This is a genomic window from Halorubrum shenae, assembly GCF_051194165.1.
GTDB lineage: Archaea > Halobacteriota > Halobacteria > Halobacteriales > Haloferacaceae > Halorubrum.
Window position 1 is genome coordinate 115,036 of sequence record NZ_JBLZNI010000007.1, and the last position, 54,382, is coordinate 169,417.

57 protein-coding genes, 1 tRNA gene and 1 pseudogene (2 of these 59 running past the window's edge) are annotated in these 54,382 nt (G+C 67.1%); 19 read left to right on the top strand and 40 right to left on the bottom strand.

Translation table 11 applies throughout. The annotated features are described in order from the left end of the window. From ACNS88_RS10285 to ACNS88_RS10295, 3 genes are all read right to left on the bottom strand, one after another. Positions 1-58: the start of a ferritin-like domain-containing protein gene (locus tag ACNS88_RS10285; RefSeq protein ID WP_435096857.1), read on the bottom strand. It extends 398 nt beyond the left edge of the window; the window shows 58 of its 456 coding nt (coding positions 1-58); the start codon lies at positions 56-58; the stop codon falls past the left edge of the window. Between the two features lie 93 nt (positions 59-151). Next, the gene (locus tag ACNS88_RS10290) at positions 152-745 is read right to left on the bottom strand and encodes a DUF7411 family protein (protein WP_435096860.1); all 594 of its coding nucleotides are present in this window, start codon (positions 743-745) and stop codon (positions 152-154) included. After that, positions 746-1,099: a DNA-binding protein gene (locus tag ACNS88_RS10295; protein ID WP_435096863.1), complete on the bottom strand. Its 354-nt coding sequence runs from the start codon at positions 1,097-1,099 to the stop codon at positions 746-748. A gap of 122 nt (positions 1,100-1,221) precedes the next feature. Here ACNS88_RS10295 and ACNS88_RS10300 point away from each other — a divergent pair, with 122 nt between their 5' ends. Next, positions 1,222-2,328 (top strand): 60S ribosomal export protein NMD3, encoded by a 1,107-nt coding sequence (locus ACNS88_RS10300; RefSeq protein ID WP_435096866.1) that lies wholly within the window; start codon positions 1,222-1,224, stop codon positions 2,326-2,328. A 457-nt stretch (positions 2,329-2,785) separates the two neighbouring features. Here the strand turns inward: ACNS88_RS10300 and ACNS88_RS10305 are convergent, their stop codons facing one another. Both ACNS88_RS10305 and ACNS88_RS10310 read right to left on the bottom strand, forming a co-directional pair. After that, entirely contained in the window at positions 2,786-2,977 is a 192-nt protein-coding gene (locus ACNS88_RS10305) for a DUF7317 family protein (RefSeq protein ID WP_496923274.1), read from the bottom strand. A gap of 350 nt (positions 2,978-3,327) precedes the next feature. Continuing rightward, positions 3,328-5,232, bottom strand: a complete 1,905-nt coding sequence (locus tag ACNS88_RS10310) for a helicase C-terminal domain-containing protein (protein WP_435096869.1) — start codon at positions 5,230-5,232, stop codon at positions 3,328-3,330. A 104-nt stretch (positions 5,233-5,336) separates the two neighbouring features. Between ACNS88_RS10310 and ACNS88_RS10315 the strand changes: the two genes are divergently transcribed. After that, the gene (locus tag ACNS88_RS10315; RefSeq protein WP_435096872.1) at positions 5,337-7,394 is read left to right on the top strand and encodes an AMP-dependent synthetase/ligase; all 2,058 of its coding nucleotides are present in this window, start codon (positions 5,337-5,339) and stop codon (positions 7,392-7,394) included. A gap of 103 nt (positions 7,395-7,497) precedes the next feature. Then, on the top strand, positions 7,498-7,758 hold the full coding sequence (locus ACNS88_RS10320; protein WP_435096875.1) for a glutathione S-transferase N-terminal domain-containing protein: 261 nt from the start codon (positions 7,498-7,500) through the stop codon (positions 7,756-7,758). 27 nt (positions 7,759-7,785) lie between these two features. Here the strand turns inward: ACNS88_RS10320 and ACNS88_RS10325 are convergent, their stop codons facing one another. The 6 genes and pseudogenes from ACNS88_RS10325 to sucC form a co-directional block, all read right to left on the bottom strand. Further along, the gene (locus tag ACNS88_RS10325; RefSeq protein WP_435096878.1) at positions 7,786-9,108 is read right to left on the bottom strand and encodes a tRNA (N(6)-L-threonylcarbamoyladenosine(37)-C(2))-methylthiotransferase; all 1,323 of its coding nucleotides are present in this window, start codon (positions 9,106-9,108) and stop codon (positions 7,786-7,788) included. Positions 9,109-9,129: 21 nt separating this feature from the next. Next, a pseudogene (locus ACNS88_RS10330) lies at positions 9,130-9,339 on the bottom strand (DUF2267 domain-containing protein); the annotation flags it as partial. A 36-nt stretch (positions 9,340-9,375) separates the two neighbouring features. Further along, on the bottom strand, positions 9,376-10,047 hold the full coding sequence (deoC, locus tag ACNS88_RS10335) for a deoxyribose-phosphate aldolase (protein ID WP_435096881.1): 672 nt from the start codon (positions 10,045-10,047) through the stop codon (positions 9,376-9,378). Positions 10,048-10,140: 93 nt separating this feature from the next. After that, positions 10,141-10,458, bottom strand: coding sequence for an ArsR family transcriptional regulator (locus ACNS88_RS10340; RefSeq protein ID WP_435096884.1), 318 nt, complete (start codon positions 10,456-10,458; stop codon positions 10,141-10,143). Positions 10,459-10,572: 114 nt separating this feature from the next. After that, a complete protein-coding gene (gene sucD / locus ACNS88_RS10345; protein WP_435096887.1) occupies positions 10,573-11,442 on the bottom strand; it encodes a succinate--CoA ligase subunit alpha in 870 nt (289 codons plus the stop codon). Next, positions 11,439-12,584 carry an ADP-forming succinate--CoA ligase subunit beta gene (gene sucC / locus ACNS88_RS10350; protein WP_435096890.1) on the bottom strand — a complete coding sequence of 382 codons (1,146 nt, stop codon included), beginning with the start codon at positions 12,582-12,584 and terminating at the stop codon, positions 11,439-11,441. Before sucC ends, sucD begins: the two co-directional genes overlap by 4 nt. 221 nt (positions 12,585-12,805) lie before the next feature. Here sucC and ACNS88_RS10355 point away from each other — a divergent pair, with 221 nt between their 5' ends. After that, entirely contained in the window at positions 12,806-13,009 is a 204-nt protein-coding gene (locus ACNS88_RS10355; RefSeq protein WP_435096893.1) for a hypothetical protein, read from the top strand. A 444-nt stretch (positions 13,010-13,453) separates the two neighbouring features. On the opposite strand, the gene ACNS88_RS10360 is transcribed toward ACNS88_RS10355, so the two are convergent. From ACNS88_RS10360 to ACNS88_RS10375, 4 genes are all read right to left on the bottom strand, one after another. Next, positions 13,454-14,863, bottom strand: a complete 1,410-nt coding sequence (locus ACNS88_RS10360) for a class II fumarate hydratase (RefSeq protein WP_435096896.1) — start codon at positions 14,861-14,863, stop codon at positions 13,454-13,456. A 91-nt stretch (positions 14,864-14,954) separates the two neighbouring features. Further along, positions 14,955-15,278, bottom strand: coding sequence for a BolA family protein (locus tag ACNS88_RS10365; RefSeq protein WP_435096899.1), 324 nt, complete (start codon positions 15,276-15,278; stop codon positions 14,955-14,957). A gap of 87 nt (positions 15,279-15,365) precedes the next feature. Beyond that, complete coding sequence (locus ACNS88_RS10370; RefSeq protein ID WP_435096902.1) at positions 15,366-16,301, bottom strand: DUF4382 domain-containing protein; 936 nt, start codon at positions 16,299-16,301, stop codon at positions 15,366-15,368. A gap of 131 nt (positions 16,302-16,432) precedes the next feature. Further along, positions 16,433-17,758, bottom strand: a complete 1,326-nt coding sequence (locus ACNS88_RS10375) for a 5'-deoxyadenosine deaminase (RefSeq protein ID WP_435096905.1) — start codon at positions 17,756-17,758, stop codon at positions 16,433-16,435. 116 nt (positions 17,759-17,874) lie between these two features. On the opposite strand from ACNS88_RS10375, the gene ACNS88_RS10380 reads away from it, so the two are divergent. Then, entirely contained in the window at positions 17,875-18,507 is a 633-nt protein-coding gene (locus ACNS88_RS10380; RefSeq protein WP_435096908.1) for a non-canonical purine NTP pyrophosphatase, read from the top strand. Between the two features lie 24 nt (positions 18,508-18,531). On the opposite strand, the gene ACNS88_RS10385 is transcribed toward ACNS88_RS10380, so the two are convergent. After that, on the bottom strand, positions 18,532-19,872 hold the full coding sequence (locus ACNS88_RS10385; RefSeq protein ID WP_435096911.1) for an aminotransferase class III-fold pyridoxal phosphate-dependent enzyme: 1,341 nt from the start codon (positions 19,870-19,872) through the stop codon (positions 18,532-18,534). A 227-nt stretch (positions 19,873-20,099) separates the two neighbouring features. On the opposite strand from ACNS88_RS10385, the gene ACNS88_RS10390 reads away from it, so the two are divergent. Continuing rightward, positions 20,100-20,852, top strand: coding sequence for an SDR family oxidoreductase (locus ACNS88_RS10390; RefSeq protein ID WP_435096914.1), 753 nt, complete (start codon positions 20,100-20,102; stop codon positions 20,850-20,852). 49 nt (positions 20,853-20,901) lie between these two features. Here the strand turns inward: ACNS88_RS10390 and thiM are convergent, their stop codons facing one another. Together thiM and thiE are read right to left on the bottom strand one after the other, a co-directional pair. Then, the gene (thiM, locus tag ACNS88_RS10395; protein ID WP_435096918.1) at positions 20,902-21,762 is read right to left on the bottom strand and encodes a hydroxyethylthiazole kinase; all 861 of its coding nucleotides are present in this window, start codon (positions 21,760-21,762) and stop codon (positions 20,902-20,904) included. After that, positions 21,752-22,390, bottom strand: coding sequence for a thiamine phosphate synthase (gene thiE / locus ACNS88_RS10400; protein WP_435096921.1), 639 nt, complete (start codon positions 22,388-22,390; stop codon positions 21,752-21,754). Before thiE ends, thiM begins: the two co-directional genes overlap by 11 nt. A 114-nt stretch (positions 22,391-22,504) precedes the next feature. On the opposite strand from thiE, the gene ACNS88_RS10405 reads away from it, so the two are divergent. Beyond that, positions 22,505-23,977, top strand: coding sequence for an MATE family efflux transporter (locus tag ACNS88_RS10405; RefSeq protein WP_435096924.1), 1,473 nt, complete (start codon positions 22,505-22,507; stop codon positions 23,975-23,977). An 11-nt stretch (positions 23,978-23,988) separates the two neighbouring features. On the opposite strand, the gene ACNS88_RS10410 is transcribed toward ACNS88_RS10405, so the two are convergent. From ACNS88_RS10410 to ACNS88_RS10440, 7 genes are all read right to left on the bottom strand, one after another. Next, on the bottom strand, positions 23,989-24,849 hold the full coding sequence (locus tag ACNS88_RS10410) for a mechanosensitive ion channel family protein (protein WP_435096927.1): 861 nt from the start codon (positions 24,847-24,849) through the stop codon (positions 23,989-23,991). Positions 24,850-24,934: 85 nt separating this feature from the next. Further along, a complete protein-coding gene (gene cofG / locus ACNS88_RS10415; RefSeq protein ID WP_435096930.1) occupies positions 24,935-26,098 on the bottom strand; it encodes a 7,8-didemethyl-8-hydroxy-5-deazariboflavin synthase subunit CofG in 1,164 nt (387 codons plus the stop codon). An 88-nt stretch (positions 26,099-26,186) separates the two neighbouring features. After that, positions 26,187-26,849 (bottom strand): 2-phospho-L-lactate guanylyltransferase, encoded by a 663-nt coding sequence (cofC, locus tag ACNS88_RS10420; RefSeq protein ID WP_435096933.1) that lies wholly within the window; start codon positions 26,847-26,849, stop codon positions 26,187-26,189. A 13-nt stretch (positions 26,850-26,862) separates the two neighbouring features. Continuing rightward, positions 26,863-28,041 carry a tubulin/FtsZ family protein gene (locus tag ACNS88_RS10425; protein ID WP_435096936.1) on the bottom strand — a complete coding sequence of 393 codons (1,179 nt, stop codon included), beginning with the start codon at positions 28,039-28,041 and terminating at the stop codon, positions 26,863-26,865. Between the two features lie 169 nt (positions 28,042-28,210). Then, positions 28,211-29,107 carry a complex I NDUFA9 subunit family protein gene (locus tag ACNS88_RS10430; RefSeq protein WP_435096939.1) on the bottom strand — a complete coding sequence of 299 codons (897 nt, stop codon included), beginning with the start codon at positions 29,105-29,107 and terminating at the stop codon, positions 28,211-28,213. Between the two features lie 104 nt (positions 29,108-29,211). Further along, positions 29,212-30,081: a universal stress protein gene (locus ACNS88_RS10435; RefSeq protein ID WP_435096942.1), complete on the bottom strand. Its 870-nt coding sequence runs from the start codon at positions 30,079-30,081 to the stop codon at positions 29,212-29,214. An 84-nt stretch (positions 30,082-30,165) separates the two neighbouring features. After that, complete coding sequence (locus ACNS88_RS10440; RefSeq protein ID WP_435096945.1) at positions 30,166-31,521, bottom strand: hemolysin family protein; 1,356 nt, start codon at positions 31,519-31,521, stop codon at positions 30,166-30,168. A 134-nt stretch (positions 31,522-31,655) separates the two neighbouring features. Here ACNS88_RS10440 and tmk point away from each other — a divergent pair, with 134 nt between their 5' ends. Continuing rightward, positions 31,656-32,249 carry a dTMP kinase gene (gene tmk, locus ACNS88_RS10445; protein WP_435096948.1) on the top strand — a complete coding sequence of 198 codons (594 nt, stop codon included), beginning with the start codon at positions 31,656-31,658 and terminating at the stop codon, positions 32,247-32,249. A 56-nt stretch (positions 32,250-32,305) separates the two neighbouring features. Here the strand turns inward: tmk and ACNS88_RS10450 are convergent, their stop codons facing one another. The 4 genes from ACNS88_RS10450 to ACNS88_RS10465 all read right to left on the bottom strand — a co-directional run bounded on the left by ACNS88_RS10450 (position 32,306) and on the right by ACNS88_RS10465 (position 36,350). Further along, positions 32,306-32,629, bottom strand: a complete 324-nt coding sequence (locus tag ACNS88_RS10450) for a DUF7991 family protein (RefSeq protein WP_435097084.1) — start codon at positions 32,627-32,629, stop codon at positions 32,306-32,308. 75 nt (positions 32,630-32,704) lie between these two features. Further along, entirely contained in the window at positions 32,705-33,295 is a 591-nt protein-coding gene (locus ACNS88_RS10455; RefSeq protein WP_435096951.1) for a DUF5813 family protein, read from the bottom strand. Positions 33,296-33,437: 142 nt separating this feature from the next. Beyond that, positions 33,438-33,683 (bottom strand): HalOD1 output domain-containing protein, encoded by a 246-nt coding sequence (locus tag ACNS88_RS10460; RefSeq protein WP_435096956.1) that lies wholly within the window; start codon positions 33,681-33,683, stop codon positions 33,438-33,440. A gap of 162 nt (positions 33,684-33,845) precedes the next feature. Further along, positions 33,846-36,350, bottom strand: a complete 2,505-nt coding sequence (locus tag ACNS88_RS10465; RefSeq protein ID WP_435096958.1) for a bacterio-opsin activator domain-containing protein — start codon at positions 36,348-36,350, stop codon at positions 33,846-33,848. A gap of 344 nt (positions 36,351-36,694) precedes the next feature. Between ACNS88_RS10465 and ACNS88_RS10470 the strand changes: the two genes are divergently transcribed. After that, entirely contained in the window at positions 36,695-37,705 is a 1,011-nt protein-coding gene (locus ACNS88_RS10470) for a hypothetical protein (protein WP_435096960.1), read from the top strand. A 139-nt stretch (positions 37,706-37,844) separates the two neighbouring features. Here the strand turns inward: ACNS88_RS10470 and ACNS88_RS10475 are convergent. From ACNS88_RS10475 to ACNS88_RS10485, 3 genes are all read right to left on the bottom strand, one after another. After that, positions 37,845-37,929: transfer RNA gene (locus ACNS88_RS10475), tRNA-Leu, on the bottom strand. 82 nt (positions 37,930-38,011) lie between these two features. Then, entirely contained in the window at positions 38,012-38,362 is a 351-nt protein-coding gene (locus tag ACNS88_RS10480; RefSeq protein WP_435096961.1) for a ferredoxin, read from the bottom strand. An 85-nt stretch (positions 38,363-38,447) separates the two neighbouring features. Beyond that, complete coding sequence (locus ACNS88_RS10485; protein ID WP_435096963.1) at positions 38,448-38,906, bottom strand: DUF5796 family protein; 459 nt, start codon at positions 38,904-38,906, stop codon at positions 38,448-38,450. A 117-nt stretch (positions 38,907-39,023) separates the two neighbouring features. Between ACNS88_RS10485 and ACNS88_RS10490 the strand changes: the two genes are divergently transcribed. From ACNS88_RS10490 to ACNS88_RS10520, 7 genes are all read left to right on the top strand, one after another. Beyond that, entirely contained in the window at positions 39,024-40,391 is a 1,368-nt protein-coding gene (locus tag ACNS88_RS10490; RefSeq protein ID WP_435096964.1) for a hypothetical protein, read from the top strand. Continuing rightward, positions 40,391-40,852 (top strand): hypothetical protein, encoded by a 462-nt coding sequence (locus ACNS88_RS10495; RefSeq protein WP_435096965.1) that lies wholly within the window; start codon positions 40,391-40,393, stop codon positions 40,850-40,852. The genes ACNS88_RS10490 and ACNS88_RS10495 overlap by 1 nt, the downstream gene beginning before the upstream one ends. 85 nt (positions 40,853-40,937) lie before the next feature. Beyond that, positions 40,938-41,513 carry a hypothetical protein gene (locus ACNS88_RS10500; protein ID WP_435097086.1) on the top strand — a complete coding sequence of 192 codons (576 nt, stop codon included), beginning with the start codon at positions 40,938-40,940 and terminating at the stop codon, positions 41,511-41,513. A gap of 88 nt (positions 41,514-41,601) precedes the next feature. Then, positions 41,602-42,495: a shikimate kinase gene (locus ACNS88_RS10505; RefSeq protein WP_435096966.1), complete on the top strand. Its 894-nt coding sequence runs from the start codon at positions 41,602-41,604 to the stop codon at positions 42,493-42,495. A 30-nt stretch (positions 42,496-42,525) separates the two neighbouring features. Continuing rightward, positions 42,526-42,819, top strand: a complete 294-nt coding sequence (locus ACNS88_RS10510; RefSeq protein WP_267665263.1) for a chorismate mutase — start codon at positions 42,526-42,528, stop codon at positions 42,817-42,819. A 253-nt stretch (positions 42,820-43,072) separates the two neighbouring features. After that, positions 43,073-43,303 (top strand): AF_0619 family ribbon-helix-helix protein, encoded by a 231-nt coding sequence (locus tag ACNS88_RS10515; protein WP_435096967.1) that lies wholly within the window; start codon positions 43,073-43,075, stop codon positions 43,301-43,303. 9 nt (positions 43,304-43,312) lie between these two features. Further along, a complete protein-coding gene (locus ACNS88_RS10520) occupies positions 43,313-43,729 on the top strand; it encodes a PIN domain-containing protein (RefSeq protein WP_435096968.1) in 417 nt (138 codons plus the stop codon). Between the two features lie 299 nt (positions 43,730-44,028). Here the strand turns inward: ACNS88_RS10520 and ACNS88_RS10525 are convergent, their stop codons facing one another. The 3 genes from ACNS88_RS10525 to ACNS88_RS10535 form a co-directional block, all read right to left on the bottom strand. Beyond that, on the bottom strand, positions 44,029-44,313 hold the full coding sequence (locus tag ACNS88_RS10525) for a type II toxin-antitoxin system RelE family toxin (RefSeq protein ID WP_435096969.1): 285 nt from the start codon (positions 44,311-44,313) through the stop codon (positions 44,029-44,031). Further along, a complete protein-coding gene (locus ACNS88_RS10530; RefSeq protein ID WP_435096971.1) occupies positions 44,306-44,578 on the bottom strand; it encodes a ribbon-helix-helix domain-containing protein in 273 nt (90 codons plus the stop codon). The genes ACNS88_RS10525 and ACNS88_RS10530 overlap by 8 nt, the downstream gene beginning before the upstream one ends. A 695-nt stretch (positions 44,579-45,273) precedes the next feature. Further along, a complete protein-coding gene (locus ACNS88_RS10535) occupies positions 45,274-45,414 on the bottom strand; it encodes an AbrB/MazE/SpoVT family DNA-binding domain-containing protein (protein WP_435096973.1) in 141 nt (46 codons plus the stop codon). Between the two features lie 268 nt (positions 45,415-45,682). Between ACNS88_RS10535 and ACNS88_RS10540 the strand changes: the two genes are divergently transcribed. Beyond that, entirely contained in the window at positions 45,683-46,057 is a 375-nt protein-coding gene (locus ACNS88_RS10540; protein ID WP_435096975.1) for a hypothetical protein, read from the top strand. Positions 46,058-46,080: 23 nt separating this feature from the next. Here ACNS88_RS10540 and ACNS88_RS10545 read toward each other — a convergent pair whose 3' ends face one another. Further along, on the bottom strand, positions 46,081-48,087 hold the full coding sequence (locus ACNS88_RS10545; RefSeq protein WP_435096977.1) for a helicase HerA domain-containing protein: 2,007 nt from the start codon (positions 48,085-48,087) through the stop codon (positions 46,081-46,083). Positions 48,088-48,657: 570 nt separating this feature from the next. After that, on the bottom strand, positions 48,658-50,274 hold the full coding sequence (locus ACNS88_RS10550; protein ID WP_435096979.1) for a tryptophan--tRNA ligase: 1,617 nt from the start codon (positions 50,272-50,274) through the stop codon (positions 48,658-48,660). A gap of 163 nt (positions 50,275-50,437) precedes the next feature. On the opposite strand from ACNS88_RS10550, the gene ACNS88_RS10555 reads away from it, so the two are divergent. Together ACNS88_RS10555 and ACNS88_RS10560 are read left to right on the top strand one after the other, a co-directional pair. Next, positions 50,438-50,863 (top strand): universal stress protein, encoded by a 426-nt coding sequence (locus ACNS88_RS10555; RefSeq protein WP_435096981.1) that lies wholly within the window; start codon positions 50,438-50,440, stop codon positions 50,861-50,863. A gap of 69 nt (positions 50,864-50,932) precedes the next feature. Next, a complete protein-coding gene (locus ACNS88_RS10560; RefSeq protein WP_435096983.1) occupies positions 50,933-51,763 on the top strand; it encodes an MBL fold metallo-hydrolase in 831 nt (276 codons plus the stop codon). 17 nt (positions 51,764-51,780) lie between these two features. On the opposite strand, the gene ACNS88_RS10565 is transcribed toward ACNS88_RS10560, so the two are convergent. The 3 genes from ACNS88_RS10565 to ACNS88_RS10575 all read right to left on the bottom strand — a co-directional run. Further along, positions 51,781-52,350, bottom strand: a complete 570-nt coding sequence (locus ACNS88_RS10565) for an HIT family protein (protein WP_435096985.1) — start codon at positions 52,348-52,350, stop codon at positions 51,781-51,783. Continuing rightward, positions 52,350-53,258 (bottom strand): type II methionyl aminopeptidase, encoded by a 909-nt coding sequence (gene map / locus ACNS88_RS10570; RefSeq protein ID WP_435096987.1) that lies wholly within the window; start codon positions 53,256-53,258, stop codon positions 52,350-52,352. Before map ends, ACNS88_RS10565 begins: the two co-directional genes overlap by 1 nt. Before the next feature lie 86 nt (positions 53,259-53,344). After that, positions 53,345-54,382, bottom strand: partial view of a histidine kinase N-terminal 7TM domain-containing protein gene (locus ACNS88_RS10575; RefSeq protein WP_435096989.1) — the end only. It continues 1,158 nt past the right edge of the window; the window shows 1,038 of its 2,196 coding nt (coding positions 1,159-2,196); its start codon lies beyond the right edge, outside the window; it ends in the stop codon at positions 53,345-53,347.

The window sequence follows — 54,382 nt, forward strand, 5'->3', positions numbered from 1 at the left end:
TCTCGATCTCGTCAGCGTACGCCTTTCGGAGCAGCTCGACAACTCGTTCAGATGACATACCGAACGCTACGAGCGGGGGGCCAAAAGTCGTTCCGGCACTCCCGAGACGATGAGAACGTGTCGGTCGCGGACGGATCGGCGCGCGCCTCGGTCAGTCGTGCCGACCGTGTACGTACGTCTGGTCGTGGTCCGGGAACACCTCGCTGACGGTCTCTTCGCCGTATTCGTCTGCGATGAGCGTTCGGAGCTCGTCCTCGTAGTCGGCCTTTGGGACCTCCTCGCTCGGCCCCTGCTGAACGTCGAACGTCTCCTCCACCAGTCGGTCGACGGCGTGGCGGCCGAACCCCGAAAGCGGGGAGATGTAGTCGATCTCGTGGCGGTCCTCCAGGCTCTGCGCCTGCGCGCGCGACACCGTGGGGACCCGGTCGTCCCGACGCGTCCCGTCGGCGATTGCGTCGGCGTCGCGGCTCGCGATCGTTTCCAAGGCGTGTTCGTGGACGCGCTGGATCCCGTTTCGCGGGTAGCCGTCGTCGATCATCGTCTGGGCCGCCTCCTCGGCGACCTCGCGGTCGAGTTCGACGCGCTCGAACGAGAAGCCCAGCTCCGTGGCCGCACGCTCGGCGTGTTTCCAGTCGTCAGTGAGCCCGAAGCTGCCGGTGACGCAGCGCACGTCGTAGAACCGGTCGAGCAGGTGGGCGGCGAGCGAGGAGTCTTTCCCCCCGCTGTACAACAGCGCGAGCTCCATCTATCGCCGCCGGATGTCGAAGCTCTGCTGGTCGGGCTGGAGCTCTTTCAGGAGATCGCGCATCTGGTCTTCGTCGATCTGTCCCTGAATCCGGCCGCTCTGTGCCAGCGCCGCGACCTGCTGTTTCACCTTGTCGCCGAACTCCGGTTTCGACATCGCGACCGCGTTGAGGCGCTGACGCGCGCCGTCCGTGAGGTACTGCTTGAGCACGGCCTCCTGTTGGGCCTCAGCTTGCTGTTGGGCCTCTTTCTGGGCCTCGGCGTCGGCGCCGCCGCCCTGCTGGCGGTCGCGAAGCTCTTCCATCTTCTTTTCTCGCAGCTCTTCGAGCCGTTCATCGTCGGGGTTCTCGCTCATACGCCCCCTTCTCGGCCCGCGCGAAAAACGATTTCGGAGGGATCGGTCGCGGGGTCGCTCTGACGGCGCCGAGCGAGGCCGGTCCGCGCCGCTTAAACGGCCCCTCGGCGTAGCCGCCGGTAATGAGCGAGTCGCGGGAGTTCTGTCCCCGGTGTGGCGACGCCGTCCCGGAGCGGCGCGAGCCGCTTCCCGGCGACCCCGGAGGACGGGACGCGCTGTTATGTGACGACTGCTACTTCGAGGACTTCGAACTGGTAGACGCGCCCGATCGGATCGAGGTGTTGGTCTGTTCCGGCTGCGGCGCGGTCCGTCGGGGCGAGTCGTGGCGGGACGTGGGCGCGCGCGACTACACCGACGTCGCCGTCGACGAGGTCGCGGAGGCGCTCGGGATCCACGTCGACGCCGAAGACGTCGAGTGGGGCGTCGAGCCCGAGCAGGTCGACGAGAACAACGTCCGGATGCACTGTCGCTTCTCCGGCGTCGTCCGCGGGACGCTCCGCTCGGCGGAGGTGACGGTTCCCGTGAAAATCTCGCGGGGGACCTGCGACCGCTGCGGACGGATCGCCGGCGGCTACTACGCCGGGGTCGTGCAGGTCCGTGCAGACGAGCGCGAACTGACCCCCGCGGAGCGCGCCGAGGCGCTCGACATCGCCGAGACGTACGTCGCGGACCAAGAGGCGGGCGGCGACCGCGAGGCGTTCATCACGGAGGTCAAAGAGACCGACGACGGGCCGGACATCAAGCTCTCCTCGAACCGGCTCGCGCAGAACGTCGCGACGCGGATCACGGAGGCGCTCGGCGGGAGCTTCGAGTCGTACCCGACGCTCGTCACCGAGGACGGCGACGGCAACGAGGTGTACCGGGTGACGTTCGCGGTCCGGCTCCCGCGCTACGCCGCCGGCGAGATCATCGACCCCGAGGACGGCGACGGTCCCGTGCTCGTGACGAGCGTCTCAGGCCGGCTCCGCGGCGTCCGCCTCGCCACGGGCGCGGAGTACACCTCCGAGTTCGAAGAGGCGGCGGCCCCGGACGCGGCCCGACTCGGGAGACGGGACGATGCCACGGAGACGACGGTGGTGACGGTGGAAGACGAGAACGCGATTCAGGTGCTCGATCCGGTCACGTACGAGGCGAAGACGGTGCCGAACCCGGACTTCGTCGACGGCGACGCCGACTCGGTGCTCGCGTTCGAACACGGCGGCAAGGTCCACCTCGTCCCCGAGGAGTAGGGCGTCGGGAGCGAATACGGTATCTAAATAACGGTGAGCGAGCGCGACGATGACTTATAAGGAACCAACGATGTCGTATAAAGAACGGCGCAGACGGCGCGTGCCGCCGAGCGCCTGCAGGGCGTGAGGCGCACGCGCGAGGGAGGCGGCGGTCCGGCGCGGCCCCGCCCGCGCCGGGCCGCCCGCCGAGGCTGGGGAGGCGTGAGGCGCTGTGCGGTGCGGTTCGGGGCGGGACTCAAAGGGGCGGCGGCGAGGGCGAAGGCGCGCGACTCAAGGACCGGAGACCACGAACGCAGTGAGTGGTCGAGAACCGCAGCGAGCGCACCGAGCCCTCGCCGCCGGGGCTTTGGAGTGGTTCACCGCAGAATTGTCAATGACCCATAAACAGCCGACGGCGACACCACCTGTCTACATATAAACAGCTGGAAGAACCGCTGGACTCGCGTGTCGCCGTCGATCAGTCGGCGCGAACGGGCTGCTCGTTCCCGAGCGCGGCGGCGCGGTCCGACTCGGTCACGTCGATCCCGCGGCGCTCCAACTGCTCGACGAACTCCGCCTCGCTGACTCCGGCCTGCACGGCGGCCTGAGAGAGTGTCAGCGTTCGGGCACCGTACAGCGTCAGCGCAGTCGACAGCCCCTTGGTTGCCATATCTACCGGTGCGACGTGAAGGTTTATGAAGGTTACTACTTGACTGAGGTCCCTGATACACCTTATACGATATATATTGACGTTCGATCAGTCCGTGGTAATATAACGCGTTCTCGCTGGCGATCCGAGCATCGACTCCCGCCCGCAGGAGTTATCACGCTCTGCGGTCGTACCCGAGGTATGGACAGACAACAGCTGTTCGCGCTGTTCTTCGCGTTCCTCATGGTCAGTTCCATGGCCGCGTGGGGCATCTCGCTGATATAAGCGCTGAATGGAACCGGTCTCTCGGTCGCAATCCGGGTCTGAGACCGGGACCGCCACCGCTTTCGACCTCCCATCGCCGACAATCCCTAGCCGTCGCCCCAGACGTCGGAGAGCGGGTGGTCCTCTCGACGCTCCGCGTCCGCCTCCGAGCGCGTCCGCGTCGTCCCGCCATCGTCGCCCGTCCCGCCTGCCGTCCCCGTCTCCGTCCCGCCGGACGCGCCCGAGTGATTCGTCCGCGAGCCGCCGCTTCCGCTTGACCCGCCGCCAACGGCACCGCCGCTCCCGCGACGGGCCGCCCGCGAGGGACCGGAGGGTTCGGCGTCGATCCCGGCGAGCGCCGCGGTGGGATCGAAGTCGGGAAGCGTCGGTGTTGTCATCGCGTCGATCTGATCGCGGAACCAGCGCGGCGTGTCGGCCTCCGCGCGGTCGAAGAGGTCGAGAAGCGAGTCGTCCGCGAGGTACGTCGCGCCGTAGTCGTCCGGCGCGCGGACGACCCGGCCGCACGCCTGGATGACGGTCCGGAGCGCGGTCCGGTGGTACCACGCCCACTGGTCGTCGGCGAGCCGGCGGGCGACCCGCGAGTCGTTGGTGTTGCGGTACGGCGCCTTACACACCACCTGCCAGCGACAGAGGTCGCCGTTCAGGTCGAGCGCCTCCTCCATTTTCACCGAGACGAACACCTCCGGATCGTCGCTCGCCGTCCACGCCGAAAGCTCCGCGTCGCGGTTCGCGCGGTCGTGCCGGCGGACCCGCGCGGCGACGCCGAACTCGCCCAGCAACTCGGTGAGTCGGCCGGCGATGTCGTACGAGTGCGCGTGGATGAGCCCCTTCTCGTCGGGGTGTTCCGCCATCAGTCGGACAATCAGGCGGGCGATCTTCGGCACCGTCTCGTCGCGGTGCTCGTAGGTCATCGATCCCTGCGTCACGTCGTACAGGGGGCGGTTCGAGAGCGGGAACGTGTGCTCGACGTCGACGAGGGCGACGTCCGCGGGGTCGAGTCCGACTCCGCGACAGAAGGCGTCCTTCGAGAGGATGGTGGCGGACAACAGTGCGAACGTGTTCCCGCGGTCCCACACCGTGTGCCGGAGGTAGCGGGCCGGGTCCAGCGGCTTGATCGCGATCGCCGACCCCTCGCCGTCGGGCTGGTCGACGACCCACGTCGTCGGGGAGTCCAAGTCGCGGTAGTCCTCCAAGAACCAGCCGAGCTCCGAGATTAGCTCCTGCAGGCGGTCCCGCCGCGCGACCTCGTCGCGGTCGAGCTCGGGTCGCCCGGTCAGCTCGTCTTTCGCCCGCTTGGCGGTGTCGCGGAGGGACGCGGCGAACCGGGCGGTGCGGTCGAGCGCGTCCTCCTCGGGCCCGGCGTCGCGAGCCACGTCGGGGACGCCGACCTCGTCCCACACCGGAACCCGGTCGGGCGAGAGCTCGATCGTCGCGTACATCTCCGCCCACTCTGCCAGCCCGTGTGCCTCGTCGATCACGACGGTATCGCGCTTGCGGAACACCTCCGAGCCGGCGGTCCGCATGAAGTACGCTAACGTCAATGCGGCATAGCGGTTTCCGGAGGCGATGGCGCGGTCGGAGAAGTACGGACACCGGTGTTTCACGGAGCAGTCGAACCCCTGCTGGCGGGCGCAGGGAGCGCGGTTGACCGGCGTGTCGTGCTCGCCGGGGAGGATGCAGTCGTAGTTCGATTTCCCGCGAATTACCGCCAGGTCGTCGAGCAGGTCGTCGGCCTCCACGTCGTCGATCTGCGACACCTGCGGGGTGGTGTAGTAGGCGCCGGTCGCCTCGCTCGGTGCCGTCTCGTCGACGGTGGCCGACGCGCCCATGATGGCCCGTGCGAGCAGGGACTTGCCGCTGCCGGTCGGCGCGCGCACTAAGACCACGTCGTTGCCGGCGGCGAACGCGTCGCGGATGTCCGCGAGCGCCTGCTCCTGTGCCCCCCGAAAACTCGGGGCGGGGAACTCGGCGGGGATCCGATCGGGGTCCACAGAGGTTTCTCGCCCCCTCTCGGGATTAAACCCTCGCGTTCCGACCCCCTGAGTGAACTCGAAACTACCCGATCGTTTATACGGTTTGGGCGGGACGGAGGTGTATGAACTGGCGAGAGGCGGAGCGGGAGTTCGCGGACGACGTCGTCGCCCGGGAGACGCTCCCACGCACCTTCGAACGGACCGCCGAGCGCAACGCGGACCGGCTCGCCCAGCGGTATAAGGGCGGGATCTACGACCGCTCGCTGGTCTCCGGCGGGGTGCTTCCGCCCGCCTCGGCGGGCGAGTACGCCGACGTGACCTACGCCGAGATGCGCGCCGTCGTCCGGCGGCTCGCGGCCGGGTTCCACGAGATCGGCGTCGACGGCGACACCCGCGTTGCGCTGTACGCCCAGACTCGGATGGAGTGGGCCCAGACCGACTTCGCGGTGCTGGCCGCGGGCGCGACCGTCACGACCGTGTACGCCTCCTCCTCGCCGAGCCAGGTCCGCTACCTGATCGAGGATCCGGGCGCGACCGTCGTGGTCGCGGAGAACCGCGAACTGCTCGACGAGGTGTTCGCGGTCGTCGACGACCTCGATCACGGGCTCGACGCGGTCGTGACGTTCGACGACGTGGACCGGTCCGACCTCGACGCGGAGATCGGAACGGACTCTCAGAACCTCTCTATCGACGACGTGTACACCCTCGGCGAGGTTCACGCTCTCGGCGACGAGGCGTTCGACGAGGACGCCTATCAGTCGTGGATCGACGCGGTCGATACCGATGATCTCGCGAGCCTCATCTACACCTCCGGGACCACGGGCCAGCCGAAGGGCGTCCGGCTCACCCACGCGAACTTCCGGGAGAACGTCAATCAGTGCTACCGGCGGTTCGCCGACCGCCCGGACCGCGACCCCGACGACCCGGGGATCTCGAACGAGTCGACCACGCTTTCGTTCCTCCCCCTCGCACACGTCTTCGAGCGGCTCGCCGGCCACTACATGATGTTCGCGGCGGGCGCGACCGTCGGCTACGCCGAGAGCCCCGACACCCTGCGGGAGGACTTCGGACTGGTGCGCCCGACGACGACGACGAGCGTCCCGCGGGTCTACGAGAAGCTGTACGACGCGATCCGCGAGCAGGCGAGCGAGTCGCCGGTGAAACAGCGCATCTTCGAGTGGGCGGTCGGCGTGGGGAAGGCCCACCACGAGGCCGACGACCCGGGTACTCTACTCAACACCAAGCGCGCGGTCGCGGACAAGCTCGTCTTCTCGTCGGTCCGAGAGGCGATCGGCGGCAACATCGACTTCTTCATCTCCGGCGGCGGGTCGTTGTCGGCGGAGCTGTGCGCCCTGTACCACGCGATGGACCTGCCCATCTTGGAGGGGTACGGGCTGACGGAGACCTCCCCCGTCATCAGCGTCAATCCGCCCGAGGAGCCGAAGGTCGGCACCATCGGCCCGCCGGTGGTCGACACGGAGGTCGCGATCGACGGCGCGGTCGTCGGCGAGGAGGTCGCGGATCTGCCCGGCGACGTGGGCGAACTGCTCGTGCGCGGCCCGCAGGTATCGGACGGCTACTGGAACCGCCCGGACGCGACCGCAGAGGCCTTCACCGACTCGGATCGGCTCCCAGATGACGCCGTTATCGCCGGCACGCCCCCCGAAGACCGCGACGGCGACCCGGCGGAGCCGTGGTTCCACACGGGCGACATCGTCCAGCTCCGACCGGACGGGTACATCGCGTTCCGCGAGCGCGCCAAGCAGCTGCTCGTCCTCTCGACCGGCAAGAACGTCGCGCCCGGGCCGATCGAAGACCGGTTCGCGGCCAACGAGTTCGTCGAACAGTGCGTCGTGCTCGGCGACGGCCGGAAGTTCGTCTCCGCGCTCATCGTCCCGAACTTCGAGAAGGTGGCGGCGTGGGCCGACACCCGCGGGATCGATCTCCCCGACGATCAAAAAGGGGTCTGCCGCAACGATCGTGTCCGCGAGCGGATTCAAGAGGAGGTCGACCGCGTGAACGAGGAGTTCGAGCGGTACGAGCAGATCAAGCAGTTCCGGATCGTCGAGGAGGAGTTCAGCGAGGAGAACGACCTGCTCACGCCGACGATGAAAAAGAAGCGGCGCAACATCTTGGACCGCTTCGCCGACGAGGTCGAGATGATCTATGAGGAGACGTGAGCCGGGGCAAGCTCCGAGGGGGCGTGAGTCGAGCGCCGCCGGACGGTCAGCGAGTGAGAGCGACGAGAGCGCTTTAGTTAGCTGGGCACCGTTGGCAAACGCGATGCTCGAACTCTACCAGTCCGAAGGCTGCCCGCACTGCACGAAGGTCCGAGAGACGCTGTCGACGCTCGGGGTGTCCTACGTCGCTCACAACCCGCGTCTGCCAGGCAACATGGGCGGTGACGTGACCAACGAGGTCACTCGCGAGGAGCTTGCGGCCGCCGGAGACGATCAGATCCCGTACCTCGTCGACACCGATCGGGGCGTGACGATGTACGGGAGCGACGCCATCGTCGAATATATCACAGACCACTACGAGTGATCGGCGAGCGGTTGCCGACCGCGACCCCTACGCCGACGAGGTGACGGACTCCGCGGAGTCGTCGCCCTCGACCGGCTCGCCCTCACCGTCGTCGCTCTCGTCGACCGGGTCGCCGAACGCGTAAACGGTGTTGTGGCCGGTCACCTCGACCTCTAGGAAGTCGCCGACGTCGACGCCGCGTTCGGTCGCCTTTTGAACGATGATCTGGCGGTAGGCGCCGTCGCGGCACTTCACGGAGTCGCCGGTGCCCTCCTCGACGACGAGCACCTCGAACGTCTCGCCGACCATCGACTCGTACGCCTCGCCGACGACCGCCATCTTCAGCTCCGACATCGCCTTCGAGCGCTCCTTCTTGATCGTCCCGCCGAGTCCCTTCATCTCGGCGGCGTCGGTGCCGGGGCGCTTCGAGAAGCGCGTGACGTTGATCTTCTCCGGGCGGACCTCGGCGAGCAGATCCATCGATAGCTCGTGGTCGGCCTCGGTCTCGGTCGGGAAGCCGACGATGAAGTCGGTCGAGAGGGTCCAGTGGTCGAGCCGGTCGTCGAAGGTCTCGACGACCTCCCGGAACTTGTCGACGCGGTGTTGCCGGCGCATCTCCTCGAGCACCTCGTCGGAGCCGGACTGGACCGGCGCGTGGATGAAGTCGTACAGCTCCTCGTTGCTCGCGAACACGTCGGCCAGCTCCTCGTGGATCCCGTGGATTCCACCGGGGTTCGCCATCCCGAGCCGGACTCGAAAGTCGCCGTCGATGTCGCAGATCCGGTCGAGCAGCTCCGGGAGCTTTCGGTCGCCGTTGTCCCAGCCGTAGACGCCGGTGTCCTGGCCGGTCACTCGGATCTCCTTGGCGCCGGCGTGGACCAGCGCGCGGGCCTTCTCGACGTTCTCCTCGACCGGCGGGGAGTCGACCCGCCCGGTCGCGAACTTCGTGATGCAGTACGAGCAGTTGCTCATACAGCCGCGCGCGATGGGGAGGATACCGACGACGCCGTCCAAGACGGGTTCGGCGTCGGGGGTGACCGTCGGGCACTCGCCGTTGAGCACGTGTGAGGGTACCTCGTCCCAGTGGAGGATCTCGGCGTCGACGCCGGCCTCTTCGAACATCTCGCCCTGCGCGAGCGCCATACAGCCGGTGACGACGAGTTCCGCCGTCTCCGCTTCGAGTTCCTCGGCGCGCCGGAGCATGTTCTGCTCCGTTTTCTCGACGACCGTACAGGTGTTGAGGATGGCGACATCCGCGTCTTCGGGACCGTCGGCCGGGCGGTGGCCGCCGTCGCGGAGCGCCCGCTCTATCTCCCGGCTCTCGCCCCGATTGGAACTACAGCCGTACGTTTCGATGTGATACGTCGCCATCGAGTAAGTGTACTACCGGTCGCGCGCGCAAAAACGCGACGGATCGGATCCGAGCGCGCGAAGGCCGTGGTCGTGGACTGCGCCCGTCAGGTACCACTTGATCTCGAGGGGCAGCGAAGCGGCGAGGCCCTCCGCGTTTCCCTCGGAAATGCGTTGCCCGAGCGTCACGAGCGTCGTTCGGATCGCCCGCACGGTCTCTCCCGTCCCGGGCATTTCGACTCGATGCTGCATTTCGCCGGTGAGGCCGTCGGACCGAACGTCGCCGTGCTACGGGGTGGTCTCGTAGATCTCAACCCCCGAAGAGGCGCCGATCCGAGTCGCCCCTGCAGTCACCATCTCGAGAGCCTCCTCGAAGGTGGATATCCCGCCAGATGCTTTGATTCGGGTCTCCGAACCGACCGCGTCTCGGATTGCCGTTATCTCCTCGGTATCCGTGGGTCCGTCGTACCCGACGGCGGTCTTGACGAAGTCGGCACCGCCCGATTCGACGAGTTCGGCGGCCCGTCGTATCTGCGGCGGCGTCAGGGCGGGCGACTCGATGATGCATTTCAGCGTCTTCTCTCCGACCGCGTCTCTGACCGCTGTGACGTCGTCGACGACGGACTCGTGATCGCCGTTCGCGAACGCGGTTCTGTTCATCACCATGTCGAACTCGTCGACGTGTTCGCGGAGCGCTTCGACCTCGCTTCGTTTGGCCGCCGAGTTCTGTATTCCGTAGGGGAACCCGATCACCGCGACGACGTTCGCTTCTCCGTCGAGGAGTTCGCTCGCGAGTGCCGCGTGGTACGGAACGACGACGGCCGAGCAGAAGCCGTATTCGAGAACCTCTTCGCAGAGGGTCCGGATCGCCGCTTCGGTCGCGGTCGGATCGACGTTCGTGTGGTCGATTACCGACGCGACCTGCTCGGGGTCACCGCGGAGTGTGTTTTCTAATGACATATCTCCCTATAGTGTCCGAGAGGATAAGTATGTCCGCCGCCTGAAACGTCCCGGCACGCCGTCGCGCTCCGTTTCGAAGTCGTCCGCTCGGGTTCAGTCCTCGGCGACCGCGGTCGCCGTCGGCGTTTCCGCGTCGGGCTCGGAGGCGGACTCGGGTTCGGTGCCGGTCGACCGCTCCGACTCTGGGACGGGGGCGTACACTGACCGTCGGGCGTCCTTGGGACAGAGCCCCTCCTTGACGAGCCCGACCTCGGTGAGCTTCTCCACCGCGAACCGGACGGTTCGGGTCGAGAGGCGGGTCTCCTCGGCGAGCCCGGTCTGGTCGAACCGGCCCTCCTCGTCGAGGACGTAGTAGACCAGTTTGGCGCTCGGCGGGAGCGGATCGAGAAGCTCGCGGGTGGCGTGGTCCATACTCCGTTTATAATGGCGAGTTGTGCATAACCGTGGCCCGGGTGTGCGTACGCTCCGCATATCCACGAGTAGTTTATATAACGCGAGGCGAGCGGATGAGGCCGTCCGGCCGGTTTACAGGAACTCCTCGACGTGGTCGGCGACCTCCTCGGGGGTGTCGCCGACGGGGACGCCCGCGTCGTTGAGCGCGTCGATCTTCGACTGCGCCGTACCGGTTCCGGAGCCGGAGACGATGGCGCCGGCGTGGCCCATGCGCTTGCCCGGCGGAGCCGTGCGCCCGGCGATGAAGCCGGCGACCGGGGTGTCCATGTGCTCGCCGATGAAGCGGGCGGCCTGCTCCTCGTCCTCGCCGCCGATCTCGCCGCACATGACGACCGCGTCGGTCTCGTCGTCGGCCTCGAACGCCTCTAAGGCGTCGATGAAGGACGTGCCGATGATCGGGTCGCCGCCGATACCGATGGCCGTCGTCTGCCCGATACCGCGTTCGGTGAGGTTGTCGACGACCTGGTAGGTGAGCGTGCCGGACCGGGAGACGAGCCCGACGTTCCCGTCCGCGAAGATGTTACCGGGGAGGATGCCGAGTTTCGCCTCGCCGGGCGTGATGATGCCCGGACAGTTCGGACCGAGCAGACGAGTGTCAGTCTCGCTCAGCCGCTTGTTCACCTTCGCCATGTCCTGGGTCGGGATCCCCTCGGTGATCGCGACAGCCAGGTCGAGGTCCGTGTCCAGCGACTCGAAGATCGCGTCGCCGGCGAACGCCGGCGGCACGAAGATGACGGAGGCGTCCGCGTTCTCCGCTTCGACCGCCTCGTCGACGGTGTCGTAGACGGGGACGCCGTGGACTTCCTGGCCGCCCTTGCCGGGGACTGCGCCGGCGACGACGTTGGTGCCGTACTCGATCATCTGGCCGGCGTGGAACTTGCCTTCCCCGCCGGTGATTCCCTGTACCACGACGCGCGTGTCGTCGTCGACGAAAATACTCATTGGGTCACCTCCTCCGCGTTCGCGACTGCACGCTGAACCGCGTCCTCGAGCGTCTCCTCGACTTCCACGAGGTCCGTGTTCAGGATCTCCATCCCCTCCTCGGCGTTCGTACCCGCCAGCCTGACGACGACCTTCTTGGGGATTTCGTCGAACCCTTCGAGGGCCTCGTTGATCCCCTTGGCGACCTCGTCGCCGCGGGTGATCCCGCCGAAGATGTTGAAGACGACCGCGTCGACGTTCTCGTCGGAGAAGACCATATCGAGCGCCTTCGTGACGCGCTCGGCCTTCGCGCCGCCGCCGATATCGAGGAAGTTGGCGGGCTTGCCGCCGTAGTAATCGACCAGATCGAGCGTCGTCATCACGAGCCCGGCGCCGTTGCCGATGATGCCGACGTTCCCGGAGAGGCGGACGTAGTCGAAGCCGTACTCGCCGGCTTTCCGTTCGAGGTCGTCCTCATAGGACTCCTCGGCCATCTCGGCGAGGTCGGGCTGCCGGAACAGCGCGTCCTCGTCGATGTTCATCACGGCGTCCGCGGCGATCACGCCGCGGTCACTCGTGATCATGACGGGGTTGACCTCGATCTCCGAGGCGTCGCTGTCTTCGTACAGATCGTACAGCGTCGAGAGGATCGACGCCACGTCGAGCGCGACGTCGGCGTCGACGCCGGCCTCGTAGACGACTTTGCGGGCCTGATACGGGTGGAGCCCGAACGCGGGGTCGACGTGCTCCCGCGCGATCGCGTCTGGGTTCTCCTCGGCGACCTCCTCGATGTCGACGCCGCCCTCGGTCGAGACCATCAGGACGGGTTTGCCCGCGCCGCGGTCCATCGTGACGCCGACGTACAGCTCGTCGACGAAGTCGACGCCCTGCTCGACGAGGACCTGATCGACGGTGTATCCCTTGAGGTCCATGCCGAGGATCTCTTCGGCGTACTCCTCGGCCTCGTCGCGGTCGGTCGCGATCTTGATCCCGCCGGCCTTGCCGCGGCCGCCCACGTGGACCTGCGCCTTGATCGCGGCCGGGTAGCCGATCTCGTCGACCGCGTCGAGCGCCTCGTCGACGGTCGTCGCGAGCCGGGAGTCCGGTACCGGGATCCCGGCGTCGGCGAAGATAGTCTTCGCTTGATGTTCGTGTAGTTTCATCCGTCTTGAACCGGGACCGACTGCGGCTTAAATGGTGCCGATCCGGCGCGAGCGGTTAGTACCGGGCCTCCGGAGGTGGTAGCGGTTGTGGGCCCCGGAGCTCGTCCAGTGATCGCGTATTCCTCCGTGACGACGGACTCGATCGAAACCCGATCGAGTGCCTTTTCACGTGATACTACCCCTACCCGATAGTATGTCCGGATCGACTGGATGAACCAACCATGGCCACAAAATCAGTCAACACCGGCGACATCGACGAGCTGTTCAAGTGGGTAGTCCGGACTATTTTGATACTTGCGGGCGGTGTCGTCTCGCTCGGATTCGGCGCGTTTACAGGAGTCTCGGTGATAAATTGGGTCGGCTATCTGCTGATCGGTATCGCGTTTGCTATCCTCCTTTGGACGAGTCAGCCGGTTTGGCGGTAGGCGTCCGCGAACTCAAGCGTCATACGTCTAACTCTGAGGTCAGTTCCTCCTTGACGCCGTCGGCGACACGATTGTTCGTAAGTGAATGGGTGCAGATCAGTAGTCCTCACTCAAACGGGCAGCCGCGACGGCTTGCGCAACTGGGTGCGGTCCTTCCGTTGTCAGGGAACGCCCTCGCGACTACTTTTTTGAGTCCCGCCCAGCACAGCGACCACTCCTCACGCCTCCCCAGCCTCGACGAGCGGGCCGGCGCGACTCCGCTCGCGCCGGCCCGCCACCTCCCTCGCGCGGGATTCGCGCCCGATAGGCGCTTACCGGAGCGCGCCACGGTCCCGTTCAGTTATAAATAGTCGTCAGAGTTGCAAACTCGCTCGACCGAACCGTCGACCTTGAGATCGGTTCAGCCCTAGATGACTGAAGGCCACACCCCGGATCCGCCGTCGTTCAGTCGTCGTCGCCGAGGATGACGCGGTGGGTCATCGCTTCGGGGTCGAGCACCTCGTCGGCTTCCTCCTCCGTGAGGTAGCCGGCTTCGATCGCAGCCTCGCGGACGCTCTTGTCCTCTTTGAGAGCCGTTTTCGCGACCTTGCTCGCCTTGTCGTAGCCGATCGCGGGGTTGAGCGCGGTCGCCAGCGCCATCGACTGCTCGACGCGCGTCTCGCAGTACTCCTCGTTGGCCTCCAGCTTCGCGACGAAACGCTCGCCGAACGTCTCGGCGACGTTCGAGAGCAGCTCGGCGGATTCGAGGAAGTTGTGCGCGATGACGGGTTTATAAATGTTCAGGTCGATCTCGCCGCGGGCCGCGCCGTTCGAGACGGCGGCGTCGTTGCCCACCACCTGCGTGTGGACCTGATTGACCGACTCGGCGACGACCGGGTTGATCTTGCCGGGCATGATCGACGAGCCGGGCTGGTTCTCGGGCTGCTCGATCTCCCCGAGTCCGTTCCGGGGCCCGGAAGCGAGCAGCCGCAGGTCGTTGGCCATCTTGTTGAGGCTGCCAGCGACGGTCCGGAGCGCGCCGTGCGCCTCGGCCATCGCGTCGTGGGCCGCCTGCGCCTCGAAGTGGTTCTCGGCCTCGCGGAACTCGGTGCCGGTCTCGTCGGAGATGTACTCGGCGGCGAGCTCGGGGAACTCGGGATGGGTGTTGAGCCCGGTGCCGACCGCGGTGCCGCCCAGCGCGAGCTCGCGGAGGTTCGACTGGACGCTCTCGGCGCGCTCGATGCCCTTCGCGACCTGCGTCCGGTAGCCGCTGAACTCCTGCCCGAGCCGGATCGGGGTCGCGTCCTGAAGGTGGGTGCGGCCGGTCTTGACGACGCCGTCGAACTCGGTCTCCTTGGCTTCGAGTTCCGTATGGAGGATTTCGAGCGCGGGGACCAGATCCTTCTCGACGGCTTCGAGCGCGGCGACGTGCATCGCGGTCGGAATCACGTCGTTCGAGGATTGTCCATAGTTGACGTGGTCGTTCGGGTGGACGACCCGATCGCCGATCTCCGCGCCCGCGATCTCGGCGGCGCGGTTGGCGATGACCTCGTTGGCGTTCATGTTCGAGGAGGTGCCCGACCCGGTCTGGAACACGTCGACCGGGAACTGGTCGTCGTGGTCGCCGGCGATGACCTCGTCGGCGGCGGCGACGACCGCGTCCGCGGTGTCGTCGTCGATGAGGTCCAGATCGCGGTTGGCCTGCGCGGCGGCCTTCTTGACGACGCCCAGCGCGCGGATGAACCGGCGACCCATCGGGATCCCCGAGATGGGGAAGTTCTCGACGGCGCGCTGGGTCTGTGCGCCCCAGTAGGCGTCGGCCGGCACCTGCATCTCTCCGAGGCTGTCCGATTCTGTGCGGTAGTCTTCGCTCATACGTGCGCGTTCCCGCGAGACCGGGTAAAAGCTACTGAAAGCGGTGACGGTTCCCGCGGCGCGGGAAGCCCATCTCACTCGAACGCCCCTCTCACGCCTCGTCGACCGGGAACAGCCCCGCCTCGCGGAGCTCGTCGTCGAGGGTTCCGTCGCCGTGTTCTTCGTACTCCTCGGGGGTGTACGTCTTGATCTCTAACGCGTGGACCGACCGGGTCATGTGGTCGCCGACGGCGTCGTACACGCGCTGGTGCTGGTCGACGAGTGACTCCCCCTCGAAGGCGGGCGAGACGACCCACGCCGCGAAGTGGGCGTCCTCGTCCTCGTCGTTATGAACGCGCGGGGTCGTCACGCGGGCGACGGCGTCAGGAATTCCGCCCTCGATGAGATCGGCGATAGCCGACGGATCGATGGTCATACACGTCATCGGGTCCGCCTCGGCAAAAAGCGCCCGCATGAGGGGTGCGCGTCGAAGTGGTCAGTTCCGTACCGGTGCGAGCCTCAATCAGGCCTCGGTCTGGTTCGTGACCGTTCCGTTTTCGGTGCCGCCCGACCCGTCGTCGGTCTCGTTTCCGCCGGTGGTCGATCCGTTGTCCGCGTCGGTGTCGTCGTCATCGTCATCTTCGATCTCGTTCACCTCGACGTCCCGCCCCGCGACCCCGCTGCCGGAGATCACGGGTTTGAGGATGTAGCCGTTGTTCGGTCCGCGCTTGACGACGTTGATGTCGAAGACGAAACTGACAGGCTCGTCGGGCGTGACCTCGAAGCCGTTCGTGATCTGGAGCTTCTCGCTCGGGAGCTTCACGTCGACTTCGCCGCCGTCGACGATTCCCTCGACGTTGGTGACGGACAGTTCGATCTTCTCGTAGCTCCCCGCCGGGATCTCGCCGTCGAACACGGCGATCGCGTCGTCCTCGATCACCTGCGTCAGGTCGACGGTCGCGCCGTCGAGGGCGACGACGGTGAAGCCGCGGTCGTCCTCGTCGTCGTCTCCATCGTCGTCCGTCTCGTCGCCGTCGTCTTGCTCCGCGGTCCCGTTCGCGGGGGCGCTCTCGTCCACGGTCTCGTTGCCAGGCTGGTCGGTCCCGTCGTCTTCGTCGTCCGCGTCATCGGTTTCCTCGTCCTCGTCGTCTTCCTCCTCGTCGTCTTCGTCCTGCGCCTCGAAGATCCGAGCCTCGTCGAGAGTGACGTTCAGTTGGTCGAAGTCGGCGATGTCGGCCGGCGCGTCACTGATCAGGAGCCGGAAGTTGCCGGTAAGCGTTTCCGAGCCGTCCGAGCCGTCCGAGCCGTCGGAGGGTGTGAGTCCACTATCGCCGGCACAGCCAGCGAGCATCGTCGCCGTCGCGCCCGCGCCGAGCGCCACGAACTCCCGCCGCCGAAAGCCGTCGGTGGGAGTGTCCTGCGAGCGGTCGTCGCCTGTCGTCCGCGGTTGGTCAGTCATCGTGAGTCACCCAACGCGCCACGTACGGGTATATAAGGGAGATACGCTATCCGAATTAGCGCGGATTAAGCCCGTTTTGCGGGGGATCGTCTCGGTCCGCTATCAACAACCGCCGACCGCACCGCCGAGAGCTACGGTTCGATCGTCTCGATTCCGGCTTCGTCGACGACCCGCTTCGCGTGGCGCGTGGCGCGCTCGCGAACCGCGTCGGCGTCGATTCCCATGTGCTCGCCCTCCTCGTATCGGACCCGGCCGTCGACCATCGTGAACACCACGTCGTCACCGTGGGCGGCGTACACCAGATGCGAGAGCGGGTCGTGGAGCGGCGTCGCGCGGGTTCGGTCGGTAGTGATCCCGATCACGTCCGCGCGCTGGCCCGCCCGCAGGGTGCCGAGCCGACCGAAGCCGGCCGCGCGCGCCCCGTTCGTCGTCGCCATCTCCAACACCGTCGGGGCCGGGAGCCGGGTCGGGTCGCGGGCGTCGACCTTCCCGAGCAGGCTCGCCTGCCGCATCTCGGTGAAGGGGTCGAGCGTGTTGTTGCAGGGCGGCCCGTCGTTGCCGAGCGCGACCGTGATCTCTCGGTCGAGGTAGTCGTGAACCGGGGCGATCCCCGAGGCGAGTTTCATGTTCGAGGAGGGGCAGTGGGTGACGACCGTGTCGGTCTCGGCGAGTACCTCGCGCTCGCGCTCGTCGGTGTGGACGCAGTGCGCGAGCGTCACGTCCGGGCCGGTGAGGCCGACCTCGTCGAGCCACAGAATGTTTCGCTTCCCGGTGTCGGCCTCTACCGCCGCGATCTCCTCTTCGTTCTCGCTGGCGTGGGTGTGGATCGTCACGCCGTCGTGGCGGTCAGCGAGGTCGCGGCACCCGCGGAGGCAGGCCTCCGAGCAAGTGACCGCAAAGCGGGGGGTGACCGCGTAGCGCACTCGACCGTCGGCGGCGCCGTGGTATTTCTCGATCAGGTCCTCGCTCTCGGAGAGTGCGGCGTCCGTGTCCTCCAGTAAGCCTTCGGGCGAGTCCCGGTCCATCAGCACCTTCCCGAGGCGCGCGCGGATCCCCGTCTCGATCGCGGCCTCGAACGCCTCTGCGGCGTGGTTGACGGAGAGGTGGTCGACGACGGTCGTCGTCCCGCTCTCGAGGCATTCGAGGTACCCCAGTTCGGCGGCGGCGCGGGTCGCCTCGGCGTCCATCGCCGCCTCCATCGGGAGCACGGCGTCGAACAGCCAGTCGAGGAGGGCGGCGTCGTCGGCGATCCCCCGCCCGAGCGACTGCACCGAGTGCACGTGGCCGCCGACGAGGCCGGGCGCGACGAGGTCGAGTTCGCGCCGGTCGTGGTCGGAGTACTCGTCACGGAGGGGCTCGGCGTCGCCGACCGCGGCGATCGTTTCCCCCTCGACGACGACTGCGCCGTCGGGGATCACGGTCTCGGGGTCGGCGATGACGGTTCCGGCGATCAGCATGTCCGTCCGTTTCTGACGGTCGATTCTTAAGAGGGTGTCCTTCGGTGGGGGCGGCGGCTTCCCCGCGGTCGCCCGCGACCGACGGCTATTCGTTCTGGCCGCTCGCATGCGGATCCGTGCTCAGATACGTGACGACGAACCCCGGAAAGGTTCGCGAGGCGGAGCGCTACCTCCGGGACGGCTCGGTGGAGCGGCTCGACTTCGACTACCCCGAGATTCAGGCGGCGGAGCTCGGTCCGATCGCCGCGCAGGGCGCGCGTGAGGCGTACCGCCACGCCGACGAGCCGGTGCTCGTCGACGACGCGGGGCTGTTCGTCGAGGGGCTCGACGGGTTCCCCGGTCCGTACTCCTCGTACGTCGAGGAGACGCTCGGGGTCGAGCGGGTCCACGACATCGCCGCCGACCTCGACGACCGCCGCGCCGCGTTCCGCTGCGTGCTCGGCTACTGCGACGGCGAGGGATTCGCCGCGAGCCCGGACCCGGTCGACCGCGGGGACCGCGACGCGGCCGCGGCGGCGGGGCCGGACGGGGAGGGGCCCGACGGCGACGAGGCGCTCCCGGTCAAGCTGTTCGAGGGGTACGTCCCGGGTCGGATCGTCGCGCCGCGCGGGGAGGGCGGGTTCGGCTACGACCCCATCTTCGAACACGACGGCGAGACGTTCGCCGAGATGGATACGGACCGGAAGAACGCGGTGTCACACCGCGGTCGGGCGTTGGAGAAGTTCGCGGAGTGGTTCGCGGAGCGGTAGGGCGTCGGTGGCGGGAGCGTCGTCTCAGGTGGCCTCGATGACGGCGGCGGTCAACAGGTCACAGCCGAGTTCGATCTCGCGTTCGGTGACGTCGAGGGGCGGGAGGACCCGGAGCACGTCGTGGCCGGCAGCCAGCGTGAGCAGTCCCCGAGAGAACGCGCCTTTTAAAGCCTCGTCGCGACGCTCCTTCGAGTCGAACTGCAGCGCGAGCAGCAGCCCCTTCCCGCGCACGTCGTCGACGCCCGGGAGATCGGCGTCGCGCATCGTCTCTTTGAACTGCCGCCCCCGGACGGTGGCGTTGTCCAGCAGGTCGTACTCGTCGATCGCGTCGAGCGTGAGCGCGCCCTGCGCGGAGGCGATGATGTCGCCCGCGCCCCACGTCGAGGAAAGCCGGCTCTTCTCCTCGGGGAACACGTCCGAACGGGAGATGGTCGCGCCGACCCGGAGCCCCTTCGCGCTGGAGATCACGTCGGGTTCGAGCGCGTAGTGGTCTGACCCCCACATCTCGCCCGTGCGCCCGACGCCCGACTGGATCTCGTCGGCGATCAGGGTGATATCGTGTTCGTCGACTAAGGCGGCGATCTCGTCGGCGAACGCCTCCGAGGGGAACCGGTAGCCGCCCTCTCCCTGTATCGGCTCTAAGATGAGGTACGCCACGTCGTCGGGATCGATGTGACCGCGCTCGGGGTCGAGCTTCTGCCGGAGCCGCGACGCGCCGTCGGCGAAGAAGCCGCACGAACACGTCTCTGCGGTGCAGGTTCGGTCGTCACAGAACGGCATGTCGTGGACGCCGCTGATCTCCGGGAAGTCCCGGCGGTACACCGACTTGGAACGGTTGAGCGAGAGCGCGCCGAGCGTCCGCCCGTGGAACGCCCCGTCGAACGTGATCCCGTGCTTCGCGCCGCCCGAGTCGTCGTACGCGATCTTGATCGCGTTTTCGACCGCCTCCGCTCCCGAGTTGGAGAGGAAGACGGTGTCCATGTCGTAGTGGGCGGTGATGTCGGTGAGCCGGTCCATCAGCGCTGACGAGCCCGGGAGCCCGTCGCCGGGCGACTCGCCGCCGGCGACGTAGAAGTCCTGGCCCGCGATCTTCAACGGGTCAACCAGGTCGAACTCCGCGAGCGGCTCCATAATCTTCGGGTTGTTATACCCGAGGGGCGCGGCGGCGACGTGGCTCGTGAAGTCCATGAGGACGTTGCCGTCGACGTCGGTACAGAACGGTCCCTCGGCGGGCGCGGTTCGGTCCCAGACGAACTCGTAGACGTACGTGCTCGGCGCGGCCGACTCGTGGTGGTACTCCACCCACTCTCGCGCGCGGTCGCCGGGGAGATCGGTGACCTCGGGGGTGGCCGTGTGTCGGTCCATGCTGATGTGTGACACTCGGAGAGAATAAAATCAAGCCGATCGGAACGAAGTTGGATATACGTCCAACTCACGGCCGGGATCGTCCGAACGCAAACGAGAGTGAGGGTAGAGCGGATGTTGCAGGGGGGAATAGCGATCGCGTTGCGGTCGCGATTGCGGGACGGTGTTGGCGCGACCACGACGCGAGTGGGTACGCCTAAGTCGGCGACCGCCCTACCGATCGCTATATGGATCCCACGGTCGCGATCACCGGCGCAACGAGCGGGATCGGGCGGGCAGTCGCCGACGCGTTCGTCGACGAGGGCGCGTTCGTCGCCGTCTCCGGGCGCGACGGCGACGCGGTCGACCGGACGGTCGCGGCGCTGAACGAGAGCGAGAGCGCCGAAGGAGACGAGAACGAAGGCGAAGCCGAAGAGGAGGTTGCGAACGGGGCCGCCGGCACCGCGTGGGGCGCCCGCGTCGACGTGCGCGACGAGTTCGACTTAGAGCGGTTCTTCGAGCGCGTCGCCCGAGAGGCCGGCCCGATAGACGTGGTGGTCGCGAACGCGGCCGTCTTCCACGGCGGGCCGGGCGAGCGCCCGACCGACGAGACGAGCTACGCCGACTACGACGACACGATGCGGACCAACGCCCGCGGCGTCTTCGCGACGATCGCCGAGGCGGTCCCGCACCTCGCCGAGGACGCTCGAGTTATCGTCCCCTCCGGCGGCGTCGCCCACGAGTCCCGCTCCGGGATGGGCGCGTACGCCGTCTCGAAGGCGGCGGCCGAGGCCGTCGCGCGCGGGTTCGCGGCCGACCTCGATGCGACCGTCGGCGTCGTCGACCCCGGTCTCGTCGCGACCGACCTCACCGGCAAGGAGCGCGCTCGTGACCCCGAGAGCGTCGCGCCGCTGTTCGTCTGGGCCGCCACCGAGGCGCCCGCTGAGGAGTTAAACGGCGAGCGACTCGGCCTCCGCGAGTGGAAGTCGGCGACGCGCTAGCGGTCGACAGCGATCCGCCGACCGCTCGCGCCGTTTTCACCGCCTGATCTCAGACCCGATCGATCCGCGGTTCAATGTCGATCGCCGGCCGCTCCGACGCCAGTGCGGCGACCGCGTCCATGAACGCCGTTCGGTAGCTCGCCGGTCCGGCGGGGTCGCCCTCCGCCGCCCGCTCTCCGGCGAGGCCGTACGCCGCACACCCGGCGAGTACGGCCTCGGTCGTCGACGCCGGCGCCCCGTCGCTCCCGTCGACGACCGCCGCGACCGTGCCGAGCGTACTCGCGAGCATACAGCCGGAGCCGACGAACGAGCCCATTCGCTCGTGGCCGACCGACAGTTCGTACGCGTCCTCCCCGTCGGCGACGACGTCGGTCGGGCCGGACGCGACGACGACCGCCCCGGTCTCCGCGGCAAGCGCTCGGGCCGTGTCCCCGAGGCCCGCACCGCCTTCGCCCACCGACTCGACGCCGCGGACCGTCGCTTCCTCTCCGGCGAGCCCGCGGATCTCGCCGGCGTTCCCTTTTATAACGTCGACCGCGACCGCGTCTAGCAGCCTGCCGACCGACTCGACGCGGTGCGGCGTGGCTCCGTACCCGACCGGATCGAGCACGACCGGGACGTCGGCCTCGTTGGCGCGTCGGCCCGCGTCGATCATGGTGTCGATATCGGTCGTCGACGCCGTCCCGGTGTTGATCACGACCGCGTCCGCGCCGGCGGCCATGTCGCCCGCCTCCGCCGGGGCGTCGGCCATCACCGGGAGCCCGCCCCAGTGGAGCGTGACGTTCGCGGTCTCGCTCGTCGTCACGTCGTTCGTCAGGTGGTGTACTAAGGGTGCGGCCGCCTCGACCGCCGCCAGGGTCTCCGTGACGAGCGCGCCGTCGATTGCGCCGTCGATCGGCTCATCGCTCATCGCCGATCACCTCCCGAAGCTCCGCGGCCGCGGCACGCGGGTCGTCGGCGGTCGTGATCGCCGAGACGACCGCCACTCCTGTCGCGCCCGCCGCCGCGACCGCGCCGGCGTTGCCGGCGTCGATCCCGCCGATCCCGACCACGGGAAGGTCGACGGCGTCGGCGATCGCCGCCACGCGCTCGGGGCCGACGCCGTTCGTCTCCGCCGGCACGTCCTTGGTGTCGGTCCCGTACACCGCGCCGACCCCGAGGTAGTCCGCGCCGGCGTCCGCGGCCGCCCGTGCCTCCGGAACCGTCGACGCCGAGACCCCCACGATCGCCTCGTCGCCGAGGTGCTCGCGGGCGACCGCGGCCGGCAGGTCCGACTGCCCGAGGTGGACGCCGTCGGCGTCGATCGCGGCGGCCAGATCGACCCGGTCGTTGACGATCAGGGGGACCTCGGTGTCGGCGGTGAGTTCGCGGAGCCGGCACCCTAGATCGTACCGGTCTCGGGCCGGTCGACCTTTCTCGCGGAGCTGGACGACGTCGACGCCGCCCGCAAGCGCCGCCTCGACGACCCCTTCGGTGTCGCGACCCGCCGACCGACTTTCCTGCGTCACGAGGTACGTCCGCCACTCGCTGGGATTCATCAGTTATATTTGTTAGTGGTCACCGTGAAAAGGTATCGCTTTCGCCGCTGTTTGGGGGGAAGTGGTCCGCTGAGGTGGAACAGACCCAAGCCGTCGCGGCCCGTACCCAAGCCGATGCGATCACGACTTCGGGCCGCCGCCGTCCGACTCCGGGCCGCGCTCTCCCGGCTCGGCTCGGCGACGGCGAACGCGCTCGACCGGGCCGGCGTCATCGACCGAGCGCGGCTCGGAGAGACCCTCGATCTGGCGTGGCCCCGGATCGTCACCGGATTCGCCATCATGTCGAAGAACACGGTGGACCTCGCGGTCGTCGGGATCGCGCTCGGGGCGCCCTCGGTCGCCGGGCTGGCGTTCGCGTTCGCGTACTGGCAGCTCGCGAAGTTCGTCTCCATCGGACTCGCGGGCGGGACGGTGTCGCTCGTCTCGCAGAACTACGGCGGCGGCGAGACCGACCGCGCCGCGCTCGTCGTCAAGGGGTCACTGGTCGCCGCGCTGGCGCTCGTCGCGCCGATCGTCGTCGGTTATGTCGCGTTCGCCGAGCCCCTGATCGCGCTCGTCGGCGGCGAAGGGACCGCGCTCCGGGCGGGAACGGTGTACCTCGTCGTCACCGCGCCGGCGCTCGCCTTCGAGTTCTTCAACATGATCGCGAGCCGCACGTACGCCGGCGTCGGTGACACGTTCACCCCGATGGTGGTCCGTACCGGCGGCGCCCTCCTGAACGTCGTGCTCACCGTCTGGCTCGTTCTCGGCGCCGACCTCGGCGTGTTCGGCGCGGCGCTCGGCACCGCCCTCTCCATCGCCGCCGTCGGGATCGCCCTCTCGTGGGGGATGACCGGGCGGTCGTACTTCGGTCACGGCGCCTCGCCGGTCCCGATCGGGCGCGACGGCCCGTGGATCGACGCCGCCCTCGTCCGGCAGCTCCTCCGGGTCTCCGCGCCTCTGATCGGGCGCCGGGTGGCCGAGGGCGTCGCCGTCTTCCCCCTGCTGTGGATCGCCTCCTCGTTCGGCTCTGCGACCGTCGCGGCCCTCGAAGTGGGTCGACGCGTCCGGGCGCTCTTGGGGAGCTTCAGCTGGGGGTTCTCCATCGCTGCGAGCACGCTCGTCGGCCAGCGGCTCGGCGCGGGCGAGGAGTCGCTCGCGACCGAGTACGGCCGCGACGTGATCCGGCTGTCGGCGGTCGTCTACGTGCTCGCCTCGGCGGTCGTCCTCCTCGCCGCCGACCCGATTGCGGGCGTGTTCGTCGACGAACCGGACGCCGTGGCGGCGACCGCGGCGTTCGTCGTCGTCGCCGCGATATCCGCGATACCGCTCGGCGTCGACGGCTCCGTGACCGGGTCCCTGCGCGGCGCCGGCGACACTCGATGGCCGTTCCTCGCCTCGATGGTCGGACTCTACGTCGTCGCGCTCCCCGCCGCGCTGCTCGGGTTGGTGACGCCGCTGGGCGTCGGCGGGCTCTACGCGGCAGTGATCGCCGAGAAGCTGGTGCCGGCGGGGCTGAACCTCGCGCGCTTCCGGTCGAACCGGTGGCAGGCGGTCAGCCGGCAGTACCGCCCGGGCGCGGCGAACGACGACGCGTCCGCGGAGTGAGGGTGCGACGCCTACTCGTCGTCGGCGACCGACTCGACCATCTCGACGCTGCCGGTGAGCTGCCGGTGGACGTAGGGCATGTCGATGCCGGCGTCGTCGAACGCTTCCTTGACATCGGTGACGTACTCGGAGCGCACGCGGACGAAATCGCCGCGGGCGGGCTCGTCGATCCACCAGCGCGACTGCAGCCCCACGGCCGAGTCGCCGAGTTCGACCACCCGTACCGAGGGCGCGGGGTCGTCGAGGATCTCCGCGTGCGCCTCGGCCTTCTCGACGATGATGTCGGTGGCCTGTGAGATGTCGTCGTCGTAGCCGATCCCGAAGACGAACTTCTGGCGGAGCGTCTCGTGAGCGACCGGATTCGTGACGGCGTTGTTCGCCAGATCGCCGTTCGGAACCGTGATCTGCTCGTTGTCGAACGTGCGGACGCGAGAGACCCGCAGGTCGATGTCCTCGACGCGGCCCGTGTTCCCGTTCCACTCGATCCAGTCGCCGACCTCGAACGGCTTGTCCTTCAGGATGAAGATCCCGGCGACGAAGTTGCCGAGCAGGTCCTGCGCGGCGAAGCCGACCGCGAGCGCGATGGCGCCGCCGAAGACGGCGAACGCCGAGAGGAACGCGCCGAAGCCGGCCATCGTGAACCCGATGGCGATCGCCGCCACCCAGACGACGGCGTTCGCCACGCTCGAGCCGAGACTACGGACGGCCTCGTCGAACCCTCGCGACCGCAACACCCGCATGACCGCCGGCACGAGAGCGACCTTCCCCAGCAGCAACACGCCGACGAACCCGATGAGGAACAGCACTACCGAAAACAGGACCCCCGTCAGGGCTGCGCTCAACCCGACACCGCCGAACTGTAGTGGTATCATCACCCCCACATTCGGACGGATATTTAAAGAGTTTACTGGCCGCGCAGTTGTTTATGAAGGGCCGGTCGGCCGGGTCAGCCGCCGCTCAGTCCCCTCGTACCGCCAGCGGCCCGTCGCCCCGAGCGACGCCGCGAAGCCGTCGGCCGTGGGCGTCGCCCTCGCGCATCCGGTCGCGGACCGCCGGGGGGATCCACGCATCGCGGTTCGGCGGTGCCGGGGCGGAATCGACGCCGGCGGGCCTGAACTCGCTGGGCAGGTATCGGGCGTAGGTCGGGAGCCGCTCGCGCAGCGCCATCTCCCCGGCGTCGGCGACCGCGCGAAGGCCGTCGAGGTCGGGCCACGCGTAGTCGGGATTGATGTAGTCGTCAGTCACCGGCGAGACGCCGCCGAGGTCGTCGATCCCGCAGTCGACGAGGTCGGCCGCGGGCGAGAGGTTCGGCGGCACCTGTACCGACACCTCCGACGGGAGCGCGGATCTGGCCATCGCGACGACGCGACGCATCGTCTCGACGCCCGGCTTCGCGAAGTCCGACCGGTCGTTGGGAACGACGTTCTGGACGATCACCTCTTGGACGTGACCGTGGCGCTCGTGGAGTTCGCGGATCGCCAGCAGACTCTCCGCGCGGTCGCGCCAACCCTCGCCGATCCCGACCAAAATGCCGGTCGTAAAGGGTACACCCTGCCGGCCCGCCGCCCGGATCGTGTTGAGTCGCTGGCCCGGCGTCTTTCGACGACCACCGCTGTGGGCCTCGACGTCGGCGGTCGTCTCCAGCATGACGCCCATCGAGGCGTTCACCTCGCGGAGCGCGGCGAACTGGCCCTCCGTGAGGTCACCGGGGTTCGAGTGCGGGAGCAGCCCTTCCTCTAAGGCGATCTCGCAGGCGCGATAGAGGTAGTCGTGAATCGAGTTGAAGCCCCACTCGTCGAGCTGGTTGTGGACCGCGGTGTACCGGTCGTCGGGCTCGTCGCCGAAGGTGAACAACGCCTCGGTGCAGCCGGCGTCGGCCCCGACGCGACAGCGCTGCCGGACCTCCTCGGGCGACAACAGCGACGCCTCGCCGGGCACGTCGTAGTAGGTGCAGTAGGTGCAGGTGTACCGACAGGCGGTCGTCAGCGGGATGAAGACGTTCCGCGCGAAGGTGAGCCGGTCAGCGGGCTCGACGTCACCGGGAGTGACCGAGAGCAGCCGCTCGACGCGCGCTACGTCGGGCTCGATCTCGATCCCGTACTCCTCGCCCGCCGTGAACACGTTCGCTCCTCACGCCCCGGACTCAAAAAGGATCGCGGTCCCGGATCCGAGCGGAGTCGCCGGAGGCTCGACCTCGCGAGAACCGACCTCACTCCCGCTCGACGCTGACCCGCCCGCCCGTCGTGGCGAGCGCGAAGCCGGCGTCTCGCAGCCATCGCGGCGCCCGTCCCTGTGTATCGCCTTCCGTATCCGCCTCGGCGTGGACCAGAAGCTCCGCGAGGTCGACCGGCTCGTCCACGTCGGTCGCGAGCCGGTGAGAGTCGACGACGCGCACGCTCGCGCCGACCTCGTCGGCGATCCGACGGTGATCGAGGTAGGAGGCGCCGTGGTAGTCGACCCGAAACGACGGGTGTCCGACGACCAGCGCGTTCGTCCCGCCGCCGCGGCCGGGGGCGATCGCGACCTCGCCCCCGGGGCCGGACGCGAATAGCCCCCGCAGGGCGTCCGGCGTCGCGAGCGCGAGATCGGCCATGACGACCGCGACGCGGTCTCCGTCGTCATTCGTGACCTGCGCGTCGAGCGCCGCGTTGATCGCGTCGGTCAGCGAGCGATCGTCGACCGTCACCGGACAGGAGATATCGGCGTCGACCACGCCGGTCGCCAGTACCCGCGGCTCGCCGCCGGCCGCCGCGACCGCATCGAGCACGTCCCGCAGCATCGCCCGCGCGAACCGGGCGCGCTCGTCGGGCGTGAGGACGGGAGAGAGTCGCGACTTTGGGCGGTCGGTCGAAAACGGAACGAGGACCTCCATCGGGAGGGTCGCCTCAGAACAGCGATTCGAGCTCGTCGCTGTCGTCGCTGACGAGCTCGTCGAGGTTCTCGTCGCTCTCCTCGCGGATCTCGTCTAAGTTGTCCTGCGCCTCGATGGCGACCTGCTGAAGCTCCTTGATCCGCGGGACGTTCGTGACGCCCGCGAGCAGGATCACGGTCGCGACGAAGCCGGCGCCGCGGTACGGGTAGTCGCCGCCCCGGACCTCCATCGAGCCGGTCTGCTCTTCGAGCCACTTCCGCCCGCGCTCGATACCTTTCCGGTTGAGATACTCCGGCGGTCCAGCGAGCACGAGCAGGGCGCGCTCTGCCCCCTCGATCTCACAGGGTAGCGTGAGTCGGCCCAGCGCCGCCTTCCGGACGAGGCTGGTGATCCGGTTCGTGGTGTGTGCGCTGTCGAGCTGGTCTTCCTCGTCGTCGTTGCGAAGCCGCGAGAGCAGTCCGCCCGAGGTGCGCTCTTCGACCTCCTCCTCGGCGTAGCCGACCGTCGAGACGCCGCCGCCGGAGAGCGTGTTGATGATCTCCGACGAGTCGACGACGCTCTCGGCGACCTCCTGGCCCTGCTGAATCTCACCGGCGCCGAAGAGGATCCCGAACCGCCGGACGATCTCCTCGTTGATCTCCTCGTAGCCGCCCTGGACGGACTCCCCCGTCTTCCGCCAGGAGTCGTTGTCGAACACCATCAGGTTGTCCACTTCGCGGACGAACGTCTGGAACGAACGGGCCGCGTTAAGGGTGTAAATACCGCCCTCGTCGCTTCCCGGGAGAATACCGAGCCCGTAGACGGGTTCGGTGTAGATCCGCTTGAGGTGTTTCGCGAGCACCGGCGCGCCGCCGGAGCCGGTCCCGCCGCCGAGCCCGGAGACGACGAGGAACGCGTCGACCTCGTGAACCGGGATCGAGTCGATGGCGCCCTGCACCTCGTCGATGTCCTCCTCGGCGATCTCCGCGCCGAGTTCGTTGTCGGCGCCGACGCCGTGGCCCTTCACCCGAGACTGGCCGATGAGCACGCGCTGGTTCTCAGTGATGTGCTCGAGCCCCATGAGATCGGCCTTGGCCGTGTTGACGGCCGCGGCCGCGCGGACGATCTCAGACCCCGTCCGCTTGTCGTACTCCAGGAATTTGTCGACAACTTTCCCCCCCGCCTGTCCGAATCCGATCATTGCAAGTTTCATCGTGTGCTCCCTCCGCGTATGGAATGAACAGAACGTGATCGCATATTTAAGCCTTCGGTTGCCGTTATTGCCCGTGATATCCGAATTGCGGACGCGATCACCCGACCGGCGCTCAAGTCGTCGGCGGTGTGGCGCTGCCGTCTCGCGGATCGGCTCCGATCGACCGCCATCAGTCCACACCGAGATGTTCACCGAGCGTCGTCAGCTCGGCGGGGTCGGTGTCGAACGCCGCCACGTCGTTGTCGGCGGTCGTGTTATCGAACTTTAACGACCGGTACTGGTCGGGCCCCATCGGGAACCCGGGGACCGCACCGAGGACGCTGAGCCCGATCCGGGCGAGCGGCATCGGTAGCGGGACGATCGTGACTCCCTTCTTCTCGGCCGCGTACACGAGGTCGGTCACCTCGCGCAGCGTCAGCGTCTCCGGCCCGCCCACCTCGTACGTCTCGCCGACGTGCTCGTCGTCTTCCAGCGCCGCGGCGAGCATCGGGACGAGGTCTTCGACGTGGATCGGCTGGAAGCGGGTCTTCCCGCCCCCGGGAAGTGGGTACAGCGGGACGCCCGGCGCGAACATCCCTTTCAGTCGCTTGGTGAACGAGACGAACTCGCCGCCCTCACCGAAGACGACGGAGGGACGAAAGATCGTCCAGTCGAGGCCGCTCTCGTGGACGATCTCCTCGGCTTCCCCCTTCGCGCGGATGTAGGCGGTGTCGCCGTCGGCGTCGGCGCCGAGCGCACTGAGCTGGAGGAACCGCTCGGCGTCGCCGTCGGTGGCGGCACGCACGAGGTTCTCCGTGCCTTTCCGGTGGATCCGGTCGTGCATGACGTTCCCGCCTTTCGGCTCGAACAGCGGCGAGAGCGCGACCAGATTCACTACCGCGTCGTGTCCCTCCACCGCCCCGGCGATCGAGTCGTAGTCCGTCACGTCGCCCGTCGCGGACGCGACCCCATCGGGGGTGTCGCTCGGCGATCGAGAGAGGGCCGTCACCTCGTGACCCCCGTCCGCGAGCTCGCGGCAGAGGTACGACCCGATGAACCCGGTTCCGCCGGCTACCAACACTTTCATACACCATGCGACGAGCGGAACGCCCGTAAACCTACCGCGATGTCAGCCACCGAATAGCGAGACGTGAGACGTCGGGACCCACGAGCCGGCGAACAATCTCCGGATCAGTCCCGGTCGCTCTGGTCGGGGACCGTCAACACCGGTACCGGAGACGTACGGACGGTGCGTTCGGCGACGCTCCCGAGGAGGTAGCGCTCGACGCCGGTCCGCCCCTGCGTCCCCATGACGACGAGATCGATGTCGTTCTCGTCGACGTACGCCTGGATCCCGAGCGACGCGGACGACCCGACATCGACCGCTTCGACGGTCTCGACGCCCGCCTCCTCGGCGGTCGCCGCCGCGTCCGCCACCGTCCTCTCGGCCCCCTTGACCAGCGTGTCCACGCCCGAGTACCGCTCGCTGCCGATGATCCCGATGTCGACGACGGAGAGGACGTGGACCGTCGCGCCCGCGCGCTCGGCGAACGTCAGCGCCCGGTCGAGAGCGTCGCCGGCGCGATCGCTTCCGTCCGTCGGCACGAGGACGTTCCGGTAAGGGTACCGCGCCGACTCGCCGTCCGGTCGGATACTGAGGACCGGCACCGTCGACTCACGAACGACGCGCTCGGTGGTACTCCCGAGGAGCAGGCGGTCGAACCCCGTCCGACCGCGGGTCGGCATGGCGACCAGATCTATCTTATGCTCCTCGGTGTACGCGGCGATCGTCTCGGCGACGCCGCCCTGTCGCACCTCGGTCGCCGTCTCGACGCCCCGGTCGGCGGCGCGGTCCGCGGCCGCCTCGACGATCTCCACCCCCTCGCGTTCGAGCACGTCGACGACCTCGCGGCCGATCCGCGTGACGCTGTCGTGGGTCGTGTCGGCGACGTTGAGGACGTGGACGGTCGCGCCGTGATCGGCCGCCAGATCGAGGACGTGACCGAACGCGGCGCTCGCCCCGTCGCTGCCGTCGGTCGGGAACAGGATACGGTCGAACATACGCCCACAGTCGCAGCGTACTGATAAAAAGGTCCTCGGCGGTTCGTGACGGCAGGGAAGCGGCTGACAGGGAAGCGGCCGCCGTCAGGCGTCGTCCGTCTCGTCGGCCTCGTCGCCCTCGTCGCCGCCCTCGTCGGCCTCTTCGATCCTGACCGTCGAGATGCGTGCGCCGTCGGCGGCCGTGACCTCGAAGACGTGGTCGTCGGCCGTGACCGTGTCCCCGGGCTCCGGGGTGCGGCCGAGCCGGTCGAGCACGAGTCCGCCGAGCGTCTCGAACCCGTCGCCGTCGAAATCGGTGCCGAGTGCGTCGTTGACGACGGACAGCGAGAGCGAGCCGTCGGCCTCGTAGGTCCCCGTCCCAGTTTTCCGAACCGCGTGTTCGGCACCCTCGGCATCGAACCCGTCGCGGAGGTCGCCGACGAGCGTCTCGACCGCATCCTCGACGGTGACGATCCCCTCGAAGGCGCCCCACTCGTCGATGACCGCGGCCATCTGGCGACGCTCGTCGCGGAACTGCACGAGGAGGTCGCTCAGCGATGTGGTCTCCGGGACGACCACGAGGTCGCGCGCGAGGTCCGCAGCCGTGACCGACTCGTCCCCCTCATCGCCGGCGCGCAGCACGTCTTTCACGTCGACGAAGCCGACCACGCGGTCTGCGTCGTCGGCCGCCACCACCGGGTATCGGGTGTGGCCCGCGTCGAGCACGGTCGCGCGAATCGTAGCGAGGTCCGCGTCCGCCGGGATGTTCGTCACGTCCGGACGGGGAACCATCGCCTCTCGAACCACGGTGTCGTCGAGTTCGAAGACGGCGTCGATCATCTCGACTTCGACGTCCGCGACGTTCCCGGCCGCGCCGGAGCGCGCGAGTACGCGACGGATCTCCCGTTCTTCCATCGTTTCGTCCGTCTCCGAGGCCGGCGGGACGCCGAGCATGCGCGTGAAGGCGTTCGCCGCGCCGTTGAAGACGACGATACCGGGCGAGAACAGGTAGTAGGAGAGCTTCATGGGGGGCGCTAACAGCATCGCGACGCGCTCCGCCTGCGCGATGGCGATCGTCTTCGGCGCCAGCTCGCCGAACACGACGTGGAGGAACGTGATGATACTGAACCCGATCGCAAACGCGACGAGGTGAACGAGGTTCCCGGGGAGCAGCGGTCCGAGCGCCGGCTCGATCAGCGCCACGATCGCGGGCTCACCGACCCACCCGAGCCCGAGCGAGGCGAGCGTGATCCCGAGCTGCGTCGCCGCGAGGTAGTCGTCGAGGCTCCCCATCACGTCCTGTAACGCTCCCGATCCGGGGCGCCCCTCCTCGACCAGCTGCTCGACCGAGGTGGAGCGGACGCGGACGAAGGCGAACTCGGAGGCGACGAAGAAGCCGTTCACCACGACCAACACGAGCGCCGCGACAACCCGCGCGACGGAGATCGCGATGTCTACCATCGCTGCCTCCCCGGCGGGCGAGCGTGGCGGGTGTGGGAAGTTTCGGTGACCATGCCAGCGATTCCACGCGAAGCCACAAAAAGGGGTCCGTCGGAACCCGCGCCGTTTATTCCTCACCGCGCCGGAGCGCGAGTATGCTGATCACGCTGGAGGGGCTCGACGGCAGCGGGAAGACCACCGTCTGGGAGGCGCTTCACGACGTGTACCCGGACGCGACGTTCACCCGCGAGCCGACCGAGAGCTGGTACGGCGAGGCGGTCGACCGGTCGATCGAGGCCGACGACGCCGACCCGCTCGCGGAGCTGTTCCTGTTGACAGCCGACCACGCGGACCACCTCTCGGGGACGATCGAGCCCGCTCTCGCCGACGGCGGCCTCGTGATCTCCGACCGTTACTCCGACTCCCGGTTCGCCTATCAGGCGGCGACGCTCGCTGCCAGCGACGCCGACATCGACCGCCCGCTAGAGTATATAAAGGGGATCCACGCAGCCTTCTCGCGGCCGCCGGACGCGACGATCTACCTCGATCTGGACGCCCGCGAGGCCGCCGAGCGCGCGGGTCGGACCAACAAGTTCGAGCAGGACGGCTATCTCGCCGCAGTTCGCAAAAACTACGAGCGCCTGATCGACGCCGAACCGGACCGATTCGTCCGCGTCGACGCCTCTCGGTCGCCGGAGGCGGTCGTCGCGCGAGTGGAAGAGGTTCTCGCGGAGCTGCTCGGAGAGTAGGCCGGTCGCGTCGTCTTCTGCGGTAGCGCCGTCAGTTCGCGTTCAGCAGTTCAACCTCAGTTCGTGTCCGGCAGTTCAACGTCGTCAGGCGATGGGACGTAGAGGTAGTCGATCGCCGCCCCGAGCACGACGGGGAGCCCGATGAGCAGCGCCGCGACGAGCGTCGGGCTGCCGAGGTCGATTCCGGCGCCGACGTTGAGGACGCCGGTGAACACCAGCATCGAGATAAACAGCAGCATCGGGGTCAACACGAGCGTGTACACGACCGACCCCCACGAGGTGTTCAGCCGGAGCCTGAAAAAGCGGGTCGTCACCCCGGCGATCAGCGTGTGGAAGGCCACGAGGGCGACGAGGCTGACGAACCCGAACAGCGCGAGCATGTCTGCCCTATGGGCTCCCGGCATTTGCCCCTATCGGCCGAGGCCGGTCCGAGACACGTCCGTCGGCCGGGGCGGCTAGAACCCGCCGCCGCTGTTACCCTGCTGGCGCGCTGCGGAGAGCAGCCCGTCGAGCGGCTCCGTGTACTCGTAGCCGGGGATGACGCCCTGTACATAGGTCCCTTGGACGAAGTTGATCAGCGCGCCGGCGTCGTCGACGCCGCGCCGCTCGTTGATCTCCGTCACCTCGAACTCGATCGTGATCTCGTCGTCGCCGACCGCCACGGTCGGGTCGAACTCGTGGTCCCCGCGGGTGACCCCACTCACGTCGACGACGCGCAGTTCGAACGTCTCGATCCAGCCCTCCTCGACCACGTCGGCGACCTCGTCGGCCGCCGTCGCCGAGATGGTCGGCACCCGGACTGTCACCGAGAAGCGAACCCGACCGTCCGTGGCCGGCTCCGCGCGCACCTCGGCGTCAAAGGGGGTCGTCTCCGCGGTCCAGACCCCGTCGCCCGCAGGCTCGAAGGAGCCGTGGTCCGCGAATGCGCGGCGGACGCGGTCGGGGAGGTCTGCCTCGCCGCCGGTCCCTCCCTCGGGTTCACTCTTCCGCTCGCCGTCGCCGCCGATCCCGCCCTCGCTCTCGGCTTCGCTCTCGCGCTCGCTCATACCGGATCGAAGGCGACACGCGAGTAAAAGCGCGTTGTGTCGGGGGTGGCGGCGGCTCGTCGTCGACGAGTTCGAGGACGGGAGAGACCTGACGACCGGCGTCTACCGTTCCTCCGACCCCGCGACAATCAGTAACATGGGCTTATACGGGGTGATTCGCACGGACCTGCCCCCCGTCCGTCACCGTCACGTAACAGTCGGCCATTCGGAACGACACAGAAAGCGAGAGGTCGTCCGACGCTCCGGACTGTTGGGCGAGGCGCCCCAGCGCGTGCGGGTCGATAATATCGTACAACCGATCCTCGATGTCGCGCCGGTCGATGTCGCGTTCCTCGGCGATCGCCGTGACGATGTCCCAGCAGAGGTCATCATCTAAATCAGCAGTCATTGTTCACCTGTAGAAAGACGCGACGCCGGCATCGACATTACGGGAACGCCAGTAGTATGTCAGACGAATGCGTACTACGTGTGTAGTGTCCCCCGCGATCGGGACGAAGCTGTACTACCGGGTTCGAGACCGTTCGACCGGGAACGATCTCTCGGTGACGGGTCAGCGCTCTCCGACGTCGCCGAAGAGGAGCGAGAAGAGCGTGCTCTCGGTCGTGCGAAGGTGGCGGTTGAACGTCGGCTGTGTGATGTCCAGCGTTTCGGCGACCTCTTCACCGGTACTGGCGCGTGGCCACTCGAAGTAGCCGGACAGGTAGGCCGTGCGCACGACCTCCTGCTGGCGGTCCGTGAGTCGGTCGGTGACTGACGTCGAGAACGTCTCGGACTCCTCCTCGGGGGACTTCCGTTCGCGGCGTGCTCGGAGTTCGACCTCCCGGTACTGCTTCTCGAGCGCTTCGATCAACAGGCGAACGTCTGCCGACTGGGGAAGGGTGAGCGTCACCGCGACGCCGTCGGCATCCGCACGAAGGCTCTCGACGTCCGCCCCGTAGTCGGCCAGTCGACCGGAGAGCGTCGGGGCGGTCACCGTTACGGCGAAACGCGGATCGCCGTCTTCCCCGACTGAGCGGACGGTCTCGACGGCGAGAACCGACGAGGAAAGCGACGCTGGGTCCACCTGGGACCGCAGCGACAGTACCGATCGACCGTCGTCACCCGGAACCACGCCCTCGACACGAACGGGTTCCCCGAGGGCACCTGCCAGCCGGGACGAGAGGATAGTCGAGTCCTCGATCCGCAGCTCCAGTTCGATCGACGACTCGCCGTGGAGCGACCGCTTCGTCTCTAAGCCGTTGATCGCGTTGCCGATGGTGCCGCCGAGGCTCTCGAGCAGATCACCGAGGTCGCCGTCGAACGCCCCCGGCTGGGTAGCGTACACGGAAAGCACGCCGTACGCGAGGTCGTTGTACTCGATGGGAACGCTCGCGATCGACTGAAACCCCCGAACGAGAGCGCGCGTTCGCCAGTGGGACTCGCGCAGGTCCGTCGAGATGTCGGGGATCACGATCGGCGTCCGGGAGGCGAGCACCCGGCCGGACGGCTCGGTGTCCCCCTCCGACGACAGGCGCGTCTGATCGGTTCCGAGAACCTCCAGGTCGTCGAGGTAGGCGTCGCCGTCGCCGGCGTAGGCTACCGGCTGTAGTCCCTCCCCGCTGCGGTACGCTTCGCCGAACCAAGCGAACGCGACCTGGTCGGCCCCGACGAGGTGGGTACAGACGGCCGTCGCGATATCCCCGAGGGTGTCCGCGTCGACGAGCGCGCCGTTTATCTGCCGGAGCAGGTCGTTGAACTCGTGAAGTCGTTCGAGCCGACTGTTCCGTGCAGCCAGTTCCTCCCGACGGCGGGACAGTTCCTCCCCGCGCTCGACGCGACCGAGCGCGACGACCGCGTTGGCCGCCAAAAGTTCGACGGCCTCGATAGCGTTGTTCGGAGTCACACCGGATCCGAACTCGATGGTCAACAGCCCGTGTTCCTCCAGCGACGCGAACAGGCCGTTGTCGCTCGCCATCGCATCGGCCTCACCTTCGATGACTCGACCGGTGGGCTGTTGTGTCGTATCGTCGTCCGTCCGCTCCGACTCTCCGGTCGAGGAGGGGGAACCATCCCGACTGACTGACGAGCGCCCAGTCGCGAACGCTTCCCACTCGGGGGTTCCCGGAGACCGGGGATCGGCGTCCGTTTTCGAGGCGTCGATGGGAACGAGGCGAGATTCGGTCTTGTCGAAACGGTACGCTACGACCGTGGCGTCTGGCCACACGGTAGTCGCCACATCGACGATCGTCTCGCAGACCGCCTGCTTGTCGTCGGCGCGAAGTAACTCGCGGGTCGATCGATTCAACTCGCGGAGTGTGCGTTCGTGGTGATGACGATCCGTCACGTCCCTGAGGACCCCGACCTGACGTCGGTCCCCGTTCGCGAACTCGACGGTCGAAAACCGGGTTTCGATCGGAACCGACTCTCCGTCGGCTGTCCGAATGGACGACTCGATCAGTCCCACGTCAGAGCTCTCGTCACGGAGCTGTTCGAGGATCTGAGTGGCCATCGATAGCGTCTCATCGCCCGCGAGCATCGAGGAGTGGGAGCCGATGAGTTCCTCGCGACTGTACCCGGTTATCTCTGTGATCGCCTCGTTGATCGAGGTGATGACGAACGCCTCGTCGAGCGTGTACACTCCGTCGTCGAGCGTGTCCAGAATGCGCCTCGATCGCTTCACCTCGCGCGAGAGTTGGACCTGATCGGCGGCGTCCTGCAGCTGGATGAAAATCATCTCCGCGACCGGAATTGCGCGAGCGGTAAATTGTCCATCGTCCTCGAGATCGATCCCGAATTCGACGGGTTCGCCGGTCTCGAGAGCGCTTCTGACCGCTTCGACGCCCGCCTCGTCGAAACAAGTGTCTAACGCTTCGCCGACTGGATCCGGGAGTCGTTCGGCCAGTCGGGTTTCGATTCCCGAAGACCCGACTACTGTAAGTGACTCGTCCGCGACCAGAAATCCGACGGTTCCACGGTCAAGACCGTTTTCGAACGAGCCGTCTCTCTCCGGGTGCGTCGGCCAAACCGAATCGCTCTTGACGTCCGACGGAGTCGTCTCGCATTCATCCTCGCTCACTTTAGGAAGTATCGGACGCAGCTTAATAAGATTCACCTTAGTTAAATAAAACAGAGAATATCGTGAAATATTATATCTTTGAATGATAGGTGACGGATCGAAACGAACGCTGGAGACGAATTGACGGGGTTCGCTGCCGCTAGAATCTCGGACAATTGGTTCGGCACGCCTCCTTTCGAAGTGGTAATACTACATTAACCGACGCATAGAGCGATGAACCGCCCGAATAGGCGCATCCTCGTTATTACATCAGAAATTTAGATACATTCACGAAATCGTACTTTTTATGTGGAAACTAACCTTTTATTCGGAGGATTTAAATGATTAAGGGGTTGTTAGCCGGTATGGCACACAAGTTGGAGACTGGGGATGCGCCCACTCGAGGGGGGGACATGTTGGATTCCGGCGCCGAGTACGCACGGACTATCGACCTCGTCGAACTGCCGGCAATGATCCGGGACGCAGCGGACAGGTACGATCGGATGATCGGTGACCGGGACCGATTTCTCTGGAAGTGGATTCACAATCTCTTCGACGAGTTCACCCTGTCGTCGGTCGCACTCGACGCGGCGGACACGGTCCGAGAACAGAAGACGCTCCTGACAATCTTCGTCACGACGATGGACGACTTAGCGGAGATGAAAGGGGACAGTGCGACCTTCAAGTGGGCACGCCGGATCCCGTTCGACTCGACCGCACGGACAGCAGACGTACCGGACCGCGTCGATCGGGAGACCGTCGATTTCCTCGTGGAACTCTGGTCGGAAATCGAAGGCAAACTCGAGGACGCGCCGAGGTACGCCGAGTTCGAGGACCTTTTCGAGTACGACGTTCGACAGACGATCAACGCGATGGATTACTCTCGGGTGTTGAACGACAACCCGAGGGGAGCCAACCGGGCCGAAGCAGAGCGCTTCGACGCGTATAACATGGCGATGTTCCCGTACGCGTGCATAGATCTGATGTACTCGCACTCCTTCGAACGGCGGGAACTGGGTGCGCTACGGAGCCTGCTCTGTGAACTTCAGCAGATGGCGAGAATCGGGAACTGGCTGACCACGTGGGAGCGTGAACTTACGGAAGGGGACGTCAGCTCCGGGATACTCGTCTGTGCGCTTCGGCGGAACGTGATCACGCAAGCGGAGATCACTGAACCCGACGAGGCGACCGCCGAGCAGTTGATCGATCGGATCAAGTCACACGGGATCGAATCCGAGTTCACCCGCGACTGGGAGATTCGATGTCGGGCGGTCCGCAAACGAACCGCCGAACTCGACAGCGTAGACGCGGAAGCGTTCGTGAACGGCTTGGAGACGGTGATGAACCACCACCTCGCGAGCGACGGATACAAGTGACATCCTCTCCGCTGTGACCGGAGAGGGAGCGAAGTAGGGACGTGTTAACACCGGTTTCTACGAGAATACCTCGCGATCGAATGCAGGGGCAGGAATTCGAGTCCGATCCGCGGCGCTCACGGTGTGTGAGCGCTGCGGATGCGGGGGAAGGGATTCGAACCCTCGAACCTCTACAGGAGCGGATCTTAAGTCCGCCGCTTTTGGCCAGGCTCAGCCACCCCCGCTCGGATTTGGATATCCGCGGCGGGGTCAAACCCCTTTCGGATGCCGTGGCGGAGTTCCGGTGCTCCGCCCACCAGCCTCCTCTTACCAGTCCACCGAGAGCGTCCCGTCGCCGTGTGGGTTTGGCGCGATCTCCTCGTCGGTACGCCGATCGACGACGTGGATCACGCCGCGGTCCTTCTTCGCGGGGCACACTTCGGCGGCACGAACGTTCTCCTCGAGTTCGTCCTCGCCGATGTAGTACGACCGGGGTTTCGCCATGCCACTCTGTACGTCCATCACCCAGTTGTCGCCGACTTCGGCGCATTTGCCCGCCCCGAAGCATTTGTTCGCCTCGAAAACGATCTTGTAGGGCTTCTCCTCGATCGGCGGTCCCTCGCCGCCGATGTCGCTCGCGCGCAGCACGTCGTTGTCGGCGTCCCCCTCGTCGCTCATACCTGTGATCGACCCCGGTCGGCCTTTCGTCTGTCGGTCGTTTTCATCTGCCGGTCGCTCTCGCCGCTCGCTCCGACAAGCGCGCTCACCGATGCGCGTCGAGCCCGTCTTCCGGCGCCTCGACGATCTCGTAGCTCCCCTCCGTCCAGCCGTCCTCGACGAAGACGAACACGCGGCCGCCGGCGGTCTCGGGATCGGCGATAACCTCGTTGCGCTGGCCCTCCCGCCCGACGATCACGCCGGGGAACACCTCGTCGCGCTCGCCGTCGTCGACGATGACGCGACCGACCCCCGAGTCCTCCAGAATCTCGTCGTCGGTGTTGTAGTCGTTGACGTACGTCATCACGCCCTCCGTCTCCGTCGGGTCCGTGACGAGCACGTGCGTCTCCTTGCCCGGGCCGGCGGTCACCGACCCCTCGATGACGTCGGGGACGCCGCGGTAGAGGGTAGTTCGTCCGTCGAGGTACTCGACGACGACGCCCTCCTCGCGGAGGTCGACCCCGATCGACGTGGGGGGAACGTCGCTGCGTGAGGTTGCTGACATGACCGTCCCTCGGTACGCACGCCTCAAAAGGGGCGCGCTCGGCGGTCGACTGCGGTTCATTCAGAATCGAGAATTGGGGATGGCACATTTAAGGCCCCTCCGCCGGGAGAGTGCTGTATGAAACGGACGCGACGGGGCCTGTTAGGCGTCGGCGCCGCCGCCGTCGCCGGGCTCTCCGGCTGTCTCGGCGTCGAGGGCGTCGAGTACCCCGACGCGGCCGCGGAGGACCCGCCGAGTGCGGACGACGGCGCCGACGGCGAGGACGACGGCGAGAGCGACGCTGACGGTCAAGTCGACGATCCCGAGTCGGTCGCGAACGAGGCGCTCGCGGCGGCGACCCGGAACGTCGTCGACGACGCGGTGTGGTTCGCGACCGAGTACGCATCGGCGGTCGAGACGTATCGGAACGCGATCCGGGGGGTCGTCGCCGAGGTCGATACCGTCCGGGACGCGGCCGACGAGAACGACGCGGTAACCGCCGAGATGGTCAACCGGCTCGACGAGGCCGGCCGCGCGGCCGCCGATACCGCCGCCGACGCGCTCGAACCGCATTTCCACCCCCGCTCCCGGATCGTCTCGCGCACCGAGCGCCACGTCGCGGCGCTCCGAACGTTCGCCTCCCGCGGCGACGTCGACCGCTTCTTGGAAGAGCTTTCGCGGATGCGCCGCGGCTTCGCCGCCGTCGGAACCGCCACGTACGTCGACAAGGCGTTCTCTCGTGACCCGATCCACAACCGGCTGTTAAACCGCCTGCTGTACCCCCTCCCGGACGGCGGTACCGAGGATCGGGAGCGGATCCGCGGCGAGGCGTTCGTCGAACTCGGGCTCGCGAGCCGCGGCTTCTCGGCGTTCGTACACGAGCCGTACGACGACAAGTACGACAGAAACCGAATCCCCCGGATCTACGGGAACGCGTTCGGGGCGGCCCGGCGCGAGGAACTTCGCGCGCGTCTGGGACCGATACCGCGCTCCGAGGACCGGACCGAGGAGCTATTCGTCGCGTTCGCCACGCGTCCCGACGCCGGCAACCGACCGAGTCGGACGTTCGAGGGATGGGCCCACGAACTCGACGGGATCCCCCTGTACGTCCAGCGGTACCCGGACGCGGCGACCGCGAGCGATCGGCTCGAAGAGGCGCTCACCGCCGCCTCGACTGAGGGACGCGCACCGATCGACCCCGACGCGACCGCGGCCGGCTCCGACTTTTCCGGGGACGCGACGACGAACGAGAGCGGAAGCGACGGTGGTGGCGGGGACGACGACGAGGACCAAGCGCCGGCGTATCAGGGACCGACCCGCTGGCGCCGTCTCTACCACCACGAGGCCGAGGGCGAGCGATACGGCTTCGACGAGCACGCCGGCGTCCAGTACGGCTACGTCGTGCAGGCCGGCGAGTTCGTGCTCGCGACCGGGTTCTCGGGCGACGCGTGGGAGGAGCGCGTGGGCTGGCAGAGGCAACTGGCGAACGGGTGGGTGGTCGTCTGATGAACGGAAACGGAATCGGCCTCACGGCGGCGGTGTTCGCGGTCGTCGGTGCCGGCGTCGGACTCGTCGCCGCCGCGACCACCGGGTGGGCCGAGACCGCGCTCGCCACGGCGGCTACCGGCGAGACCGCGCGGTTCGGGCCGGTGTTCGTCGCGCAGTCGTACCTCGCCGTCACCGCCGCCGCCTTGGCCTTTGCGCCCCTGCTCGCAGGCGTGCTTGGCGTCCTCGTCGGTTCACGAACGTACGATGCTCGGGAGGCGGCCGCGACCTGCGGGCTCGGGGGCGGGCTCGGTGCGCTGGCGTACGGGCTCGTCGTCGTCGTCCTCGTCGTCGCGTCCCAAGGGGAGGCGGCGACGCAGGCCCACGGAATCACGGACGCGCTCGGATCGGTACTCACGACCGCGGTCGTCGCCGCCGTCGTCGGCGCGGTGACCGGCGTGCTCGGGTCGGTGACGGGGTGACCATGGCGGTCCGAACCCCCGCTCGTCGCGACCGCGGACCGACCGGATGCCCACCTTTAGTGCGCTCGGCGACGTGGAGGCGACTATGACGCCCTCGCTCCGCCGTCGACGTCTGCTGGCCGCCGCGGTCCCTGGCCTGCTCGCGGGCTGTCTCGTGGAGTCGAGCGAGAACGCCGGCGGCTCCGACGACGGTTCAGGGACCGCCACAGGCGACGACACCGGGGACGCCGAGGGCGGGGGTGACCGGTCTCTCTCCGAGAGCGACGGGTCCGCCGCCGGGGAGGCGGACGACGGTCCACCCGAAAAGGTCGGCCCCGACGGCTCCGGCCTCGTGGTGACAAACGTCGACGTACTGGGCGTGACCGACAGCGGCTACGAGACGACGGTCCGAGCGCGGCTCACCGTCGAAAACGCCGGGCGATTCACCTACGGCACGGTCGAGCTTCGCGCCGACGCGTACGCGACCCGCCCGGGTTCCAACGAGCGCGAGGCGGTCGGCTACGAGTACATCACCGAGCGGTTCACCTCCGACGAGCGATTCGCGGGCGGGACCGAACGGTTCGACGTGACGATCTCTTTCCGAAGCCGGGAGACCCGCGCCCGCCCCGATCCGGACTGGTACGAAGTCGACGCCGCGATCCGGCGCGCGGAGCCGGTCTGAAAGCGGTCGGAAGCGCGCCCCTCTGTGCACCCCCGAGAGACTCGCCGTGATCGCTACCTCTTTGTCCGCGCTCGCGAGCCGTAAGTGCATGGAGGGACGGGCAGCGGCGCTCGGCGCCGGCACCGTGTTGAACGCGCTCGCGACGGGTACCGGCGCGGCCTTCGGTATCGACGTCGAGACGCGCGCGACGGTAGCGCTCGACCCGGACGCCGCCGACGTGCGCGGAACGATCGCCGAGGACCCCGGGGGCGACACCGCCCTGATCGAGCGCTGCGTCGCGCTCGCGACCGAGCGCTGGGGCGACGGCGAGGGCGGCACCGTCCGGACCGACAGCGACGTGCCGCTCGCTGCGGGGCTCAAAAGCTCCAGCGCGGCCGCCAACGCGACGGTGCTCGCGACCTGCGACGCGCTCGGGCTCGCGGTCGGCGACGACCCGGACGACTCCGCGGTCGACGTCACCCGCCTGGAGGCCTGTCGGCTCGGCGTGCGCGCGGCCCGTGAGGCGGGCGTCACGGTCACGGGCGCGTTCGACGACGCGACCGCCTCGATGCTCGGCGGCGTCACCGTCACCGACAACGGGAACGACGAGCTGCGCTCCCGAGAGGCCGTCGACTGGGACGTGCTCGTCTGGACGCCGCCCGAACGCGCCTACAGCGCGGACGCCGACGTGGCCCGCTGTGAGGCGGTCGCGCACATGGCGGACCTCGTGGCGGACCTCGCGCTGGACGCGCGGTACGCGGAGGCGATGACCGTCAACGGGCTCGCGTTCTCCGCCGCGCTCGGCTTCGACGCCGACCCGGCGGTCGAGGCGATGCCCCACGCCACCGGGGTGTCGCTGTCGGGAACCGGCCCCAGCGTCGTCGCCGTCGCGGACCCAGACGACCCCGAGACGAACCTCGATCGGGTCGCCGACGCGTGGGGCGACCGCCCCGGAACGCTGCGACGCACGACCACCAGGAACGACGGCGCGGCTATCGAGTGAGGACACTATCGACCGATCCGCAATCCACCAATGAGCGATACACCCAACACCGAGGACCGAAGCCTCGACGAACTGCGACACGAGATCGAAGACATCGACCGGGAGATCGTCGAACTGATCGCCCGCCGGACCTACGTCGCCGACACGGTCGCGGCCGTGAAGGCGGAGCGCGACCTCCCGACGACGGACGAGGGTCAAGAAGAGCGCGTGATGGAGCGCGCCGGCGACAACGCCGAGCGCTTCGACGTCGACGCGAACTTGGTAAAAGCGATCTTCCGGCTGCTGATCGAACTGAACAAGGTCGAACAAAGGGAGAGCCGGTAGACAATAAAAACGGCTGTTAGAAGGCCTCTAGACACACATTAGTAGGTTGGTGCGTCGGTTTTTGACGCAACCTTACGAATTTCGGACTCAATGAGCAGCCGGAAGATCGGATACTCGGCCGTATTACTCCAAGAACTCCGCTCACATATTCTGCCCAGTCTTGGCGAGAGAACTACCGCGAAGCTGGCAGTCAGTTCTTGTTGATGCGTTTTGACCCAAAGACACAATATTCTGTGCCTACATAGTTTTCTGTATGCCCAGTATCACCGTCAACGTTGACGACGATCTCAAAGACCAGATGGAGAGACACCCGGAAATCAACTGGAGTGAGGTTACCCGCCAGGCCATCCAGGAAAAAATCGAGGCACTCGAAGTGATGGACGAACTCACGTCCGAGAGTGAACTCACCGAGAGCGACGTTGCCGATATTGCTGATAAAATCAACGAGAGCGCACGCGAGCGCGTCGAAGAGGAGTCGGAGTAGCTTCAACGAATGAAGCTGGTCGTCGATGCCAACGTCGTCATATCCGCGCTCATCGCTGACTCGAAAACCCGTGAACTAATCGTCACGCTCGAACCCGACCTCCTGACGCCCGAGTTCGTCCACGACGAGATCGAGAACTACACCGAGTTGATCGTCGAGAAATCCGGCATGAGTCCAGAGCGAGTCACCCAGTTCGTCGACCTTCTCTTTCAGTATATTGAGGTCGTCCCCGCCGACGAGTTCTATCCGCACATCGAAGAGGCCGAAGCAGCGATTGGTGAGACTGATCCCGACGATGTGCTATATGTCGCGTGTGCCTTGGCCAAGGACGCAGACATCTGGAGCGATGACACAGACTTCGACGAGCAAGATGTCGTCGAGACCCATTCGACGACCGACGTGATCGGCTCGTTCGACACGAGATAGCTGACGGGTACTAACGATTGTCGGCCCTGGCAGTTTTGTTTATATACGCTTCCCAGTGAAGGACGCTGTCCCCTGTCTTCGATAGTATGTGTTATCACCAGACGTTGTTTTCACGAGAATCCATGGTGGATTTCAGCGAGCTGAACAAAGTGGAGCAACGGGAAAGCAGATAGCCGAATTCGTGCGTCTTAGACCGGCTATTGCCTATTTAGGTATTGGCTTGTCTTTCGGTCGCTGTATTCAGATTCCCAGTCGATGAACGACGTTACAGTTCTAAATCCGAGTGGCCCCGACGACCTTTAGGGGAACTCGTCGTAGATGGACGACCGGTGGCCAATCGCGCCGACCTGCAGTACTTCGTTCTCGCTGTCGAACCGCACGATTGCCCGATAGTCACCGGCTCGCAACGACTGCCACGGCTTCGCGCCGGTCAACGGCTTGGCGAAGTCCGGGGGCTCGCGGAACTCGTCCGACACGACGTCATCGAGCTTGTCGAGAATTCGCTGTTGGGTTTCAGCGTCGAGGGCTCCGAGCCCGTCCGCCGCTCTGTCGGAGAGTTCCCACGTCCACTCGCCATCACTCACCTGTGCCGAACCGTTCCCGCGCTTCTTCGGCGCTCACCGTCTGCCCTTCCTCGAATTGTCGGTGACTTTCCAGCAGGTCTTCGAGCGCCCGCTTCGAGAGCCGCGTCCCGTACACCGCATCGCGCAGCGCCTCGCGCATGAACTCCGAACGCGAGTTGTACCCCTGCTCCTGCCACTGCTCATTGAGGTCAACGAGGAAGTCCTTCGGAAGCCGGAGATTGACCTTCTCATCGTTCCCGTCAGGAGTGGTGTCGGACTGGGCCATACCTTGTAGTACGTGCGTACTACACTAAGAGCTTTCGAGTAGCTAGTCGAATCAGCATCTTTCAAGGCGGAGCCTCCGGCCTCAAGAAGCGAGGGCTTCCGACGCTCAGTCAGAAGCGCGACGCGAGTAGGCCGGAGAGGAAGCCGACACGGTGGGAACCAAACAACGTGGCTGACGATGACTGACTCGCCACTCGGTACGCTTTTTTCGGAAGAGGTTGTGGAACCAGTTAGTGATACCGTCGCACAAGTCGCCGGTATCACGGGCCGCAGTAGCCCGGCCCCTGAATGGTGGGGACGCCGACCCCGAAGGTCGTCCGGCACGGGTGAGGAACGATCTTCCTCCCCGGCGACAACTGACGGCGAGTCCCAGATCAAAGCCCCACCCTCAACGAGCGAACCCGTCAGGGTGAGCGAAGTAGGGTGGGGTCGGTTACGGAAAATTCGAGGCGAAAGCCTCGCCCTTCACAGTAGTTGCCGAATCAGTTCGTTTCAGCCATCGATCTCGTGTGAACGACGATCTACGTACATATACCGGATAAAAGAGTATATAAATGGAATGCGCCGAGTTCGACGATCAGCACCTTCGATATGCGCTGTGTTGAGAGGTTCGGCAACTACTGTTTAGCGCGGGGAGGATGTCAATTGGCGAACGGTGTTGGTGTCAGCACCACGGTTCGGGGAGAAAGCGGCAAATTATACTGAATCTGTAATTTTCCCGTCTTCTTCGTGAACGAGTACCTCGTCACCGCCGTGGATATCCAGTTTCTCTCGCAGTTCTTTCGGCAGGGTGACTTGCCCCCGTTCGCCGACTGTACGTTCCTCGCGCTGACTCATACATATTCATACCATATTCATATCATATTCATATTCAAATCCGTTTCGCCTCGGAGACAGTAGTCGAGAAGAGTGGAGTCACTGTCGATATGCGCAGCTTTCGTTCAGCGTGTCGTATAGTACAGTTCAGCTACCTGACCAGTATCGAACAAAAGAACTGTGGGTAGATATCCCCTGAGAACCGTTCTGAACGTCCGGATCGAACGAGGCATGCCACTTGTCTGACTGGTGTTTATATGCGTAGACAGCATACATGGTACCAAGTCACATGATTTCTGATCTCCCCGCAGAGGTGAACGGACAAGAGGAGTGGAACTGGAACGAGCGACAGGTGGACCGGGCGACGCCGGGTGCGGGAGACGGCGACGCGGACCGACAGTCCGAGGGCACCCAACGCGAGGTCCCTCCGGACCAGGCCGTCGCCGCGCAACGCAAGATCCAACGGCTTGAAGCGGAAATCGGAGCGCTCGAAGCGGAACTCGAACACAGGCAACAACGCCTCGAACACGTTATCGAGCGGTACGAACAAGTTCTCGCCAGAAAGGACCAGCAGCTCGCTGAGCAGGAGGAGTCGGCCTCACGGCAGCCCCTACGCCTTACCATCAGATCGGTTCTCTCTCGGTTGACCCCCGGTCGCCGATGAACTTCCCGTAGCGAAGGCGCCACTCACTCGTCGCGGCCCGACCCGCGCTTGGCGAGCCGGCGTGCGGCCTCACTGAGCCCCGGACTGTCTGGGTCCCCTCCGGAGTCCGAGTCAGTTTCGGCGTCCGTATCCTGCCCGAGCGCTTCGGAATCCGCCCGTTCCGAATGCTCGACGAGACCGTCGAGGATCGAGTCTGCGTCGACAGCATCAGCCTCATCAGTGGACTCATCGCCGTCGACGGTCGTGCTGGTCGCATCACCGTCTCCGGCGACCGCCGCCGGGTCAGCGTCCGGCGGGTAGCTCCGCTCGGCCGGCGGGACAAAGGTGGTCTCGACGGCACGGACGATCTCGCGGACGCTCTCCTCGTCGAGCCGATCGGCGTACGCCTCGCGGATCAGGTCCGGGACGGCGTAAGCGTAGTGTCCCCGACCGGCGTGTCGAATCAGTCCTGCCCGACGGATGGGTCGATGGCGGCTGTACGCGTGGCCGGAGTCGCCGTCGCCCCCCGCATCGATGTGGGCGGCGACGGGATCACTGACCCCCTCGCGTCGGTAGTGGCGGAGCATCCCCTGTGAGAGGTCCGGAAGCGCCTCGATCCGATTCCGAAGCTCCTCGATGACGGCCTCGCGGGTGCCGAGTTCGACCGCGTCGTCGAACCGGAGCGCGCTCTCCGCCACGTCGGCGCGGGTGACCGGGTCGACCTCGTCAGGGGGGGCGGCGTCGGTCGGAGCGTCCGGGACGTCGTCGGTCGCAGTGTCAGCGGGTGAGGCATCGGCGCTGTCGCCTAAGGACGGCTCCACGTCGCTTTCGGTGTCGCCATCAGCGGCCGCGGCTCTCGAATCGGTCGGGGTTTCGCCGCTGGTCTCGGTCGCGGCGACCGCCTCGTCGTACGACTTGAGGACGGATTGGTCGTCGTCATCGCCGGTCGCTCCCTCGCCGGCGGCCACAGAGCGTCCGTTTCCGCCGCGGTAGGGCGCCTCGGCCTTCCCGAGAAGCGCCTGTGCGAACTGGTCGGCCATGTTGCTCAGATCGCGGGCCTCCTCCAGATCGCGTTCGAGGTCGGCGATCCGTTGGTCTCTCTTGTCGATCTCCTGGCGGAGATCGGCGATCTCGGACTCGCGGCGCTCCTCCTCGTCGGAGATCGACTGCAGCTCGCCGACGAGGTCGCTGGAGACCGACTTGAGCTCCGGGCGCTCGAAGTCGTCGAGCCCGGGCGTCGCGCCCGCGTCGAACGTCTGCTTGCGGTGGAACTGGATCCGGCGGATCGACTCGTCCCAGTCGGTCATCAGGAAGGCCTCGCCGTCACCTAGGTCCTCGACGGCGCTCGCGTACTTCGACCCGAGGATGCGGCCCACGACCTTCGTGTCGTTGTCCCACGTGAGCCGGTGCCAGCAGAGCCAGTCGCACTGGGTGATGAAGTCCTTTTTCACGTCGGCCGGGCGCTGGCTGATCCCGACGATGCCGAGGCCGTGTTTCCGCCCGCGCTTGCCCACCTTGATCAGCATCTTGCCCGTCTCGTCTATCCCGCCGCCCTCCGGGATGTACTCGTGGCACTCCTCGACGACGAGGAGGAACGGCTTTTTAAGGCGCTTCTCCTTGGCGAACAGATGCCTGACGACTTCGAGGAGGAGCTCGTTGGCGGTGTCCTCCTCCAAGTAACCGGAGACATCGAGGATGATCGGGACGTTCTGCTCTAAGGCCAGGTTGGCAAGCTTCTCGGCGTGCTCCGGAGAGACGACGATGTCGCACTCCTCGTCGGCGCCGGCGTGAAGAATTTCATATTCCTCCTTTAGGCCGTAATATTCCCCGTCTGTGTCAACAATCATGACAGGGAATCCGTTAGATAGCAAATTCTCGATGACGACGGACGCCGTATTGCTCTTTCCGGACCCGCTTTTCCCGGTGATGAAGGAACGGCCGGTGAGTACGTCGACAACCGGAAGCTCGACCGATGAGCCCGGTTCCGTCGTCGCGTCGCCGCCGATCCCCTCGCTGACGTCCGCGACGTGGATCGTCTCCTGCTCGGTCATACTCGTGAGAGGCACCGCCCACCCCATAAACCATCGGCTCGGCCGTCGATGCGGTTCGGACGGGAACAGCCGCGATCGAGTGCGGGGGTGAGTGTCGTAGCTCGCTGGTGCTGATCCGATATTTAAATCGGCGTGAGCGACAGCAACGACCGCTTATAAAGAACGGTGCGGTGGCGCGCGCCTCCGAGCGGCCGTTTATAAACGGCCGCGAGGTGCGCGTGCGAGGGAGGCGGCGGGCCGGCGCGGTTCTGTCCGCGCCGGCCCGTCCGCCGAGGCTGGGGAGGTGGGAGGTGCCGTGCGGTACGGAGGGTGGGACTCAAAGGGGCAGTCGCGAGGGCGACGCAGGCGTTCACGAGAGCAAAGCTCTCGTGAGCCAATCAGAACGCTTCGCGTTCTGATGACGACGTAAGCACCGCAGCGAGGGAGCGACAGCGACTGAGCGAGGAGCACAGCGAGCGTGCGTCGCCCTCGCGGCTGGGGCTTTGGAGGTGGTCACCCTCGATCCGATATCGACTACTTATAAACGAGCGGCTGAGATTCGCAGACGTTCACCGCGCCGTCGACACTCCCTCAGTGCTCGCCGCCCGTCCCGCGCCGGTCGGAGTCGAGGTCGATGTCGAGGTCGTCGAGGAGTTCTTCGGCCTCTGCCCGCTTCTCCTGGTGGTCTTCGAGGAACTCGCGCATCAGCTCGGCGGCCTGCTCCTTACAGCCGCCACAGAGACGCTCGCCGTTGACGCACTCGGAGTAGACGGTCTTCGTCAGCTCGTCGTCGTCGCCCGCGAGCAGGTAGGCGTACAGCTCGTAGACGGGACAGTCGTCGGGCTCGCCGCCGAGTTCGCGCTGCTCCTCGGCGGTGTCGCGGCCGCCGGTCGTCGCCGACCGGACCTTGTCGTAGCCGTCCTCGGGGTCGTCGAGCAGGGAGATGTGGCTCGCCGGGACCGACGAAGACATCTTCCCGCCGGTGAGCCCGGTCATGAAGCGGTGGTAGATCGAGGACGGCTGGCGGAAGCCGAACCCGTCGTGGTCGATCTCGACCTCGCGGGCGACCGACTCGGCCTCCCCTCTCGTGAGATCGAAGGCGTCGACGTGGCCCTCGAACACGCGCTTCTCGCCGTCGACCGCTCCGATCAGGGCCTCGAACGCCTCGTCGGTCGCGTTGCGGTCGAAGAAGCGGACGCGGGGGCGGAGCGGCTCCTTGCCGCCCGCGCGGAGCTTGTCGAGGGCGGTGGATTTGGCGGCGGCGAGGTCGACGCTCTCCGCATCGGTCTCGGGCGGTTCGTAGTCGACGAGCCACTCGGCGGCGCCCTCGCAGCGCACGTCGGTCTCGGCGTCGTCGATCTCGTCGGTGTCGCCGGCGGCGGGGGCCGCGAGCGCGTCGTAGGCGGCCCGTACGATCTGGCGCTCAGCGTCGTCGAGCTCGAAGGAGGCGAACGCCTCGGTCACCTTGAAGTAGCGCACGCGGGTCGCCAAGTCACGGGTCAGTCGGACGTGCGGGTCCTGGTCCGGGCCGACCGGGATGACGGTGGGCTTCGGCTCGTCGACGAGCTGTGGGTAGAGGATGTCCGCGGTCTGGGTGATCACGCTCTGCATGTGCGAGATGTTGGTCTCGCCGTCGAAGCCGTAGATCGCCTCGAACTCCGAGAAGTTCGCCTTCGATCCGAGTTCGAACCCCAGATCCTGCACTTCACGGTTGTCGGACTGGCGGTATATCTCACCCTCCTCCGCGTCGAAGCCGAGCGCGAGGAGGCTCAGGAGGTAGTTACGCGCGTGCTCGTCGATCTCTCCCCACGACATCCCTCGGGCGGAGTGCGCCTCCAAGTCGGCGATCAGCCCGAACGCGTCGCCGCCCTGCTCCTGGTGCCAGATGATCTCGTCGAACACGAGCTTGTGGCCGATGTGGGGGTCGCCGGTGGGCATGAACCCGGAGAGCGCGGCGAACGGCTCGTCGTTGGCCATCGCCTCGGCGACCGCGTCGTACTCGCGGTGCCCGAAGATGACGCCGCGACGCATCAGGTAGTGCGGGTCGGTCACGTCGTCGGCGACGTCGTCGAACGCCTCGATGCCGAACTCCTCGAACAGGTCCGCGTAGTCGCCGACCGACGCCGACCCCCACGGGTCGAGCGCGACGTCCTCGGTCGGTTCCGCGCGCTCGGTCCCGCCGTCCGTTCGGGGGGTGTCCTCGTCCATACGTCTCCTCCAGTCGGTCGACGCAAAAACCGTTCGCTTGCGCGAGAGGAGTTCCCACGCCGGCGGACGAGGGTGACGTGTGGGTGAGGCGCCGTCATCCCGCCTTCCCACCGAGCGAGCGGGAGGGAGTACCGTTATTTAACACCGGATCGAACGACCGTCCATGTACGACGATCTGCTGGTGCCGACCGACGGGAGCGAAGCGGTCGACCGCGCGCTCGATCACGCGATTCAACTGGCGACCGACCACGACGCGACGATCCACGCGCTGTACGTCGTCGACCGACGCATCGCCACCGCGAGCTCCGGCGACCTCCACGACGAGGTCGTCGCCGACCTCGAGTCACAGGGCGAGGACGCGGTCACCGCGGTCGCCGACCGCGCCGACGAGGCGGGCATCGACGTCGAGACCCACGTCGTACAGGGGACGCCGGACACGGAGATCGTCGACTACGCCGACGAGAACGGAATCGACGTGATCGTGATGAGCCCCGAGGGGAAGTCGCCGCGCGAGCGGATCCAGTCGCTCGGGAGCGTCTCCGACCGCGTCGCCGACGATGCGAACGTCCCGGTGTTCCTGATCAAGTAGGCGATCGACCCTACCGTGAGAGCAGGTCCTCCGACCGACTTAGGTGGTTCGACAGACGGACACACAAGCATGGAACTTACCGTCCTCGGCTCCGGCAGCGCGATGCCGGTCCCGGACCGCGTGCAAGCGGGGTACCTCCTCGACGACGGCGACCGCTCCCTGCTCGTCGACTGCGGCAGCGGCGTCCTCCAGCGACTCGCCGGCACCGAAACCGGCTACGAGGGGGTCTCGACCATCCTCTTGACGCATCACCACCTCGACCACGTCGCTGCGCTGTTACCCCTGATAAAGGCCCGGTGGCTCGCCGGCGAGGAACACTTGGAGGTTGTCGGCCCCGCGGGGACCAAATCCCTCGTCGACGGACTGCTCGACGTCCACGAGTACCTCGACGGCCGGATCGATCTGGCGGTTCGGGAGGTGTCGGCGACGCGGCCCTTCGCGGCGGCCGGGTTCGACGTGACCGCCCGCGAGACGCGCCACTCGATGGACGGGTTCGCCTATCGGTTCTCGCCGCCGAGCGCGGACGTCGCTCCCGCGGACGGGCCGCTCACGCTCTCGGGGGACACGGAGGCGTTCGCTGGCATGGCGTCGTTCGCGGACGGGAGCGACCTGCTGGTCCACGACTGCTCGTTCCCGGACGGAACCGACGTCTCGAACCACCCGAACCCCACGAAGCTCGGCGAGTCGCTCGCGGGCGTCGATATCGACACGCTCCTGCTTTCGCACCTGTACCCACACACCGGCGGCCGCGAGCGCGAGATGGCACGGAGCGTCCGAGACGCGGGGTTCGAGGGCGACGTCGAAGCCGCCAGCGACGGACTCCGGATCGCGATCGCCGAGCGCTCCGAGTCCGCGAGCGCCGACCAGACTCCCGGTTCGGACGAGACCGGAAAAGAATAGAACCGGGAGCCCCGGTTTCAGTCGGCGTCGCCTATCGCGAGCCCGAAGTCGAGTTCGACCGCGTCGCCGGCGTCGGCGTCGCCTGGATCGACCACGTCGTCGCCCGCGGCGAACCCCGCGTGGAGGTGGCCGTAGGTGCGGTCGATCGCCTCTACGATCACCTTCGTGCCTCCCGTCACCGGCATGAAGTTCGTGTCGCCGTCCCACCGCGGGACCACGTGGGTGTGGAGGTGGTCGATCGAGCCGCCGGCCGCCGAGGCGCCGAGGTTCTGTCCGGTGTTGACCCCGTCGGGCTCCACGTCGCGGCGCATCGCCGCCAGCGTCGCCGCCTTCAGCTTCGCGTGGTCGAGCAGGGTCGCGTCGTCGAGGTCGGTCGGGTCCTCGCGGTGTTCGCGGGGGACAATCATCGCGTGGCCCGGGTTGTACGGGGCGTTGTTCAACAGGACGTAGTTACGTTCGCTGCGAGCGACGATTTGGGCCTCGCGGGCGTCCTCGCGCTCCGGCAGAACGCAGAACGGACAGCCGTCGATCGGGTCCGCGTCGCGCTCGACCCACTCGATCCGCCACGGGGCGTAGATCCGGTCCATCAGTCGTCGAAGTCGTGGATGCCGGCGGTCGTGACCTCGACGCCGTCCTCGGTGATCAGCAGGGTGTGTTCTGCCTGACTCACGAGGGCGTCGTCGGACTCCTTCAGGACGGGGTACCCCTTCACCGCGTTCGCCTGTTTCAGCCGGCGGAGGGCCATCTCGGTGCGGTCGCCCTCGAGCCACCGCGCCGCGAACGGGAGGTCGTCGAACGCCTCGATCTCTTCGAGGGCCTGTCGCGCACGGCGGTCGCGGACGCTCCCCGACCCCTGTCGCTCGAAGATCTCCTCGTCGGTCCCCTCACCGACCTTCCCGCGGCCGTCGGTAGCGAACGGTTCGATGGCGACCGCCTGTCCGGGCTCCAGCTCGACCGACCGGTCGACGCCCCGGTTCGGGACCGTCGGTCCCGTGTGTGCGTCGTAGCGCTCGACGCCGTGCCCGGAGAGGTTCAGGACGGGCGTGTAGCCGTAGCCGCGGATCACGTCCTCGATCGCCTCGCCGACGACGCCGACCTCAACGCCCGGCCCCGCCTCGTCGACCGCGGCTTCGAGCGCCATCTCGGCGGCCTCGACCAGCTCGGGCGTCCCCGTGTGATCGACCGTGACCGCGGCGTCAGCGATGTGGCCGTCGACGTGGACCCCGACGTCGAGACACACCATCTCCTCGCCGAACTCGGTGTCGTCGTCGGGACCGGGGGTGGCGTGAGAGGCCTCGGGGTCGACGCTGATGTTGACGGGGAAGGCGAGTCCCGCACCCTGCTCCCGGATGAAGTCCTCCGTCCACTCGGCGACCTCGAGGTGGGTCCGCCCCGGCTCGACCATCTCGCGGGCCTCGTTCATGGCCTCGACCAACACCGCGCCGGCCTCCCGGTAGCTCTCGACCGCGTCGTCGTCTAGGGATCCGTGGCTCATGGCTCGGAGTTCGGCGACCGACCGCAAAGAGGTTGCGGAGGGAGTTCGCGAAGCCTCCCGCGTCAGGGCTCGCGAAGCCTCCCGCGTCAGGACAGGAGATCGCGATCGGCGTTCGTCGCCGGGGTCGCCGCCCCCCGAGCGTCCGAAGTCTCGGTGTCGGGCGTCGGAAGCCAGATTGTGATCAGGGTCCCGGTCGGTTCCCGGGTGTGGATCTCCAGTTCGCCGCCGGACTCGGTGACGATCCAGTGGACGAGCCAGAGGCCAAGCCCGCTCGCGTGTTCGAGCGCCGTCTCCCGTGCCTCCGAGAACACGCTGCGCTCGACCGGCGGGATCCCGGGACCGTTGTCCGCGACGGCGATTCGATACCCTTCGCCGTCGGGATCGACGGCCGCCTCGACGATCGGCTGGTCCCCGTCGTTGTGGACGACCGCGTTCTCCAACACGTTTCGAACAGCGGACTCGAGGAGCTCGTCGGCGCACACCACCGCCGCGTCCGGCGTCGACACGGTCACCGTCGCCTCCGGGAACGCGGACTCGAGCGACTCGCAGAGCCGCGTGAGGAGTTCCGACAGGTCGATCTCCGCGCGCGCGGCGTCGCTGTGGAGCGCGATGTCGATCTCGCGGGCCTGGTCGCTGAGGTGTGTCAGCGTCTCCACCTTCCGGTCGATGACGTCGAGATACTCGTCGCCCCCGCCGTCGACGTGGTCGCGCAGGAGGTCGGCGTACCCGCCGATAACGTTCGTGTCGTTCTTGAGGTCGTGTCGGAGGACCCGGTTGAGGACCTGAAGCCGCTGTTCGTACCGACGGCTCTCAGTCACGTCGGTGGCGGTTATCACCACTTCTTCGGTGTCCCCGAACAGGCGCTCGATGGTCGTCTCGAAATGGCGCCAGTTCCCGTCCGCGTGGTCGATCCGATGAGTGAGCGACTGAGAGTTGTCGGTCTCGAAGGCCCGCTCGAACGCGCGCTGGGCCTCCCGGCGGTCGTCGGGATGGACCAGATCGATCACCGGTCGTCCCTCGATCTCCGCTGGCGAGTGTCCGAGCAGCCGCTCTACCGAGGGGCTCACGTACCGAAGCAGGCCGTCGGTCCCGCAGACGGCGATGACGTTCGGCGACTTCTCGAT

Bases quoted from the DNA above. Each gene is read 5' to 3' on its own strand.
- ACNS88_RS10290 (WP_435096860.1), bottom strand. From the start codon at position 745: ATGGAGCTCGCGCTGTTGTACAGCGGGGGGAAAGACTCCTCGCTCGCC.
- ACNS88_RS10295 (WP_435096863.1), bottom strand. From the start codon at position 1,099: ATGAGCGAGAACCCCGACGATGAACGGCTCGAAGAGCTGCGAGAAAAG.
- ACNS88_RS10300 (WP_435096866.1), top strand. From the start codon at position 1,222: ATGAGCGAGTCGCGGGAGTTCTGTCCCCGGTGTGGCGACGCCGTCCCG.
- ACNS88_RS10305 (WP_496923274.1), bottom strand. From the start codon at position 2,977: ATGGCAACCAAGGGGCTGTCGACTGCGCTGACGCTGTACGGTGCCCGA.
- ACNS88_RS10315 (WP_435096872.1), top strand. From the start codon at position 5,337: ATGAACTGGCGAGAGGCGGAGCGGGAGTTCGCGGACGACGTCGTCGCC.
- ACNS88_RS10320 (WP_435096875.1), top strand. From the start codon at position 7,498: ATGCTCGAACTCTACCAGTCCGAAGGCTGCCCGCACTGCACGAAGGTC.
- ACNS88_RS10325 (WP_435096878.1), bottom strand. From the start codon at position 9,108: ATGGCGACGTATCACATCGAAACGTACGGCTGTAGTTCCAATCGGGGC.
- deoC (WP_435096881.1), bottom strand. From the start codon at position 10,047: ATGTCATTAGAAAACACACTCCGCGGTGACCCCGAGCAGGTCGCGTCG.
- ACNS88_RS10340 (WP_435096884.1), bottom strand. From the start codon at position 10,458: ATGGACCACGCCACCCGCGAGCTTCTCGATCCGCTCCCGCCGAGCGCC.
- sucD (WP_435096887.1), bottom strand. From the start codon at position 11,442: ATGAGTATTTTCGTCGACGACGACACGCGCGTCGTGGTACAGGGAATC.
- sucC (WP_435096890.1), bottom strand. From the start codon at position 12,584: ATGAAACTACACGAACATCAAGCGAAGACTATCTTCGCCGACGCCGGG.
- ACNS88_RS10355 (WP_435096893.1), top strand. From the start codon at position 12,806: ATGGCCACAAAATCAGTCAACACCGGCGACATCGACGAGCTGTTCAAG.
- ACNS88_RS10360 (WP_435096896.1), bottom strand. From the start codon at position 14,863: ATGAGCGAAGACTACCGCACAGAATCGGACAGCCTCGGAGAGATGCAG.
- ACNS88_RS10365 (WP_435096899.1), bottom strand. From the start codon at position 15,278: ATGACCATCGATCCGTCGGCTATCGCCGATCTCATCGAGGGCGGAATT.
- ACNS88_RS10370 (WP_435096902.1), bottom strand. From the start codon at position 16,301: ATGACTGACCAACCGCGGACGACAGGCGACGACCGCTCGCAGGACACT.
- ACNS88_RS10375 (WP_435096905.1), bottom strand. From the start codon at position 17,758: ATGCTGATCGCCGGAACCGTCATCGCCGACCCCGAGACCGTGATCCCC.
- ACNS88_RS10385 (WP_435096911.1), bottom strand. From the start codon at position 19,872: ATGGACCGACACACGGCCACCCCCGAGGTCACCGATCTCCCCGGCGAC.
- ACNS88_RS10390 (WP_435096914.1), top strand. From the start codon at position 20,100: ATGGATCCCACGGTCGCGATCACCGGCGCAACGAGCGGGATCGGGCGG.
- thiM (WP_435096918.1), bottom strand. From the start codon at position 21,762: ATGAGCGATGAGCCGATCGACGGCGCAATCGACGGCGCGCTCGTCACG.
- thiE (WP_435096921.1), bottom strand. From the start codon at position 22,390: ATGAATCCCAGCGAGTGGCGGACGTACCTCGTGACGCAGGAAAGTCGG.
- ACNS88_RS10405 (WP_435096924.1), top strand. From the start codon at position 22,505: ATGCGATCACGACTTCGGGCCGCCGCCGTCCGACTCCGGGCCGCGCTC.
- ACNS88_RS10410 (WP_435096927.1), bottom strand. From the start codon at position 24,849: ATGATACCACTACAGTTCGGCGGTGTCGGGTTGAGCGCAGCCCTGACG.
- cofC (WP_435096933.1), bottom strand. From the start codon at position 26,849: ATGGAGGTCCTCGTTCCGTTTTCGACCGACCGCCCAAAGTCGCGACTC.
- ACNS88_RS10425 (WP_435096936.1), bottom strand. From the start codon at position 28,041: ATGAAACTTGCAATGATCGGATTCGGACAGGCGGGGGGGAAAGTTGTC.
- ACNS88_RS10430 (WP_435096939.1), bottom strand. From the start codon at position 29,107: ATGAAAGTGTTGGTAGCCGGCGGAACCGGGTTCATCGGGTCGTACCTC.
- ACNS88_RS10435 (WP_435096942.1), bottom strand. From the start codon at position 30,081: ATGTTCGACCGTATCCTGTTCCCGACCGACGGCAGCGACGGGGCGAGC.
- ACNS88_RS10440 (WP_435096945.1), bottom strand. From the start codon at position 31,521: ATGGTAGACATCGCGATCTCCGTCGCGCGGGTTGTCGCGGCGCTCGTG.
- tmk (WP_435096948.1), top strand. From the start codon at position 31,656: ATGCTGATCACGCTGGAGGGGCTCGACGGCAGCGGGAAGACCACCGTC.
- ACNS88_RS10450 (WP_435097084.1), bottom strand. From the start codon at position 32,629: ATGCTCGCGCTGTTCGGGTTCGTCAGCCTCGTCGCCCTCGTGGCCTTC.
- ACNS88_RS10455 (WP_435096951.1), bottom strand. From the start codon at position 33,295: ATGAGCGAGCGCGAGAGCGAAGCCGAGAGCGAGGGCGGGATCGGCGGC.
- ACNS88_RS10460 (WP_435096956.1), bottom strand. From the start codon at position 33,683: ATGACTGCTGATTTAGATGATGACCTCTGCTGGGACATCGTCACGGCG.
- ACNS88_RS10470 (WP_435096960.1), top strand. From the start codon at position 36,695: ATGGCACACAAGTTGGAGACTGGGGATGCGCCCACTCGAGGGGGGGAC.
- ACNS88_RS10480 (WP_435096961.1), bottom strand. From the start codon at position 38,362: ATGAGCGACGAGGGGGACGCCGACAACGACGTGCTGCGCGCGAGCGAC.
- ACNS88_RS10485 (WP_435096963.1), bottom strand. From the start codon at position 38,906: ATGTCAGCAACCTCACGCAGCGACGTTCCCCCCACGTCGATCGGGGTC.
- ACNS88_RS10490 (WP_435096964.1), top strand. From the start codon at position 39,024: ATGAAACGGACGCGACGGGGCCTGTTAGGCGTCGGCGCCGCCGCCGTC.
- ACNS88_RS10495 (WP_435096965.1), top strand. From the start codon at position 40,391: ATGAACGGAAACGGAATCGGCCTCACGGCGGCGGTGTTCGCGGTCGTC.
- ACNS88_RS10500 (WP_435097086.1), top strand. From the start codon at position 40,938: ATGACGCCCTCGCTCCGCCGTCGACGTCTGCTGGCCGCCGCGGTCCCT.
- ACNS88_RS10505 (WP_435096966.1), top strand. From the start codon at position 41,602: ATGGAGGGACGGGCAGCGGCGCTCGGCGCCGGCACCGTGTTGAACGCG.
- ACNS88_RS10510 (WP_267665263.1), top strand. From the start codon at position 42,526: ATGAGCGATACACCCAACACCGAGGACCGAAGCCTCGACGAACTGCGA.
- ACNS88_RS10515 (WP_435096967.1), top strand. From the start codon at position 43,073: ATGCCCAGTATCACCGTCAACGTTGACGACGATCTCAAAGACCAGATG.
- ACNS88_RS10520 (WP_435096968.1), top strand. From the start codon at position 43,313: ATGAAGCTGGTCGTCGATGCCAACGTCGTCATATCCGCGCTCATCGCT.
- ACNS88_RS10530 (WP_435096971.1), bottom strand. From the start codon at position 44,578: ATGGCCCAGTCCGACACCACTCCTGACGGGAACGATGAGAAGGTCAAT.
- ACNS88_RS10535 (WP_435096973.1), bottom strand. From the start codon at position 45,414: ATGAGTCAGCGCGAGGAACGTACAGTCGGCGAACGGGGGCAAGTCACC.
- ACNS88_RS10540 (WP_435096975.1), top strand. From the start codon at position 45,683: ATGATTTCTGATCTCCCCGCAGAGGTGAACGGACAAGAGGAGTGGAAC.
- ACNS88_RS10545 (WP_435096977.1), bottom strand. From the start codon at position 48,087: ATGACCGAGCAGGAGACGATCCACGTCGCGGACGTCAGCGAGGGGATC.
- ACNS88_RS10550 (WP_435096979.1), bottom strand. From the start codon at position 50,274: ATGGACGAGGACACCCCCCGAACGGACGGCGGGACCGAGCGCGCGGAA.
- ACNS88_RS10555 (WP_435096981.1), top strand. From the start codon at position 50,438: ATGTACGACGATCTGCTGGTGCCGACCGACGGGAGCGAAGCGGTCGAC.
- ACNS88_RS10560 (WP_435096983.1), top strand. From the start codon at position 50,933: ATGGAACTTACCGTCCTCGGCTCCGGCAGCGCGATGCCGGTCCCGGAC.
- ACNS88_RS10565 (WP_435096985.1), bottom strand. From the start codon at position 52,350: ATGGACCGGATCTACGCCCCGTGGCGGATCGAGTGGGTCGAGCGCGAC.
- map (WP_435096987.1), bottom strand. From the start codon at position 53,258: ATGAGCCACGGATCCCTAGACGACGACGCGGTCGAGAGCTACCGGGAG.